At 38.7% G+C, this 57,671-nt stretch carries 57 protein-coding genes and 3 pseudogenes (1 of these 60 running past the window's edge); 23 read left to right on the forward strand and 37 right to left on the reverse strand.

Annotated features, from left to right (window positions below; all coding sequences use genetic code 11):
- Window positions 1–306 (forward strand): transposase (locus B5X76_RS12295; protein ID WP_139375292.1); only part of this gene is annotated, 306 nt, incomplete at its 5' end.
- 11 nt (window positions 307–317) lie between these two features.
- Here B5X76_RS12295 and B5X76_RS21695 read toward each other — a convergent pair.
- Together B5X76_RS21695 and B5X76_RS12300 are read right to left on the reverse strand one after the other, a co-directional pair.
- Window positions 318–521, reverse strand: coding sequence for a hypothetical protein (locus B5X76_RS21695; RefSeq protein WP_139375293.1), 204 nt, complete (start codon window positions 519–521; stop codon window positions 318–320).
- 163 nt (window positions 522–684) lie between these two features.
- Entirely contained in the window at window positions 685–1,029 is a 345-nt protein-coding gene (locus tag B5X76_RS12300; protein ID WP_079643415.1) for a winged helix-turn-helix transcriptional regulator, read from the reverse strand.
- Between the two features lie 92 nt (window positions 1,030–1,121).
- On the opposite strand from B5X76_RS12300, the gene B5X76_RS12305 reads away from it, so the two are divergent.
- The 7 genes from B5X76_RS12305 (at window position 1,122) to B5X76_RS12335 (ending at window position 6,020) form a co-directional block, all read left to right on the forward strand.
- Entirely contained in the window at window positions 1,122–1,556 is a 435-nt protein-coding gene (locus B5X76_RS12305) for a DUF6194 family protein (RefSeq protein ID WP_079643416.1), read from the forward strand.
- Window positions 1,557–1,896: 340 nt separating this feature from the next.
- A complete protein-coding gene (locus B5X76_RS12310) occupies window positions 1,897–2,286 on the forward strand; it encodes a VOC family protein (protein ID WP_079643417.1) in 390 nt (129 codons plus the stop codon).
- 41 nt (window positions 2,287–2,327) lie between these two features.
- Window positions 2,328–2,927: a hypothetical protein gene (locus B5X76_RS12315; RefSeq protein WP_079643418.1), complete on the forward strand. Its 600-nt coding sequence runs from the start codon at window positions 2,328–2,330 to the stop codon at window positions 2,925–2,927.
- Between the two features lie 426 nt (window positions 2,928–3,353).
- Complete coding sequence (locus tag B5X76_RS12320; RefSeq protein WP_079643419.1) at window positions 3,354–3,716, forward strand: DUF4180 domain-containing protein; 363 nt, start codon at window positions 3,354–3,356, stop codon at window positions 3,714–3,716.
- Window positions 3,713–4,405, forward strand: a complete 693-nt coding sequence (locus B5X76_RS12325; protein ID WP_079643420.1) for a formylglycine-generating enzyme family protein — start codon at window positions 3,713–3,715, stop codon at window positions 4,403–4,405. Before B5X76_RS12320 ends, B5X76_RS12325 begins: the two co-directional genes overlap by 4 nt.
- A 35-nt stretch (window positions 4,406–4,440) precedes the next feature.
- Entirely contained in the window at window positions 4,441–4,698 is a 258-nt protein-coding gene (locus tag B5X76_RS12330) for a hypothetical protein (protein ID WP_139375294.1), read from the forward strand.
- Between the two features lie 296 nt (window positions 4,699–4,994).
- Window positions 4,995–6,020, forward strand: coding sequence for an AAA family ATPase (locus B5X76_RS12335; protein WP_079643422.1), 1,026 nt, complete (start codon window positions 4,995–4,997; stop codon window positions 6,018–6,020).
- 26 nt (window positions 6,021–6,046) lie between these two features.
- Here B5X76_RS12335 and B5X76_RS22360 read toward each other — a convergent pair whose 3' ends face one another.
- The 6 genes from B5X76_RS22360 to B5X76_RS12360 form a co-directional block, all read right to left on the reverse strand.
- Window positions 6,047–6,181: a hypothetical protein gene (locus B5X76_RS22360; RefSeq protein WP_262507908.1), complete on the reverse strand. Its 135-nt coding sequence runs from the start codon at window positions 6,179–6,181 to the stop codon at window positions 6,047–6,049.
- Between the two features lie 323 nt (window positions 6,182–6,504).
- Entirely contained in the window at window positions 6,505–7,626 is a 1,122-nt protein-coding gene (locus B5X76_RS12340; RefSeq protein ID WP_079643423.1) for a TlpA disulfide reductase family protein, read from the reverse strand.
- Entirely contained in the window at window positions 7,616–8,980 is a 1,365-nt protein-coding gene (locus tag B5X76_RS12345; protein WP_079643424.1) for a RagB/SusD family nutrient uptake outer membrane protein, read from the reverse strand. The genes B5X76_RS12340 and B5X76_RS12345 overlap by 11 nt, the downstream gene beginning before the upstream one ends.
- A 21-nt stretch (window positions 8,981–9,001) precedes the next feature.
- Entirely contained in the window at window positions 9,002–12,397 is a 3,396-nt protein-coding gene (locus B5X76_RS12350) for a TonB-dependent receptor (RefSeq protein ID WP_176141052.1), read from the reverse strand.
- Between the two features lie 32 nt (window positions 12,398–12,429).
- Complete coding sequence (locus B5X76_RS12355) at window positions 12,430–13,572, reverse strand: FecR family protein (protein ID WP_079643426.1); 1,143 nt, start codon at window positions 13,570–13,572, stop codon at window positions 12,430–12,432.
- 50 nt (window positions 13,573–13,622) lie between these two features.
- On the reverse strand, window positions 13,623–14,207 hold the full coding sequence (locus B5X76_RS12360) for an RNA polymerase sigma factor (RefSeq protein ID WP_139375295.1): 585 nt from the start codon (window positions 14,205–14,207) through the stop codon (window positions 13,623–13,625).
- Window positions 14,208–14,581: 374 nt separating this feature from the next.
- Between B5X76_RS12360 and B5X76_RS21980 the strand changes: the two genes are divergently transcribed.
- From B5X76_RS21980 to B5X76_RS12385, 4 genes are all read left to right on the forward strand, one after another.
- Window positions 14,582–14,803, forward strand: a complete 222-nt coding sequence (locus tag B5X76_RS21980; RefSeq protein ID WP_176141053.1) for a hypothetical protein — start codon at window positions 14,582–14,584, stop codon at window positions 14,801–14,803.
- A gap of 54 nt (window positions 14,804–14,857) precedes the next feature.
- Window positions 14,858–15,178, forward strand: coding sequence for a hypothetical protein (locus B5X76_RS12370; RefSeq protein ID WP_079643429.1), 321 nt, complete (start codon window positions 14,858–14,860; stop codon window positions 15,176–15,178).
- Between the two features lie 702 nt (window positions 15,179–15,880).
- On the forward strand, window positions 15,881–16,588 hold the full coding sequence (locus B5X76_RS12380) for a hypothetical protein (RefSeq protein WP_079643430.1): 708 nt from the start codon (window positions 15,881–15,883) through the stop codon (window positions 16,586–16,588).
- On the forward strand, window positions 16,588–17,370 hold the full coding sequence (locus B5X76_RS12385; RefSeq protein ID WP_079643431.1) for an agmatine deiminase family protein: 783 nt from the start codon (window positions 16,588–16,590) through the stop codon (window positions 17,368–17,370). The genes B5X76_RS12380 and B5X76_RS12385 overlap by 1 nt, the downstream gene beginning before the upstream one ends.
- Window positions 17,371–17,467: 97 nt before the next feature.
- On the opposite strand, the pseudogene B5X76_RS22450 reads toward B5X76_RS12385, so the two are convergent.
- A pseudogene (locus B5X76_RS22450) lies at window positions 17,468–17,677 on the reverse strand (Fic family protein); the annotation flags it as partial.
- Window positions 17,678–18,082: 405 nt separating this feature from the next.
- Complete coding sequence (locus B5X76_RS21985; protein WP_176141054.1) at window positions 18,083–18,250, reverse strand: hypothetical protein; 168 nt, start codon at window positions 18,248–18,250, stop codon at window positions 18,083–18,085.
- Between the two features lie 221 nt (window positions 18,251–18,471).
- Between B5X76_RS21985 and B5X76_RS12400 the strand changes: the two genes are divergently transcribed.
- Both B5X76_RS12400 and B5X76_RS12405 read left to right on the forward strand, forming a co-directional pair.
- Window positions 18,472–18,756 (forward strand): DUF6922 domain-containing protein, encoded by a 285-nt coding sequence (locus B5X76_RS12400; RefSeq protein ID WP_079643433.1) that lies wholly within the window; start codon window positions 18,472–18,474, stop codon window positions 18,754–18,756.
- A complete protein-coding gene (locus B5X76_RS12405) occupies window positions 18,756–19,532 on the forward strand; it encodes a nucleotidyl transferase AbiEii/AbiGii toxin family protein (protein ID WP_079643434.1) in 777 nt (258 codons plus the stop codon). Before B5X76_RS12400 ends, B5X76_RS12405 begins: the two co-directional genes overlap by 1 nt.
- A gap of 52 nt (window positions 19,533–19,584) precedes the next feature.
- Here the strand turns inward: B5X76_RS12405 and B5X76_RS12410 are convergent, their stop codons facing one another.
- From B5X76_RS12410 to B5X76_RS22455, 9 genes and pseudogenes are all read right to left on the reverse strand, one after another.
- The gene (locus B5X76_RS12410; RefSeq protein ID WP_079643435.1) at window positions 19,585–19,905 is read right to left on the reverse strand and encodes a hypothetical protein; all 321 of its coding nucleotides are present in this window, start codon (window positions 19,903–19,905) and stop codon (window positions 19,585–19,587) included.
- A 62-nt stretch (window positions 19,906–19,967) separates the two neighbouring features.
- Window positions 19,968–20,531, reverse strand: coding sequence for a YdeI/OmpD-associated family protein (locus B5X76_RS12415; protein ID WP_079643436.1), 564 nt, complete (start codon window positions 20,529–20,531; stop codon window positions 19,968–19,970).
- 10 nt (window positions 20,532–20,541) lie between these two features.
- Window positions 20,542–21,003, reverse strand: a complete 462-nt coding sequence (locus B5X76_RS12420) for a phage tail protein (protein WP_079643437.1) — start codon at window positions 21,001–21,003, stop codon at window positions 20,542–20,544.
- Between the two features lie 36 nt (window positions 21,004–21,039).
- A complete protein-coding gene (locus B5X76_RS12425) occupies window positions 21,040–21,420 on the reverse strand; it encodes a hypothetical protein (protein ID WP_079643438.1) in 381 nt (126 codons plus the stop codon).
- A gap of 233 nt (window positions 21,421–21,653) precedes the next feature.
- Window positions 21,654–22,091, reverse strand: a complete 438-nt coding sequence (locus B5X76_RS12430) for a virulence RhuM family protein (RefSeq protein WP_079643439.1) — start codon at window positions 22,089–22,091, stop codon at window positions 21,654–21,656.
- A gap of 272 nt (window positions 22,092–22,363) precedes the next feature.
- Complete coding sequence (locus tag B5X76_RS12435; protein WP_079643440.1) at window positions 22,364–23,917, reverse strand: cold-shock protein; 1,554 nt, start codon at window positions 23,915–23,917, stop codon at window positions 22,364–22,366.
- A gap of 227 nt (window positions 23,918–24,144) precedes the next feature.
- The gene (locus B5X76_RS12440) at window positions 24,145–24,369 is read right to left on the reverse strand and encodes a zf-HC2 domain-containing protein (RefSeq protein ID WP_079643441.1); all 225 of its coding nucleotides are present in this window, start codon (window positions 24,367–24,369) and stop codon (window positions 24,145–24,147) included.
- 108 nt (window positions 24,370–24,477) lie between these two features.
- Window positions 24,478–25,059: an RNA polymerase sigma factor gene (locus B5X76_RS12445; protein ID WP_079643442.1), complete on the reverse strand. Its 582-nt coding sequence runs from the start codon at window positions 25,057–25,059 to the stop codon at window positions 24,478–24,480.
- Between the two features lie 69 nt (window positions 25,060–25,128).
- Window positions 25,129–25,287, reverse strand: a pseudogene (locus B5X76_RS22455) (hypothetical protein); the annotation flags it as partial.
- 27 nt (window positions 25,288–25,314) lie between these two features.
- On the opposite strand from B5X76_RS22455, the pseudogene B5X76_RS22460 reads away from it, so the two are divergent.
- From B5X76_RS22460 to B5X76_RS12455, 3 genes and pseudogenes are all read left to right on the forward strand, one after another.
- Window positions 25,315–25,506 (forward strand): annotated as a pseudogene (locus B5X76_RS22460) (DUF1016 N-terminal domain-containing protein); the annotation flags it as partial.
- A gap of 203 nt (window positions 25,507–25,709) precedes the next feature.
- Complete coding sequence (locus tag B5X76_RS21990; protein ID WP_176141056.1) at window positions 25,710–25,859, forward strand: hypothetical protein; 150 nt, start codon at window positions 25,710–25,712, stop codon at window positions 25,857–25,859.
- Complete coding sequence (locus tag B5X76_RS12455; protein WP_139375296.1) at window positions 25,843–26,343, forward strand: DUF6169 family protein; 501 nt, start codon at window positions 25,843–25,845, stop codon at window positions 26,341–26,343. The genes B5X76_RS21990 and B5X76_RS12455 overlap by 17 nt, the downstream gene beginning before the upstream one ends.
- Before the next feature lie 231 nt (window positions 26,344–26,574).
- Here B5X76_RS12455 and prfH read toward each other — a convergent pair whose 3' ends face one another.
- The 6 genes from prfH to B5X76_RS12485 form a co-directional block, all read right to left on the reverse strand.
- On the reverse strand, window positions 26,575–27,198 hold the full coding sequence (gene prfH / locus B5X76_RS12460; protein ID WP_245801033.1) for a peptide chain release factor H: 624 nt from the start codon (window positions 27,196–27,198) through the stop codon (window positions 26,575–26,577).
- Entirely contained in the window at window positions 27,195–28,595 is a 1,401-nt protein-coding gene (locus B5X76_RS12465; RefSeq protein ID WP_079643567.1) for an RtcB family protein, read from the reverse strand. The genes prfH and B5X76_RS12465 overlap by 4 nt, the downstream gene beginning before the upstream one ends.
- A 653-nt stretch (window positions 28,596–29,248) precedes the next feature.
- The gene (locus B5X76_RS12470) at window positions 29,249–30,700 is read right to left on the reverse strand and encodes a TlpA family protein disulfide reductase (protein WP_079643445.1); all 1,452 of its coding nucleotides are present in this window, start codon (window positions 30,698–30,700) and stop codon (window positions 29,249–29,251) included.
- 66 nt (window positions 30,701–30,766) lie between these two features.
- Window positions 30,767–32,188 carry a RagB/SusD family nutrient uptake outer membrane protein gene (locus B5X76_RS12475; protein WP_079643446.1) on the reverse strand — a complete coding sequence of 474 codons (1,422 nt, stop codon included), beginning with the start codon at window positions 32,186–32,188 and terminating at the stop codon, window positions 30,767–30,769.
- A gap of 11 nt (window positions 32,189–32,199) precedes the next feature.
- Window positions 32,200–35,454 carry a SusC/RagA family TonB-linked outer membrane protein gene (locus B5X76_RS12480; RefSeq protein ID WP_245801034.1) on the reverse strand — a complete coding sequence of 1,085 codons (3,255 nt, stop codon included), beginning with the start codon at window positions 35,452–35,454 and terminating at the stop codon, window positions 32,200–32,202.
- Window positions 35,455–35,622: 168 nt separating this feature from the next.
- Window positions 35,623–36,642 carry a FecR family protein gene (locus tag B5X76_RS12485; protein ID WP_079643448.1) on the reverse strand — a complete coding sequence of 340 codons (1,020 nt, stop codon included), beginning with the start codon at window positions 36,640–36,642 and terminating at the stop codon, window positions 35,623–35,625.
- Window positions 36,643–36,783: 141 nt separating this feature from the next.
- Here B5X76_RS12485 and B5X76_RS12490 point away from each other — a divergent pair, with 141 nt between their 5' ends.
- Complete coding sequence (locus B5X76_RS12490) at window positions 36,784–37,365, forward strand: RNA polymerase sigma factor (RefSeq protein WP_079643449.1); 582 nt, start codon at window positions 36,784–36,786, stop codon at window positions 37,363–37,365.
- 238 nt (window positions 37,366–37,603) lie between these two features.
- On the opposite strand, the gene B5X76_RS12495 is transcribed toward B5X76_RS12490, so the two are convergent.
- The gene (locus B5X76_RS12495) at window positions 37,604–38,197 is read right to left on the reverse strand and encodes a hypothetical protein (RefSeq protein WP_079643450.1); all 594 of its coding nucleotides are present in this window, start codon (window positions 38,195–38,197) and stop codon (window positions 37,604–37,606) included.
- Window positions 38,198–38,516: 319 nt separating this feature from the next.
- Between B5X76_RS12495 and B5X76_RS12500 the strand changes: the two genes are divergently transcribed.
- From B5X76_RS12500 to B5X76_RS12525, 5 genes are all read left to right on the forward strand, one after another.
- Window positions 38,517–38,903 carry a carboxylesterase family protein gene (locus tag B5X76_RS12500; RefSeq protein ID WP_079643451.1) on the forward strand — a complete coding sequence of 129 codons (387 nt, stop codon included), beginning with the start codon at window positions 38,517–38,519 and terminating at the stop codon, window positions 38,901–38,903.
- Window positions 38,904–39,303: 400 nt separating this feature from the next.
- Window positions 39,304–39,750 carry a VOC family protein gene (locus B5X76_RS12510; RefSeq protein WP_079643452.1) on the forward strand — a complete coding sequence of 149 codons (447 nt, stop codon included), beginning with the start codon at window positions 39,304–39,306 and terminating at the stop codon, window positions 39,748–39,750.
- Window positions 39,751–40,181: 431 nt separating this feature from the next.
- A complete protein-coding gene (locus tag B5X76_RS12515; protein ID WP_176141057.1) occupies window positions 40,182–40,754 on the forward strand; it encodes a toxin-antitoxin system YwqK family antitoxin in 573 nt (190 codons plus the stop codon).
- Between the two features lie 362 nt (window positions 40,755–41,116).
- Window positions 41,117–41,911: a helix-turn-helix transcriptional regulator gene (locus B5X76_RS12520; RefSeq protein WP_079643454.1), complete on the forward strand. Its 795-nt coding sequence runs from the start codon at window positions 41,117–41,119 to the stop codon at window positions 41,909–41,911.
- 96 nt (window positions 41,912–42,007) lie between these two features.
- Entirely contained in the window at window positions 42,008–42,406 is a 399-nt protein-coding gene (locus tag B5X76_RS12525; protein WP_217699655.1) for a RidA family protein, read from the forward strand.
- Window positions 42,407–42,479: 73 nt separating this feature from the next.
- On the opposite strand, the gene B5X76_RS12530 is transcribed toward B5X76_RS12525, so the two are convergent.
- The 11 genes from B5X76_RS12530 to B5X76_RS12580 form a co-directional block, all read right to left on the reverse strand.
- The gene (locus tag B5X76_RS12530; RefSeq protein ID WP_079643456.1) at window positions 42,480–42,869 is read right to left on the reverse strand and encodes an acyl-CoA thioesterase; all 390 of its coding nucleotides are present in this window, start codon (window positions 42,867–42,869) and stop codon (window positions 42,480–42,482) included.
- Window positions 42,870–42,873: 4 nt separating this feature from the next.
- The gene (locus tag B5X76_RS12535) at window positions 42,874–43,614 is read right to left on the reverse strand and encodes a dienelactone hydrolase family protein (RefSeq protein WP_079643568.1); all 741 of its coding nucleotides are present in this window, start codon (window positions 43,612–43,614) and stop codon (window positions 42,874–42,876) included.
- A gap of 219 nt (window positions 43,615–43,833) precedes the next feature.
- The gene (locus B5X76_RS12540) at window positions 43,834–45,015 is read right to left on the reverse strand and encodes an N-acetylmuramoyl-L-alanine amidase (RefSeq protein WP_176141058.1); all 1,182 of its coding nucleotides are present in this window, start codon (window positions 45,013–45,015) and stop codon (window positions 43,834–43,836) included.
- 82 nt (window positions 45,016–45,097) lie between these two features.
- A complete protein-coding gene (locus tag B5X76_RS12545; protein ID WP_079643458.1) occupies window positions 45,098–46,402 on the reverse strand; it encodes an eCIS core domain-containing protein in 1,305 nt (434 codons plus the stop codon).
- Between the two features lie 95 nt (window positions 46,403–46,497).
- Window positions 46,498–47,769 (reverse strand): hypothetical protein, encoded by a 1,272-nt coding sequence (locus tag B5X76_RS12550; RefSeq protein WP_079643459.1) that lies wholly within the window; start codon window positions 47,767–47,769, stop codon window positions 46,498–46,500.
- A gap of 2 nt (window positions 47,770–47,771) precedes the next feature.
- Window positions 47,772–49,073, reverse strand: coding sequence for an ATP-binding protein (locus B5X76_RS12555; protein WP_079643460.1), 1,302 nt, complete (start codon window positions 49,071–49,073; stop codon window positions 47,772–47,774).
- 174 nt (window positions 49,074–49,247) lie between these two features.
- On the reverse strand, window positions 49,248–49,676 hold the full coding sequence (locus B5X76_RS12560; RefSeq protein WP_079643461.1) for a hypothetical protein: 429 nt from the start codon (window positions 49,674–49,676) through the stop codon (window positions 49,248–49,250).
- A 12-nt stretch (window positions 49,677–49,688) separates the two neighbouring features.
- Window positions 49,689–52,439 (reverse strand): contractile injection system tape measure protein, encoded by a 2,751-nt coding sequence (locus B5X76_RS12565; protein ID WP_079643462.1) that lies wholly within the window; start codon window positions 52,437–52,439, stop codon window positions 49,689–49,691.
- A gap of 9 nt (window positions 52,440–52,448) precedes the next feature.
- The gene (locus B5X76_RS12570) at window positions 52,449–54,368 is read right to left on the reverse strand and encodes a hypothetical protein (RefSeq protein ID WP_079643463.1); all 1,920 of its coding nucleotides are present in this window, start codon (window positions 54,366–54,368) and stop codon (window positions 52,449–52,451) included.
- On the reverse strand, window positions 54,340–55,116 hold the full coding sequence (locus tag B5X76_RS12575) for a hypothetical protein (RefSeq protein WP_176141059.1): 777 nt from the start codon (window positions 55,114–55,116) through the stop codon (window positions 54,340–54,342). Before B5X76_RS12575 ends, B5X76_RS12570 begins: the two co-directional genes overlap by 29 nt.
- Window positions 55,097–57,671: the 3' portion of a hypothetical protein gene (locus tag B5X76_RS12580; RefSeq protein WP_079643465.1), read on the reverse strand. It continues 449 nt past the right edge of the window; 2,575 of the gene's 3,024 nt are visible here — the last part of the coding sequence; its start codon lies off the right edge, out of view — the gene reads right to left on this strand; its stop codon occupies window positions 55,097–55,099. Before B5X76_RS12580 ends, B5X76_RS12575 begins: the two co-directional genes overlap by 20 nt.

The following is a 57,671-nucleotide window of genomic DNA, read 5'->3' on the forward strand; positions in this document are numbered from 1 at the left end:
TATCCAATAGCTGCTAAATCCTGGCTGGATAATTGGACGAACTTATCTACTTTTTTCGAGTATGATGAGCAGGTCCGCAAGACTATTTACACCACTAATCCTATTGAAGGAATGCACCGTCAGGTCCGTAAAATTACGAAAACTAAAGGTGCATTCAGTTCTGAACAGGCTCTTATGAAGTTGATGTTCCTGATTATAAGGGACATCTCTAAAAAGTGGACAATGCCAATACACAACTGGGGCTTGACCATATCCCAACTTTACATTAAATTTGGGGATAGGCTCAAACTTGATAGAGGCTTTTAGATTTTGGTTAATTATCCAATGACACAGTTTGAGTTACACTCCCCATCAATGGATTCGATATAAGTCACGGAATATCCTTGGTCACCTTCCTTCTGGATAGATATCCATTTGAGGACGAGGTAATCTTCTTCTCGGCTAGCACCAAGCCACTGCTCTACTGTACTCCCTAATCTTAGATTTGTTTTGAGCTGATCCTCGGTCAAATATCGTGTCATAAATTGATTGTTCTATTGGTGGAGCCCTATTCCCTTACAATCAACATATACAAATAGGCTCTTTATCACCTTGGTTTTATTATGGTCTTTTATTAATTTAATATAGCTCCTTGGAATAAATGGATCTTTCATTACTATTCGAACCTACACTTAAATCTTTGTTTTAGTCGGGGTTTTTCATAGCCCATGCCTGTATTTCAATGATTACTGGTTTTAGATTTTTTCCTTTCTTTGTTAACGAGTATTCTACCGTGGGTGGTATTGTTGCAAACGCTTTTCTTTTTATTATTTTTTTTGTTTCAAGTTGCTTAAGCTCTTTAACCAACATCCGTGTATTAATACCTGTTACATTTCTTTCGAGTTCTTTAAACCGCATTTTTCCATTCATTAAAGTGTTAATAATGGACATCGTCCATTTTCCCGAGATTAAGTCCATTGCTTCCTGAAATGGGCAAAGTTGGCTTTTATTTTCTTCTTTTGTAGTGTTTGAAATTGCTATTTTACCCATTACTTTACTTTATGTTCCTATATATCAAAATGGTAACTACTTGCAAATTTAAAGTAATTGACTGAACTTTGCAATTAAGAAAATTATAAATTATGTCATTACTAAAAATTGAAAGTCACATTACGAAAAGTCTGGAAAACGTTCAAGGATTGGAAAGTTTTGGTTACAGTCTTTTTTTTTACGGAAACGACCATGTACTTCCATTCGTAAGCATTGCTAAATCAGACAACGAATACGATAGTGTTTCTAATTTAAATCGTGACGGTGTATTCAGAGTGAATATAGGTGTTTCAAAAGAGACATTTAACAGACTATTCAATGATCCTAAAATGGAATGGGATTACACGAAATTAAATTCCTTTATTCCTCACCCTCACTATTCCGCACAACACTTTATTTGTATCCTCAATCCTGTAGAAGAAAAGCTCGAAGAAACTATCAATTTTATATCCGAAGCACACCTAATAGCAAAGGCCCGCTATGATAAAAAATATTCTAACAAGTTGAAAAGGGGAAACCGCATATAAGGGAAGATTACATAAATAAATTACCCGCTTTCTAATAAATTTCGATATAGAAGATTGTGATAATATATTACACGTCTATGGTAAAAGTGATAAAACCAACTTTGTTCTGCATTTTATGAGTAAAATGGGGTTTCAATGTATTCCTATACTCTAACCTACGGAAGCTGAAAAGTTATTACAAAATTGCTATCGGCCGATTTCAATCAAGGTTTGTTCGAAACTAGTTTTTAGGATGATACTTTTCAGGAATCGTTGATTTATTATATTTGAAAAATTATGCCTGCTGTTAAAGCTTAACAAAACAATGAGCATACGCCATAAACAATAAATAGAAAACAAAATGACAAAACTTGATCCAATGATTGCCGTAAAAGATGTTGAAGTGAGTGCTGAATGGTATAGAAACATATTTGGATTCAACATTGTACACGATGGAGACCATTTTTCCGTTCTGACGAATAAGGACAATGAAATTGTGCTTTGCCTGCACGCTTGGGAAAGGGACGGTCACCCAACGATGAAAGACCAAAGTTTAACAGCAGGAAATGGCTTGTTACTTTATTTTAGAACTTCTGATTGGAAGAAAGTGAAGCGTAACCTTGAAGAAATCGAATGGACTGTTGAAGAAGAAATTCACCTAAATAAAAATTCACGCAGACAGGAATTCTCGTTCAGGGACCCCGATGGCTATTTCATAACGGTAACAGAATTTCACATATACGAAGGATAAAAAAACATCATACATCATCAATCTAAATACATTTTTAAACCATGCAAACAACATCAAGAACTTTTAAAATTCCGTTTTATACACTTGTCGTATTCAATATCGCACTCTTAACCGCTTTAAGTTTTATACTACTAAACGGCTCAAATGGATTTATGGACGCTGAAAGGATTAACATTAAAGACAAAACCGGAAAAAACAGAATCGTAATTTCCAATATGGATAATATTCCGCCTCCCATCATCAATGGTAAAACATTTCAAAGGGCAGTTAATCCGGCAGGGATTATTTTTTATGATAAAAACGGTGATGAACGAGGGGGGATTGCCATAACCGATAATGAAACCACAAATTTAAATGCTATAGCTTTAGACTATCAAAATGCCGATGCTATTGGTGTTCTCGCTCAGGATAATAAAGAAGATAGTTATTTTAAAGCCGGTTTGATTATTAATGACAAAGACTTGTCTGGCAAACCAGGTCACAATATTAATAGAATTAACCTGATAACAGAAAACGGAAATGCCGCTCTGATTATGAAAGATGCCAACGAGGTACCAAGAATTATCTTAAAGGTTGACAGTTTAGGGAATCCATCTATCGAAATGTTTGACAAAAATGGAAATCTTAATTGGAAACAATAAAATCATTGTAGTATCAACAAAATAAAAATAAACAAAGAGGGAATCATGGAAGCTGAAAAACAATTTTTTTCAGCTCGGCTTGTGCGTAATATACAACATACGAAGAACTATAAAAAATGAATCATAAGTTGCAATTATGTCACTTCTAAGCAAATGTAAAAAAGCACTACCTAATTTAAAGGAAAATTATTCTCAACAAACTTTACTTGAACTTAGAATTAAAGCGTTACAGATTGCCTTAAATTTGATTGAAAAAGCACAGTTAGAATCAGCAAATAATTGATAAAACAATGCTTCCACCATAATCAAACCGAAAGTATTGACGGAATGTAAAAAAATATGGACGGAAAATTGCACGCAAATCCACCACTACTCATACAGTTTACCGTTAGCGAGCATTAAAAAAAACATACGCCAGAGATTGAAATGGAAATAAACACACACGAGATAAATAATATAAAGATTGCTGAACTTTCATCAGAACAAATCCTTATAAACAACATAGATGATGGACTGAATTTATTAGGAAACGTTTACTATCAAGGATTCGATAAAGTTGTCATTCATCAAAAAAATATTACTCCAGACTTTTTTAAACTCAAAAATCGAATGGCGGGAGAAATCCTTCAAAAATTTTCAACTTATCGTGTTCAATTGGCTATTGTGGGGGATTTTTCGACATTCAACAGCAAGAGCCTAAAAGATTTCATATATGAAAGCAATAAGGGAAACCAAATTAGCTTTGTTTCATCAACGAATGAAGCATTTACAAAATTATCAGGGAAATGAATGTTACAAAGATAGACATAGAAGCAATTATTGCTGAGCAAATGATTCAAATTCCAAAAGGAACAATAGAATTACGTGATGACAGAATAAAAGAAAAATGGACAACAGAGATTAAATCGTTTTTCATTTTAAAATATCCGGTAACACAAGATTTGTATTTAACAGTAACCAATCAAAACCCGAGTACATTTCAAGGCGGCAAGCTCCCGGTTGAAACAGTTTCTTGGATTGATGCAGTAAGTTTTTGTAACGCTCTTTCTGAATCTTTAGGAAAAGATAAATGTTATGAAATTGATTTGGTCACTGAAATTGTAACGCTAAATTCAGAAGCAAATGGATTTCGATTGCCAACAGAAGCAGAGTGGCAATTTGCTTGCCAAGCAGGAACCAAAGACATTAGATATGGAGTATTGAGTGAAATCGCTTGGTTTAAAGAAAACTCCAGTAATCGTACACAAGAAGTCGGACAAAAAATAGCAAACGATTGGGGACTGTACGATATGTTGGGAAATGTTTGGGAATGGTGTACGGATATTTATGATGAAACTGTTTACGGTTCTTATCGTGTATTCCGTGGTGGTGGATGGAGCGACCAAGAAAGAAGTGTTATGGCGACAACTCGAAGAAGAAGCCATCCTTTTTCATTCAAAATTGACGATTTGGGATTTAGAATTGTGAAAAACAAATAAAAAAAGACCGTACCAGACAATATCGAACAGTCAAAATGAACTATCAACAAATATATCCTACAGACCCATTACGAAAACATGTTTGCTACTTTTGGATGTTGGAAGACGATAGTTTAGAATTTTCCGATAAGACTGCACCATATACGAAAAATGGCAGTGCCAATCTTGAAAAATGCTTAGGTATCTTAAGCGAATGGGGCGTCGCCAATAATCATCATAAAATTTTTGATCAATTTCAAGAAGCTGTACGTCGAGGAAGAGTTGGAGATGTTATACCAAGTCGATTTTCATAGAAGTCGTTCTACAATATTTTAAAGGCCACGGGTGTTCTATTCGATTTTAGAACACCTGTTGTTTGTTTAAGACACTAATACCTTCATCTAAATATTCAAAATGTTTCCTCATTATAATAAGATTCCTAAAGCCTGAGAAGAATTCAGCAAATCGAAATTAGTATTCTGAATAATTGTATATTGATTTGAATTTACCTAAATTTATTAAGTAAACTTAAATGAGTTCAGTACAACTGAACTATTTCGTACCTTTGCACTTATATAGCTGTATAAGTTGATATAAGCTATTCGATAAAATGGGACAACAGGATTATATAAAAGATATTGCTCGCTTTGGGTTGGAAAACGACCAGGACAAGCTATTGTCTACGTTGAACGAATTTATCGAGCACAACAAGAACAGTAAAAAGGTAAACTTTGCCCTACAGCTGCAGTCGCTATTGAAAGATAGCATCCGCAAGCAGCAGCATAGCTCGCTGCAAAAGGTGGGATCGCCATCACGCTATCAGCAGACACAGGATAGGGAGACAGACGAGCTTATCCTAGAAAAGCTGACATCAGACTATAATCTAGATAATCTGGTGTGCACGCCATCTGCTAAGGATAAACTGGTCAACTTTCTAGAAGAGCACCGCAACAGCGAACTGCTATCTAAGTATCAACTGCCGATATCGAATAAACTACTGCTCTATGGCCCATCGGGCTGTGGTAAGACGCTGGCCTCGTATGTAATCGCTGGCGAACTGCAAAAGATGATGATCGTAGTCAATCTAGGTGCTATTGTATCGTCCAAACTGGGTGAGACGAGCAAGAACCTAGCGAAGATATTCCGTAAGGCAGCGCAGGAGGATTGTATCATCTTTATCGATGAGTTTGACTCGCTGGGTAAGGTACGCGACTATAGCCAGGATCACGGTGAGATGAAGCGTGTGGTGAATACGATACTGCAGCTCTTCGACTATCTGCCTCAAAGCAGTATGGTGATATGTGCGACGAACCAAAAGGATATGCTGGATGAGGCGCTACTACGTCGATTTGACTTGGCGATATCGCTGGAACTGCCGGATCAGCAACAGATACAGGAGCTGATCAAACTGGTACTGAAAGAGGGGCTGTTTGGATTTGACCGCAAAGTGTCGATGAAAAAGCTTATCGAAGAGGCTCAGGGTCTCTCCTACTATAGTATACAGAAGACGCTGATCAATGCTATAAAGCGGAGCCTCTTTGCAATGAAGGATAAAAAGACTATAAAGCCTACGATCGATACGCAGATATGGTATGATCTGCTGATACAGGAAAAAGAAGCCTTGGCCGTTGAATAAGCCAAGGCTTTTCTTTTTGAACTGTTTTATGCTTCGGCCTCAAGGTCTTGGTGGAGATCAACAATATTATTATTGACCACTTCCAAATTATTTACAACCTTCAATTCATCGTATAGGCTTTGGCCTTGATTCTTTGACGTGTCGGCTATTCGTATAGCCATTGAGAACGCGTGCGTCGGTGTACGCCGTATCCATTCTGTTAGCTCATAATCTAAATTCTCTTTGACGGCAACAGCGGATAACTATAGCTAGCTTATTCCCTATTCTCTCAATATCATTCTTAGCTAAATTGATCCGTAGTTGTGCTTGTCTAGATAGTATACGCTATGGATAGTAGCTCATCTTTAGTCTAGTTAGTCAACCGTATCGCCAAGAGCATAAAAATGCTGCGGATCTGTTGTCCGGATAGGGGTCCGACAATAGACCTGCAGCTTATGAAATAAGGTAAATTGATAATACTACAAAAGGTAATTAATGGGATCAGCTACAGCAAGCTGGACAGGTATTTAATTAAATCATCTCCTTTAAGATTCTTTGCGATAATTTTTCCTGCCGGATCTATCAAGATGTTTTGAGGTATACTGTTAATTTGATAATGAATAGCGACTTCATTTTTCCAACCTTTTAAATCACTTACTTGTGGCCATATTAATCCATCTATCTTAATGGCTTCTATCCAGTCTTTTTCTTTGCCTGGATAATCCAGCGAAATCCCTAATATAGTAAATCCATATTTGTTAAAAGATTGATAGGCAGATAGGAGATTCGGATTTTCGGCTCTGCATGGGCCACACCAGGAAGCCCAAAAATCTACTAACACATATTGTCCTCTAAAATCTGAAAGACTGATCAATCTCCCTGCTGTATCCGGAAGGCTAAAATCAGTTGCTGTAGCTCCGATACAGATTGCTTTATGGTTTTCAATCCTTTTCTTTAGTGTTATGGAAGAAGGGAGTCGCTTTATATCATCCGATATTTTAGCATAGTATTCGTCGAAAACCTGAATGTTAGGCGGGTTTCCTAAGGTTTCTTTTAAAGCTATTAGGCTAAAGTAAGAATATGGGTTATTAGCAATGTAATCGAGTTGGAGTTTATTTTTTAATGCTAGCGCAGGTTTTCGAATCGTTTGTAATTCATAGAAAAACGCTTCTTCTTTCCGCTTAGTTGGACCGGCATCGGTCCATCTTCTATCCACAATGCGCAATAATGAATCTGCTTCGCGTAAGTGTTTTAAGTAGTTGGTATGAAGGCGGTTGATGGTTGATTTTTCTACTAATTGATGAAGTTTCTGTCCTTTCGATACTTTATACGTCTCGTTATCAAGGTAGAATGAGAATCGTGTCGGTTTGGTATGAGCACCAGCATGTAGCTTTAATGTAGCTAATGTAGGTTCCGATACACTGCCAGAGAATTTAAATTTTCCATTTTTAATCTTTACAGAATCAACAATCTCTTTGTCCGTGCTTTTGTAGGACAAATAGGCCATTTTATAACTGCTAGGATCGATACGCACGTCAATGGTATAGTTATGCTGTGCTTGTATAGTGTTATCCTTACAGCAAAATGCTGTAAGGATAATTACGGATGTGATTATTTTAATAACCATTATTTTGTTTCATTAACGAGTTAAAATCCATTTCTTTTAAAGGAATAGGCATGATATATTTGTTTTTATCTTTTAAGTTCTGCAACTTTTCGATCTGCTTAAATCGAATCGAAGCGAACCATTCATGCCCATTTTCCAAAAATAATTCGGCAGTCCAGTGATGAAACAATTCATCAGCAAATTGCTCCATAGTTGTAGCATTAGACTGTTGTTTTAATCGGGTCAAGATCGAATTTAAGGTGGTCTTACATTCTGATAAATCTTTTTTTAACCTCCACTGTGCCTCCGCTTTTATAAGAAATATTTCGGGTAATCTGATCAAATATAGCGTTTCATCAATTTCTTGATTGTTTACGTAATACTTTATTATCGCTTTCGTACGTAGTATAGGATTAGTGCCCATAATGAAAGCTTTTCTTGGATCGCCAGTGAGGAGGCTATCTAGCTTGGGGCCGTACATGACAAAGGGACTAGGTGATACCAAGTAGTTGTTGTACTTCATTTTCATGGTTTTATCGGGAAATCTACCCCAGATAACTTCACTAGAATTCAACCCTTTCTTAAAAGCCTGCTCAAAGCCCGCTTCCAATTTATAGATTGGATTATTGATTACTAGATCCGCATATTCTATGGCTTTATTCAAATCTGAAGCATTATCGTTATCGGCATAAGCCCTAAACAAATAAAACCTACTCATTAATGCTTGCACGGCAGATTTGTTAACATAATGACTTTTTGAAGTGACAGGTATCTCATCCAAAGCTTGATTAAGATCGTTAAGTATGGACGCATACGACTCACTTACTGTACTCCGGGCTTTCTCGTAGCCTGACAATTGTACAAGGGAGTTTCTTAGTATGATGCCATCAGAATGACTTAAACTATCAAATCGACCAAAGTATTTCAAAAGTTCAAAATTTGCATATGCTCTTAAAAACCTTGCAGAGCCAATAATTTCTTTTTTTCTGTCCTCATTTTCAATGGTCAATTCGGGTAATTGCTCTATTATTCCATTAGAGGCACTCACCACACGATATAACCTAGACCAATAGTTACTTACAGTGGCATGATTTGTCGCAATTTCGTTGGTGACAAAACCAGCACCGGTAGATGAGGCCCGTAATAAGCCGGTCATATAGGCACCCATAAACTCAATATGAGCTTCTGGCAATTGCGCATACGTTCCTACCAATGCATTTTCAGCCGTTTGTAAATCGATGATGGCATGATCGCTAGGTAAAGCATGTGGTGGTTCTTGGTCCAGTACATCTGTTAGTGAGCAACTGCTTATAACGAGTAGCGTAAAGAGAAAAGGAATAATCCTTGTAACGTGTAAATATGTAGATTTAAACATGATTTTCAGTTTTTCGAATGATTAAAAATTAAACTTGAGCCCCAAAGTAAAGGATCTTGATGGCGGATATGTACTGCGATCTTCTCCCATGAATATGGATCCCGGATTGCTATTAGCCTCTGGATCTACACCTGGATACTTGGTTAAGGTAAAAAGGTTATTGCCTGATGCATATAATTGGACAGCGTTGAGCCCCCATTTTTCATAGACAGGCTGAGGTATGTTGTAGCTCAACATCAATGTGCTTAATTTCACATAAGAGGCATCATGTACGTAATAGTCAGAAAAACGCTTATTATTATTAGGGTCGCCAATAACCGCACGTGGTCTATCGCTGTTTGTATTACTTGATGACCAATGGTTAAGTACAATTTCTGAATAATTTCTATCGGCAAAAATAGACATCTGGTTTTGGTCTAATCGCCATATTAATTGGTTACCCAAAGAGTAGTTAATCTGCGCAGATAGCTGCCAGTTTTTAATACGGAAACTATTATTTATTCCTCCGAAAAAGTCAGCATTTGCATCACCAATCGGCGCACGGTCCTTATCGTTAATGACTCCATCATTATTTAAATCGATATACTTGAAGTCACCAGGAGCAGTGCCTTTAAGCTGATATAGACCATTAGGTGCTAGTTTGTTAAGGGCATCGATTTCTTCTTGATTTTGGAATATTCCAGCTACTTTGTAGCCATAAAAAGTGCCCAGAGGCTGTCCTTCCATCACTACTGCATCATTTAATGCGCCACGTTGAGCAGGGTTGCTAAACGAATTTCCACCGATTTCCAAGACAATATTTCGGTTTTTAGTCATCACCAGTCCCAGTGTCCACTTAAAATCTTTTTTATCAATTAATAGTCCATTGATTTCTGCCTCCCATCCTTTATTGCTGGTTTTTCCAACATTGGCGACTACTCGATCATAGCCAGAGCTTCCGGGCATATCCACCGTTATTAACAGGCCTGTAGTTACTTTCTTATATAGACCAAATGATCCATAAACCTTATTTTTAAAAAGAGAAAAGTCTAGACCAAGATCCTGTTGCAGTGATTCCTCCCATTTAACTTTATCATTTTTTAACGAAGATGGATAGCTTCCTCCTTGGTTAGCATATTTGGTAGACTCATACAATCCTCTCCATAAATAGTCTCCTATATTTTGTTTACCGGTTTTACCTAGGCTATATCTGGCTTTTAAATCATTAACAAAAGGTAGGTTCTCCATAAATTTTTCTGAAGAAACCCGCCATGCTATAGCACCCGAAGGGAAAAAGCCATATTGATGATCATCGGAAAATTTAGATGAGCCATCTAATCTGGAAGTTAATGTTAAAAGGTATTTTTTTTGATAATCGTAGTTCCCACGGGCAAAATACGATACCAATCCATTCCCGGTAGTATACCCTTGCACATCATAAGGTAATGCTGCACTACTCAAATTATTTAATATAAGATCATCTGGATATCCAGAACCTACAGCAAGATCATAGTCCATTCTATTTTCTTGGAATGAATTTCCTACGATCATATTAACAAAGTGGTCATTCCATTTTTTATGGTACGTTAATGTGTTTTCCCAAATATTATAAGTAGAAGTACGATATCCTCTTGCTCCTGTACCGCTTTCATTTGGATTTTCGTTTGATATACGTATATATCTTGGTGTAAATTGTTTCTGTTGGTAATTGGTAAGACCATAGGTGAGTGACGACTTGAATACTAGATCCTTAGTAACCATAGCTTCAAGATACCCTGTTCCAATAAACCCATAGCTTTTTCCTACATTCGTAGAGGTAGACAGGGCTACCGGATTGACAGTTACCCGGTCCGGCGAGGTGAAGAATGAACCGTCATCATTAAAAATAGGGAAGTCCGGTCTAAACTGATAGGCTATCCTACTAAGCCCCATGGACACATTTGAGTTGCTGTAATTATAATTTAAATTGGTCCCAAATTTCAATTTCGAACTTAGCGAATACTCAATATTAGTTTTGCCAGCAAACCTCTTGAATCCTGAGTTTAGTTCTGTCCCTTTTTGATCCATTACAGACATGGACGTATAATATAAGGTGGATTCGTTACCCCCGCGTACACTCAGGTGTATATTGTTGTTTTTAGCATTTCTGGATATTTCATCTATCCAATCGGTATCAAAATTTCTAAAATACGGTGTTTCTTTGTCAAGGATTTGTTTTGACACCGAATGCGTAGGGTTGTTATTTGCAGCTTCTGTTACGTAAGTGATAAACTGCTCTTTATTTAAAACAATCGGTTGTCGAGCTACACTAAATCCTGTATACGTATCAAATGTAAATTGGGGCTTTTTGCTTTTTATTCCATTTTTAGTTGTTATTATCACTACACCGTTGGCAGCACGTGAACCATATATGGCCGATGCCGATGCATCCTTTAATACATCTATGGATAGCACATCGTCCAAGTTTAGATTACTTATCGGGCTAATACCGCGTTCGAATCCTCCTGCTACTTCACCACCGGATATACTGTTTTTTACATTTGATATGTAAGGTGCATCCGCGGTCATGGGTACTCCATCGATAACGTACAGCGGCTCGTTATCGCCAGTGATGGAAGCCGTACCTCTTATTTGTACTCGGAGTGCACCGCCCGGTTGCCCGTCGGCTTTGGTTACATGCACACCTGATACCCTGCCCATCAGTACATTGTCAACAGTCGCAGCCGGTATATGTTCAATGTCTTTACCACTAATGCTGGATACTGCTCCGGTTAGGTCTTTTTTAGCAACTCTACCGTAACCAACACTTACAGCTACTTCATCCAGAAGTTGTTGGCTTTGCTGCAACTGCACTTTGAGATTGTCCCTTGCTGAGATTTCATTAGTATCGTAGCCTAAATAGCTGATTTGTAAGATCACACCAGCTGACACATTTTTTAAGGTAAAATATCCAGCTTCATCCGTCTTTACAGCCTGGCTTTGCCCTTTTATTGTGATTGTCGCCCCAACTAGCGGTTCCCCATTTTTGCCCAACACCTGTCCTCGGATTGACTGTTGATCCGTAGATTTAGATGGAGAATCGCCCTTCAGTTTGTATACAACAATTTTATCCTTTATGGTATAGGTCAGGTTCGTGTTCTTAAATGCAGCTTCCAAAGCATCGGTAAGACTGGCGTTTTGTAAATTAATATTTTGGATGATTAGATCTTTATTTATGAGATTGCTATCACCAACAAATCCTACGCCGGCCTGTTTACTAATTTTGTTAAGCACAGTTTCGAGACTCGTCTTTTGTTCCCTTAAACTGATTTTTTGCGCCAAGGCGTTTGTGTTTGACTGCAAGATCAATGCTGTCAATAGTAATGAGCTACTTTTTGCGATCAGATTGGCACATTTCTGACGTCCCAAAAAGATACTTCTTCTTGATAAGTGTTTCAAAATTTTAAAAGTTAAATTATAAATTGGATGTTTTATTTAGTAATGCTTAAGATCTTATCTTCCAACTTGTAGTTAAATGTTTGGCTTTCCTGTAAAGCCTTTAAAAATGTGATTAGATCTGCTGTTTTAGGTACAGCTCCAGTAAATTTTAAATCTTTAAGAGAAGGGTCTACAAAAACTTTTACATCGTACTGACGTTGGATCTGTTCGAATATCTGCCTAAGTGATTCCTTTTCAAATAATATGAATCCCGCGTCTAGCAGCGCGAGTTTATCCATATCCACTGTTTCTTTTTTATACGATTCCGTATTATTATTTAATAAACACGATTCACCGGGATTTAGGTATTCCGTTTGCCCAGAATTTCGAAAAGATAGCTGGACCTTTCCATTAAATAAAACAGTTTTTGTGAAACGGTCATCAGCATACGCTGAAACATTAAATTTTGTACCCAACACTTTGATGGTTTGATGTTTTGTATTCACAATAAAAGGAATATTGGATAGATGCTTCACATCAAAACGAGCATCACCCTGAAGTTGTACAACACGATTATTAATGAAATCAGAGGCAAGTACGATACTACTTTCTGCATTAAGATTTATTTCAGATCCGTCTACTAACACGATAGATTGTGATGCACCTCTAGGTATATGGATGCTAATGGGTTTATTTCCCTGTCCAGTTTTCGTATTCAACTCATATTTCCACTTATTATTTTTTAATCTAGAAACACGAATACCGTCATTAATAAATTCCTGTTGACTGGTATCAATACGTATAATTTTCCCATCAGGCATGGTAATAACGGCGATATCTTGATGGCCATTGATATGTATTACCTTAACGTTATCATGCTTTACGTTGGTTTTATAAAGGTATGTTAGTAAGGTAAATGTACAAGCTAACAGCACCATAGCTGCTGACAGAAATTTAAATAAGCGGATGGATTTCTTTTTTTCGGGAATTAGTTTCGTTGGAGCATGAACTTTCTCTTCTATTTTATCGAATAGCGTATCGCTGTAAACCGTTTTTTCCCCTTCTGTAAATCGGTTAGTGTATGCAGGCAGTCGATCTAATAAATCGTAAAAATCGAATAACTCATCGCACTCTTCAGTAGATAATGTATTCTTTCTAAAATTCTCTGTCAAATATTTCAGTCTCTCTTCAGTCATAATTTATGTAATACATAAATAGGACGCACAAATTCATGAAAACCGCTATTCTATTTTAGAAAAAATATTAGAAGAGGTCCAATTATCTCAAAACTATGGTTTCCTAAGTGTTCTTTTAAAATAGCTTTTGCTTTTGCAATATGTTTTTCAACAGTACTTATCGATATCCCTAACTGATCTGCTACTTGTTGATTTGATAAATTATCAAAGCGACTTAAGGTATAGGCAATTCTTGCTTTCGCAGGGATTAAATCTATAGACTTTTTAATTTTATCACTCAATTCTTTAACCTTTAGTTCAGCTTCTGGTGTACTATGATTTATTGTATTCTCAATTTTTAAACTCTCTAAGTAACGTTTATGCATAATATCACTTCTTACAGAAGATAATATTCTGTTGCGTAAAGATGTTTTTAGGTAATTTTCAAATGATGTATGTATAACCAGTTCGTTACGTTTGATAAATATATTTACAAACAGATCTTGAAGTATTTCTTCTGAAGTCGAAATGGACCCGGTTCTTTTATAAGCTATATCAAGGAGAGTTGACCAATATTTATCATATAGTTCACGGAAAATGAGCGGATCATCTGATTTTAGACGTAATATAGTTAGTTCATCATCTTTACTCAACATAAATTTGATAATATAGGAGTTACTTATGCGTTGATCTGCAAATGTGGGCAAAATTTTTGAAAGAGATTCAATTACATGCTAAAAATGACTTTTATACTCTAAAAATACATAAGCGTTTTCGTTTCTACATAAAGTCTCAATAAAATTCAATCTCAAAACATCAGATAATGTTTTTCGTTCATATATAACAATGTTTTCTTTAAGCGTTATATATCAGAATGATATATAGGTATGGATGCAGGAGAAATCGGGTTTGTAGATCTTTTTATTATGAAAATAGTTATTCACAATATGGTCAGCAGTCGTTGTAAGATGCTTGTGAAATCAGAGTTGGACAAATTGGGTATTTCCTACAAGTCCATAGAGCTGGGGAAGTGAAAATAGTAAAACCCATTAGCAAAGTACAGCGGAGCATGCTTAATGAAGCCTTAGTATCCTCAGGTCTCGAATTATTAGAAGACACGACTAAACAACTAATCTCTTTAAAAGAATCAGCTGATACAAATGCAATAATAGAACTTGCACTTTGGCAATCAATTTTAATTACCTACGGAAAGTGTTTCACAGAAAATAAGGCAGGATTTTCAAAACTTTAGAAATCCCAATTTGAACAACATGATAAGAAGTATCAATTGTTACATGAACATTTAATGGAATTAAGACATTCGTATATTGCACATCGTGATGATACCGTACATGAGCAAGCTGAGGTTTTCATCAAGGTATCCAAAACTGGCTATATGTTAGATAGAGACACGGAAGATGTAATTATATCAAGGAAATTAGCAAGCCCAAGAGTAACTGATCTTAAGCTACTGATAGAATTATTAGACTTGCTGATAACAGAAGTGACAATAAAAATTCAGAAAAATGGAGATAAGGCTCATAATGCTTTCTTAAAAAACTACCTGCCCGATCAAGCAATGAGCTTTTTGGTAAATAATATGAAGTTTGAGCAGTCCTTATATTAACTTGTGATCCATCAGGGTGAGTTTTGGGTTGGCTTTCATTTGCTTTTTCCAACTGAGAACCGGTATACATCGATACTACTATAAAGAATGTATAAGTTGCTTTGCTTTGTCTGCTAATAATACTCCTGTTTGCTACTGGTAGGTTTGTCGGGGTTGTATACTATTTTGCTTTCCTATTCTTAAAGCTAACAGTGGTTTTGGACTTGTTCGGTGACTTGCTCGCTTGATGGCTCTTGACACGGTAACCTACGCAAATAATGACGTCGAGATTGTAGTATTTCACCTCGCGTTCTTAAGTTTTATCTTCGATTGCACCATTTTGAGTGGTATGTCGGAAATTCCGACATACCACTGCTTCCTCAAGTTCGCCCTCCTCAAAAGATATGTTTGATATGCTCTGTAAACGTGGTTCTTCCACCTTTGAAAGAGGTATACAAAATATCTAACGTAATTGTCGCCATGGTGTGGCGACAATCTATCTGCCGTAGTTTTGTTATTTGCAGTGCCATTCGGGGGGCTCTTTACCATGAGCAAAACCAATATAACAGTATAGTATACTCATTGTGTCTTGTAGGGATAATAATGGTCAGACTCTACTATTTTAATCTCTTCTTTGCTATTTAAACTCAAAAAACTACCTTTACAAAAAAAACACAACAACCTGATTATTAATATATTATTAAATTTATTATAAATAATAAAATGAAATTAGAAACCATAAAATCTACGACTAAAGAGGAGATAATTCAGGAAATTGATGACATAGCAACGCAGCTGCTGAACCATGTATTTCACATCGGTAAATCTACTTACCGGTTAACGGAAATTGAGTTTTATATTAAAACTATAAACAATGGTGAGTTTGATGATCCATATATCTACGGCCATCCCCTACAGCTTCAGACAGGAAAACTGTACACGCATGCGTCAGGTATTGATATCACGCTAGGAAATGAAGAGCTATATGTAGGTGTACTATTACGTGGTATAGCCAAGCTTAGGGACAATAAATCGTCAGGAAATGATTTAGGTATCGATGAGCGGTATAACCTAGAAAAGATTATCTCCGGCCCACACAAGGTAGCTACGGAATTGATTTCCAACCTATCCTTTGACTCAGTCAATACGCTCTCCTGGTCTGAGTTAAATAATGGAATATTGGAACCATTTGCCCTCACAACCAAAACTATTCGCCATGGATTAAGTAAAAAAGAAGAGTACTATTACAATCTTCCCCTACGGTATATCGGTTTTTATCCTATTGAAGTCGTGAGAGCTATCGATAAGGATAAGAACTTTACATTGGCGAATAGGGAGAAAATAGTAATCGATGAAATGAACAAAAGGGAGAAGGTAGATACGGACTTGGTGAAATCTATACTTGGCTATATTCCTTCGGCACTGAAATAATGCTATATGTTTCTGATTTACTGAAAAGTAGATATCCCTCGGTTGCTGCCTGTTTAAAGCAAGTAACGGAAATCGGAACGATTCCGGGGACAAAGGATATCTGGGCGCGGGATTTTATGCCAATAAGAAATACTGGGGATGAATGGGTACTATTTCAATATTTCCCAAAATACTTACAAAATCCGAAATATCGATCGTTGATTACGGACAATAAAGCAGTATGTAAGGAAATGGAGCTTGACTTTACGTATTCGTCCATTATCCTCGATGGCGGATCGGTTGTGTATGGGGATATGCTGTACTTTGTGTCTGAAAGGGTGCTCAGGGACAATGCACAGTTTTCACGAATCCAGATCAGAGATATCCTGATGTCATTGTTAAAGACGGATCAAGTCATCTTACTGCCTGAAGCACCACACGACTTTACAGGGCACTTGGATGGTGTATTAGCTATTTTGGATGAGAAGACGATATTGATCGATGATAGCCAAGATGAATATGGTCAGTGGCTGAGGAATACGCTTACGGGGTATGGTTTTGAGATAGAAGTCCTCCCCTGTAGTGCGCATAAGAATAGAACTTACCAATCGGCCCGGGGAATCTACATGAATTATGTAGTGCATGAGTCGAACCTTTTGGTACCGGTGTTCGGCCAGAAGTCGGACGAAATAGCTGTAGAGAGACTGTCTTCTTTATACCCTACTCATTCTATCACCCCTGTCGAATGCAATGAATTGGCTAAGGAAGGTGGTTTGTTGCATTGCATAAGTTGGGAAAGGTAGCGTTGTTTGAATTACTATCGCCTTATTGTAACTCCATCAACATAGGGTTGGCTTTCATTCGCTTCTTCCAAATGAGAACTGGTATACATCGATGCTACTATAAGGAGTGTATAAGCTGTTTTCCTTTCGCTGTTAAATAATACTGCTGTTTGCTACTGGTAGGTTTGTCGGGGATAGTTAATGCTATATACCCAGCATTTATCGACGGCTGAAGATACTGTACTCTGAAATTTTTACGATCTCCAAGGTTTAATAACTCCTGAAGTTCATGCCTTGTATGCTTGTCCGTCATCACTGATAATAGTGATTCAACTTGGGGGGGACTTGAGGGGTGACTTGGGGGGGCACTTGCTCACTTGATGGCAAGGTTACTCCTATTTCCTTCCCTAATCCTTTCCCTATTTCTTCTCTTAGTTCTTCTCTTAACTCCTCTACTAATCTTATTACTAAATCTTCTACTAATGCTACTCTTATTTCTTTCCCTATTTCTTTCCTTAATTCTTCTCTTAATCCGTCTACAAATCTTACTACTAACTCTTGTACTAATGCTACTCTGATTTCTTTTCCTTATCCTTTCCCTAATCCTTCTCTTAATTCTTCTACTAATCTTATTACCAACGCGACTCTGATTTCTTCCACTAATCCTTTCCCTATTTCTTTCCCTAATTCTCCCCTTAACTCTTCTTCAATTTTTCTAATATCTTTTCTAGAGTCAACTTAATAATTCCCAAGAAGAGCTTTTGCGAGTTCCTTTGTTGATAATTTTATTCTGCCTTCTAAGCTCCATTATTAAGTTTTCTATTTTCTTTTTCCGTTGTACATCTGTCATCCGATCTGGTAGCTTATTCCACAACAACTCATCGATATCTGCACGCGACATAGTACTATGCTGGGAGATGGCTTTTAACACGAGATCGAGATAGTACTGATTGTCAAAAGCTTTATTTTTTGTATACCCTGCCTTGTCTCCAGATTTTTGAGCTATATGAAGTATCCTTCTAGCGAGTAGTGCGGGCTTGATAGCTTGCGGTATTGGTAAGTTTGAAACGAGGTTGCAAATAAATTTTCATTTTGCTTTAATTATTCTGTAAATTTGTATAAATGAGCGCAGTAAAGGATATATCGAAAATCTTTCCCAAATATTTATTCTGGGATGTCGATCCAAAGAATTTAGATATTCAGGATGACAAAGATTTTATTATCCCTAGAGCACTAATGGCTTCAACTGCTGAAACATTTGCTAAAGATATCCAGCCCCTAGAAGAGCTCTACAGTAGAAGCCAAATTGTTAGAGAATTGCAAAGAACCAAAGAGCGTATTAGTAATGAGGTATGTAGACTTGTAGCTCATCGTTATCATGTTAAGGAGTTTTTACGTTATCAGTAATGTCTGCTATTTCTCCAGCTCTATTACATACTATTCGTGAGTTACAATCTTTTGAAAGTTTTGATGGTTCTGCGTTAGGTGGTGGCACTAACTTAGCTATTCGACATCAACATCGGATATCCACTGATATAGACATCTTTTTCCCGCATATAATCGGAAAAACAGGTTATGAAAGAATCAAAGAGGAAATTCAGAAGTTCTATGGTGGACGTGTATTTGGTCTTCAATTTCCATGTGCTATAGATGACCAGTATATTTTTCTTCGATTTTTTGTGATATGTGATGGAGAAACGATTAAAGTTGAGGTGCTTCAAAATATGAGAATGCTTGATGACATAGAAGATATAGATGGCATCAGATTCGTATCGGAGCTAGATATTGCATTGTTTAAAATGCTGTCAGCAACAAACCGAGCTACACAGAAAGACATATATGATCTAGACCTCCTCTCGGAAAGAATTCCATTGATACAGCTTTTTGAACAACTTGAAAGAAAACGTTCTTTATTTTCGGGAGAGGAATGTCGCACTATTTTTGATCTCGACGAAGAAACAAATCCATTAGACGCCCCCTTGACTTTGCTGAAGTTTGACAATGGAGACATTCAAGCCCATAAATCTAGGCCTCACCATTCACAAAATAGAGTCGACATAGCGGAAAATCAGAAAAGTTGGCCAGTGGCTCGATCGAGTTGGCGAAAAAAGGTTCGCGTTCTGTTCGACCAATTAAATATAACATTTCCAAGCCCCTCCTCTTCGGATGTGGAATATGAATAAATACTAGGGGGCAGTTCTGCATCACCGCTTGCTGGATTACCTAAACGATTTCTCATATGACAAAAATTCTATTGTCAAATAGTTTAACAAAAATTTTATTGTCAAGACACAGGCTATAACACCATCTTGAACACGCCGATGACCTGAAGGTCTGTAGTTTCCTCGCCCCTAGTACAATAGGATCATAAGTTGTATCCCTAGACTTGGGCAAGGGGATAATCTCTTGAGATTGCCAATCTTCGTCGGTTATGGTCTTTTTATTCGCATATTCTTTGATGATATAATTGGCCTCGAAATCGCGGTCTGCTGAGCTGCTGGACTGAACCAGGCAGATAAGCCCATTGTGGGAGCAGCCCTGATAGTATTCGAACATTTACGATAATGTCCAAAATTGTGAGAAATGCTTTTTTAAAAGGCTTCTGGCTTAGCATTCTGTCACATTTTTTTCAATTGAAGGTTTATCAAAATTTCCCTCAGTCTTTTGGCTCTTGTTTCAGGCTTCTTAGCGGTTTGTAATCTAAAATTGATGGTAAATTTATTGGTCTTGCTAAGGGATTGATAAAATGCTTCTGCTTCTTTATCCTTTGCTAATTCTTGCAACAAGTCTTCGGCATCCTGCATCGTAGTATGTGAGTCGTAAGCTCTTGCCCATCGACCATCAGTTTTAGCCTTTTCAATTTCTACATACCCTCTGGGCATCATCTTTCCATCTGCAATGAGTTTTTCCACTATACCAATATTGCGTTTTGACCAAATGCTCTGCGCTCGTCTTGGTGTGTATTTCTGCAAATACGATTGATCATCATAGCTTTTGCGCTGTCCGTCAATCCAACCAAAGCAAAGCGCTTCGTCCAAAGCTTCTGTAATTTTTATGGATTCTATCCCGGAGTTAACTTTGAATACTTGTAGCCAGATGCCTTCCTGCATATCTTGATTTTTATCTAACCAATTTCGCCAGGATTCTTGGGATTTAAAAGATTTGATTATCGCTTCTGCCATCGAAATGCCTTTAATATTCTTTTTTAATCACAAAAAATGAACCTCTTATTGTTCCTGCCAGTTTTGATTTCTGCCGGGCAAATTTAAATTTGTTCAGTTCTTCTGGCACTTCCATACCTTCGGAAAGTTTGAAACCTACGGCTCTTTTCTTTGGGTTGTCCAAGGTATATAGTACATTTATGGAAAGACCGCTTTCATAAAAAACAAACACCCATTTAATTCCTTCTACAAGTAGTGACGCGGTTTCTAATGGTTTTGATGCAATGACAATGTTGCGTTCTTCCTTCAGAATCTTTGTGACCCAATCCAAAGTTTCTTTGCTATCTGAAACTGGAGTTGTTACAAATTCTGCTTTGTATTTGTTTTGAAAATATCGAGCTTCATTGGCCCGCAAAACAGCAAGGGCAGATGCAAATGGCGATGTTTCTAATCCTTTCTCGTTAACATTTTTAAAATCTACTAAATAGCTCATAGTTATATTTTATACATTGGTATTGAATAGTTCCATTCAATATTCATCAGTTAGTTGAATAATTTTGTCGCCAAGGAACACAAAAACAGATTTTCCTTTTAGCTCTAATTTATCGCCTTTTTTCAATCCATTTGGAAAGTCCATTGCTAAAGTCGCAGAATAATCTACTTCTATTTCCGTGGTGCCATTATTGTGTTTTAAGAAAGTGATTTGTTGTCGCCTATTATCGAAAAATGATTTCGCTTGTTCGGCTTGTTGCTTAAACTCATTTATTCCATTCAATATCATATTCACTTTGCCATTCTGAACATTTTTAAAAATGATATTGTCGTCAAAATCACAAATCATTTTTTCTATATCGAATTCATTGTAACCCTCAATATAGTTCTGAATTATTCTTTGTCTTCCTTCGTTCATGTTGTCATAAGTTTAGTTTTTGACAGTTATTTCGTCACAATGACCGCTAACAGTTTGAATATTGCTGAGGGCGGGAACTTTAGGGCTGAAAGCTTAAATTCAGCTCTGAGGTGAACCAAAACAAATCCCTATGAGTTAAATTTAAGAAAAAAGTCAATATAACCACGAAGTGCTCAGGAATTCCTCCGAAAACAAACAAGACATGAGTAATTGGTTTTTCGCGAAATAGAAAACTATGCAGGAGTTACCTCTGTTATAGACTCATAATCTTGTTTCTCTACCCCGGCTTGCTTGAGCAGTTCATCATTCATGGTAAAGCCCTTGACAATGTACTCGCGCAAACGTGCCGTAGCCCATTGACGGAACTTGGTGCCTTGATGGCTCTTGACACGGTAACCTACGGAGATTATGACGTCGAGGTTGTAGTAAGTCATTTCATAGTTTTTGCCGTCAGCCGCAGTTGTTCGGAATTTCCGAACAACTGAAATCTCGTCCAATTCGCGCTCTTCAAAAATATGTTTAATATGTTCGCTAACAGTAGATTTTGACTTTTGAAAAAGTTCACATAACTGTGCCTGTGTCAACCATACTGTCTCATTCTCCAAACGGGTTTCGATACGGGTACTGCCGTCATCATTCTGATAGATGATTATATCACTCTGCTGTTCCATAGTCTAAAAGTTTAAAATACCACGCAATAATTTGCCTCGAATAATGTATTATGTTAATACGGCTTAAACCATGCAAAATAACCTTTTTTATAGGTATAAACAAGGTGGAATGTACGAAATATCCAACTCAATAGTCGCCACATGAGTATTATTCTGTTCAATAACACCTCCCACCTATACCCTATAGCTAATGCACAAAATACAATGCATAAACCAAGTAAAATGTAGTTTATGCATTATATACTATTCATTAAATGAACATAAAACAATATTTATAGGCTGTCTTGTGCTTTAAGCTTTGGGAAAAAGGAATTGGCATAACTATAGTTTCGTATCCTGTCCAGTTCAAGTTCATCCAAGTCATCCGCATGCTGGAGCAGTATCTCCATCGGTATCTCGTAATCCATGCCGTCCGAATACGCAATAAACCGAAACAGGCCATGTTGCCACACATAGAATAGAATTCCTGGACGAAGATTTGCATAAAAGTAGCAGTATATCATCTGCTCCATCATTTCCCTGTTTTTCGATTCGACGAGTTTCATCGCGATACGCTCCAAGTACCAACATAACCGATGAAACCACCGATCCCTCAACCCCTTGTCGTAATAGTTTTGCACTGTCTCGATAAACGAATCCTCTGATCTGTTCATAAAGATCTGACGGGTACCATGTTCCAACAGACGGAATATATATTTGCTCTCGATCGGCATCTTCGAAGGTTTTCTAATAGCTATGCATCCCTCGATCGCGTCATGCTCCAAGAGATGCATCAAGGTGCCGAAGTCTGGGGTGTACTCCAAAAGTGTACAACCTGACAACCGGATCTTTCCGGTATCTGATCTTACTACTCGTCTATAATAGATTACCTGATTCTTATCCAATGGCGCACTTGGCTTGCGTTTAAAATTATTGATATGCACGAATGCGACTTCCTCTCCGTGGATCCGTACATTACCAAAGAATTTTGTGTTGTCAAACCATTTGACCCGTCCAAAATTAAAGCGCTGTTCGTGCCGTTCGCTAAATGCCTCCTTCAAGCGTGTAGCGAGATCATTTTTATCGGGTCGATTGTCTGTCGAGCAAAATTGTACAATCATCGGCGCACGTTGCATATCGATGACTTTTAGCTCAGTGGGCCATTCATCCTCCGGCACTTCCATCTGGCGGAGTTTGGACCGCTCTGTCCGCAAAAAGTGATTTTGGCGTGCTTCTTCAAGTGCTTTTTCGATCAGTTTCGGATCTCGGATGATCCCCTGTTCGACCGCCCAGTCAAAGATCTCTACCGGACTCAGTTGCAGAAGTTGGTATGCTCGTCCGTTGACATTACGATGTTGGAATACCATTGACCCAAAATCGGGGTCGAAAATATCAATAGCGGCCTGCGAATTTTCGTAGTTAAGATTGATGTAGATCAGCATGGGCTCTACCGATCTCCCTGTCCGTTGCAGGACATCGAAGCTTTCAGATAATTGTGCATAGGCCTTTGTCAGGACCTTAAGCGACGAGGATACTTTCAGCTCACCGATGGTGAGTGTATCTTCTCTGTCAAGCACAAAGTCTATTTCCCTAAACCGCTTGCTGTATTTGTGATCACGTCCCAGCTGTTCGAAGGTTAGTATCCTATTTTCCTGTCCTCCATAGGGTGCTACCCATTTTCGGACAGCGCTTTCGAGCAGGACAGAAATCTTGTCGGCATATAAACGCTGGCCGTAGCCCTCTCCAATCCGTGATGTTGCGAGGCGCTGTCTCTCTACATACCTACGGTATTCAGGGTCACTGGCCGTGACCAAGGAAATATTCCGTGTGCGTGTGCGAGGATCCATGACCTTTTACATTTTGGTGCGGTTTACCGTTAACTAATTGCGGTGAAAGTTTATTGATGTCCTTTCAAGCTTAGCCCAATAAGATACAAGATACATATTTTTTTGTATAAAAAAAACAACAAACTGGTATTAAGCGATTTATAAATTTAAATATAGAACTATAAGCAGTATCGCTAGGCTTGGGCAAGGGGATAATAAAGAAGATAGCCCTCACAAAAACGCAAGGGCTACCTTTTTTTTACCAAACCATAACCTGGGGAATCCGATTGCTGTATTTCTTCCCATATCTGCCGATGTGTCTGCACAAAAGAATCATTAACCTGCTGCTCGGAGGGAACGGGCGTATGCGCATCCAGATGCCGGAGATAATGCGATTCCAACATTTGTCTTTCCGCTTCGGTACAGCTCCCCGATAGGTAATCATCTAATAAATCGTCTATTCTTTTATCCATTTTATCTTCATCATCGAAGTACGTCTAACAATAAGAACCCTATTAGACCTTTAATTCCCGACTTATTTTAATAAAAAATGTAATCTACTGAATGGCAGTGTTATAAAATCAACTATTAGCGCCTATCAAAAGAAAGATGGCGATAGCGAGTCCAAGTTTCAGCCGAACATCTTTTACAGCCTTCGACTGAAGATTTCGTACTGTTTTTTCTGAAATATCAAGTAGCTCTGCTATCTGGGAGATAGAGAGGTTATCAAAATGCGCCATTAAAAATACCTGACCGGATTTGCCGGGCATCTCTTCTGCTAAACCACGGAGCCTCTTGATCAGCTCCTTTTCAAATACCGCTTCTTCGGTATGTGTGTACCCCTCCTGCAAATATTTATGAAGACTCTCTTTATATTTACTGACTACCGTTTTGCGCCGTTCTTCGTTCAAGAACCCATACTTTATCCCTTGATGAAGATAAGACAATATAGTTCCTTTGATTTCAAGTTCATTACGTTTGGTCCACAAGTTTACAAAAAGAGCCTGAAGTATATCCCTGGATTCAGATTCATCCTGGGTAAGTTTATAGGCATAGAAAAACAGAAAATCATGAAAGCGCGCATAAATTTCATCAAAAGCCCGTTGATCATCACTCCTAAGAAGAGCTAATAACTCGTGTTCATCTAATGTCTGATAATCCATGCAATATAATCAAATCGTTAAAATTGGTGTTCCCTTTTCTGACCGTGCTGGTAAATATAAATGTTTTCATTAATTGGCAGAAATGGAATGGATCAAATTGACTAGCTCCAAAATAAGGTTGCGCAATGCTGTCGCATCGTCAAATACCCGGAAATTGTAATCGATGCCTTGGAGATCCTCGTTGCCGGTTTCTTCAATCTGCAGGGTATTGTCTACCCAGGCAAGGTAGCCATCTCTTAATTCTACGGCAAGTCTGTTCTAAGGAATCTCTCCATAGCATTGACCGAAAGGTTTGGAAAAGGATATTCACCTGCTACTTTATATAATTACAAGCAGTTCTACACGACTTTTCCTGAGGAAAACATTTTCTACACACTGTGTAGAAAATTGACATGGGGCCATAACAGGTCTATTATGAGGGTATTGGATGAAAAAGCTAGACGCTAACGCTACACTTATTTCTTTCCCTAATCCTTTACCCTCATCAAATGGCTTTGTTGTTTGACAAGGAGAATTGGAAGAAAATTCAACTGTCGCAAATTTTGCGACAGTTCAAAAAGAGTTAAAGTCTACCACTTTGACATTAAACTTATTCATTAATAAGCTGTCACATAGAAAAATAAATATTATTCCGTATCTTTGTATAGTATATGAAAGATTTAAATATTAAAAAAGCACAAGTTCTGAAATCAGCATCTCAAATGATTGCTGACAAAGAAGCTGTACGTTCATATATCAAAGGAAAAACATCTCTTAAGGAACTTGATAAAAAAGGGATAAAGTTTGCAAAGCCATTATAACTACGTCTTCGACGGCATAACCAGTACTTATAATTTCGTAACAAAGAACTCTATTTTATATAGGGTGGCATTTATAGTGGATGAAACTTTCTCTACTCTTTCTGGAGAAGAGATCCCAAATGTATATCAACTCATAGTTGAAAAAGCAAATGATGAACTAGAGTCTTATGATGCAAAAGTCTCTAAAACTATTGAAGACATTATTGAAAAGTTCTTTGCCCATATAGAAAATTCGTTAATTTATATCTGCTCGGATGATAATCAAAAGTCGAAGCAACGACACGATGTTTTTGATCGATGGTATAGTAAATCCGTTTATAAAGAAAACATTCTAAAATTTGATAACATTATTCGCTTTGATATTGGCATGCCCCATCCGCAAATTCTATATACATCAATGATGTTTCATAGAGACAATATCAATAGCAAAAAACTTATTGCCATCTATCAACAGATTGAAAAAGCACTGACCGAAGATAAATAGAGTTAATATGAGGTATCCTACTCTTTTCTTATCAAATCGTATAGTTTATCAAAACTACCTGTACCAACTTTCCGATACACCATATTGCCTTCGGGATCTAGAAGTACCATCGTGGGCAACGCTTCGATATTGAACAAATCCGAATATCCCCGTCTGTAAACGGGGATATTCGGATACTTTTTTTGATGTCAATTGACATAAGTGCTTCATAAGCGGATGGCTCAACGCTAATCAAAATAAATCTTGCTTAATTATTTTAGTCGCATTGCCACGTTCCAGTTCATGGTGATTCTGCCATTGGCCATAACGTTGTTCCATCAATTGCTCTGTTTGCCAGACGACTATTTTTTCCTGTAACCGTATGAGACAACGTTTTTTGTTTTCAAGCTGTGAGCGTGTATCCGTAACGAATACCTGAACCCCCGAGGGTAGATGCGTACCGCGCACCGCTGTTTCGACTTTATTCACGTTCTGTCCGCCTGGCCCTGAGGAGCGACAAGTTTCTAACTTGACATCCTTGGGATCCCATTTCATCAATTGCTGCACATCGAAAGCGGCAACGCCCACGAACCAATTTTTACGTTTGTGATATCTGCGATAGGGACTCTGTGCTATCCATTGTACTGTACCCACCCATTCTTTCAAAAAGGGGCCTAAATTATATCCCGTGAGCATCATTGTGGAGGATAGCAGTGTCCCCTTAAGTTCGGCAGCTTTGTTGTCGAGCACCTCAATGTGAAATCTCTGATTGCGCGCTTGCTTTAGTATTAAACTTTGTACGCAGGCCACGACCCGACAGCATTCTGCCGGGCCCTGTCCTGAGGTAATCTGAATTATCATCTTCTCCATCATCATTCTTTATTCATTCTTACAATACGTGGATAAAATTTGCCTTGGATATCAACTAGGTCGCGCTGTGCGACCATAACTGCTTCTATATCCTTATAGGCTAATGGGCTCTCCTCTACGTTACCTCCTATTAAGGTAACGCCAGCACTACTAAGCAGTTTTTTCATAGCGGAAGAAGTTATACTATCCTTCGCCTTTTGTCTGCTCATGGCACGACCTGCGCCGTGCGATGCGGAATTTAGTGCATCAAGGCTGCCTCTACCGGATACGAGATAGGCTGCTGTCGTCATACTACCGGGGATTATCCCCAACTCACCGGCATGGGCCGGTGTTGCTCCTTTGCGGTGCACAATTGCCTCTTTACCATCGGCCATCACTTCTTTCCAAGCAAAGTTATGGTGGTTTTCGACGACTTGGAGCGCTCTCAGTCCTAACGCCTTGAGTAGGTTTGCATGGATGCGTTCATGGCAAGCTTTGGCATAATCGCCAGCTAGCGTCATGGCAATCCAATATTCCTGTCCGGCCTCGCTACCCATATCTAACCAGGCCAACTGCTGGGCATGTCGAGGTAATTTGCAGCTATCCATAGCTCGTTTAGTGTAATGTTGAGCTATGGCTGCGCCTAAACCACGGCTACCGGAATGTGTTAATAGTGCCAAGTATTTTTTGGCAGGTAGCCCCAAAGTATTGCCTGCATACAGTTCCAATTCGCCAAACTCAACGAAGTGATTGCCTTTACCTGACGTACCTAGCTGACGTACTGCTTTACCTCTTAAGGGTTTCAGAAAGGGTATTTCTTCGAATACCCGGCTATCCAGAATCTGATGTTCCTGACGGATATCCAAGCTACCTTCCATCCCGAAGTGCGTATAGTTCTTCAACGCCTGCTTAATTTGATACGCGTATCGCTTTATGAAACTATCGCTTTCATCGATAATGGAGAGCGCCATTCGACAACCGATGTCCATACCGACGGCATATGGAATGACTGCATTGTCGGTAGCCAATACCCCGCCGATAGGTAGGCCAAAGCCCCTATGTGCATCTGGCATGAGTACACCTTGTATACTCACGGGTAGCTGGCTGGCAATTTCCATTTGCTTTTTGGCTGATTGTTCGATTCCCTTACCGCCGTAGGCTTTAAAAAAAATGGCTTCGTCTCGTAGCTCATAACTCTTAAAGGACACGTGCTTTTCTCTACCAATTATCTTCTCGGCTATCTTTGATGTGCTTTCATCAGCCAAAAATGCCTCTGGGTTGTTCTGGATGTCTTGCAGCAAATCCAGTAGCTGTTGTTTACTATGATGTTTAAAATTCTTTGAGGCTATATTGATAACTAAACTACGTAGCTGGTCGTTGTGATAGCCTATCTTGCTTAAATCTTTACTTCTTAAATTGCCCATTTGGGTTTTTGTATTTAATCCCAGCCTCGCCGCAATAATGCTTTGGGGTAGGAACCGTGACACCTCCATATTGCGGGGGTCACAGTGTTTTTTTTAAAAAATTTGTTGGATGATTGTTAGTCTCTGTTCGTCCTATTGCAAGGATATACCCTTTCTAAAGGTGCTCAGAGAAAATCTAAAAGATATTGGGACAGGCAAATACGCTATAAGTATTACTTATAAATATACTGAATTATAAAAAACAGGGAATTTGACTGCCCAATTAGGCAATGAGCGAAAGGGACGATATGTAGATCTGCTCTGTCATGATTTCTTGATATTTAAAGATGAATAACTCAAGAATATGTGCAAATATATAAAAATCGTTTAACTTTTCATTTTTTCACACGATCTCGTTAAAAAGGGTCTCGATATTCATTCTAACATTTGTAGATAATACAATCTCGAATATACTGAAGCTACAGTGTTAATCCGGTTTAAATCATGTAAATCAGCTAATCTTAAAGGTATAAGCAAGGCGGTATTATAATCTATTCAGGGAGTAAACACTATCAATAATTAAAAAATAAGATGACAAGATTTCTATTGCCAACTATGTTGGCAATAGAAACCTTGTCATCAACGACTAACTCTCAAAGGATAATAAAATGGTATTAAAGCAACAAGTCCAGTTGGGTTCTAATACGGCTATCTGAAGGCCGAGCGGCATTGGGATCGACTATCCGTCCTTGATCATCTAGCAATACAAAACGAGGTATCTGTAAGATATTAAATGCTTTTGATATCTGCTTGTTATTGGCTGCATCTAGCCATACCTGTATGCCGCCTAGTTTTTCCTTTTCTATAAACTCCACCCATTTCTGTCTATCATTTTCCCTATCCATAGAAATGCTTACAAATACTATATTTTTGTCTGCATAATCATGCTCCAGCTTCTTAAGATGGGGAATCTCTTGTATACATGGCCCGCACCAAGTGGCCCAAAAATCAATATAGATGTATTTGCCCTTCCAGTTTTCAAATGTGAAGTTCTTACCTGTCGTATCTTGCAATACTACTAGAGGCGCTTTATTGCCTTCGAGCATCCCCTCCATGGCATGGTATTTTTCTTTTACTTTTTTTGCGATATCTGGATAAGGTGAAGAGCTGCCAAATTTGTCATACAGTTTTCGTTTGAAATTTGTCCGTAAAGCAAAGGCATAGTATTCGTACAGGGGTCGATCGCTAATCTGTGCTGCTACAAAATCGAAGTAGTCTGCCTGGGAACCGGATATTCGGTAGGACTCTTTAAGATAGAAATCCAAAAAGTAGAAATAGGCTATTCCTTTCTCTGTTTTACTATTATCGGTCTTCACATCCGCCAGAAAATCATAATACCCTTGTTCTGCTGTGTAATTATCCGATCTATATGTAGCGCGCATAGTGGGGTATTGTAGTCTAGCCATAATAGCATCGGTATATATAGTCCATTCGCTGATATGTATCAGGTGCTTAGACAATTTATGCTTTTTTCTAAATTGAGATAGAAACTCCGCACGTTCCACCCGCCGTTTTTCCACATAGGCTTGGTATTGTTCCGGGCTGTAGTGTACATAACCAAAATAATTCTTCAGGTGCTTGTCTCGGTATTGGTTAAACAACCAATCTTCTTCATTCAGGTAGCGGCTGTCTGCATTGTGCTGGCCTGTAATCTGTAAAGTGGTGGGGATATCTCCTATAGTAACTTCGATATGCTGCTTATCTTTGGGGTTAAGATAGAGGTAGATGAGCTCCGGCCGATTGGTGCTGCTGCTGATGGTGGTGTCTATGCTGTCCCCTTTAGGTAGTGTAAACTTTTCCTCGGTACGGGTTGAACCCAGAATAAGGAATACCCGGGCAGGTCCTGATAGCGCTACTTCGAAACGAAATACACCATCTGCGCCTACTTCAATCTCTTGTTTTTCCTGGTTACTCAATAGTCCGTATTCTTGATAACTAAAGGACACGACGCCTCCTTTAAAGCCTTTAATCTTGCCGGTAACCAGGGCTTTGCCTGTAACTGCATGAACTGCACAAACAAGAATAAAGAAACAGCTAAAAAGTAGTGTGATTTTCTTATTTAACATGGTCTTGAATCAAATGAATAAAAAACCTTCTGTATCCGCTTTTTTAACAGATACAGAAGATAAATTCTATAGATTGGGGTTGAATGCTGCTGCATCTGATGGTATCGGTAAATAGATGGCGCTGGATCTCCAGGTTGGTTTGAGTGCAGGAAGGATATCGTCTGCCCTAGTCTTGTCTGCCCCTCCGCTTACGCTTGGCCAGCGGCGCAAATCGTACCAGCGGTGGCCCCATTCGGCAAATAGCTCTACACGCCGCTCTTGCTCTATAGCTTCGCGAACGGCAGCATCGGCATTGCCAAGGGAAAGTGCTGTCAGTCCTGAACGCTCGCGTATATCATTGATATCATCCTGGGCTAGATTGTATTTCTTTTGGTTGTAACGTGCCTCGGCACGTATCAAATACTGCTCGCCTAGACGTAATACCATCGTATACTCGGCGGTAGGTGTGATGCCGAAACGTGCCTTGTATTTGTAAGGATACTTGTGTGTCACACCTGCTGTAGTGGTAATCTTGCCTACCCATTTTTCGTGGCGCTGATCGCCTACCTCAAATGCATTGTATAGGTGATTGGGAATAAGGCGAAACAATGGTGTACCCGTAACTATATTTGCTGGAATGATCAAAAATCCTTCCCAGGTATTGCGCCCGCCGGAAACATTGACGGCTTGTATCTGCCAGATGGCTTCATCACTGTTTTTCAAAAATACTTTGTTCATATCGGCAGTTGGCATGAGCTTGTACAATGGATTGTTGATGACTTCGCTAGCTTCCATCTCGGCCAAATCCCATTTTTTGGTATACAGGTAAGCACGAGCCAGAAGCGCCGTTGCCGCACCTTTATTGGGACGGACGCGCTGCCCGTTTGCATTTACCGCAACACCATTTGGATAACCATCCAGAAGCTTGCTCTTTGCATCTTTTAGGTCTTCAATAATCGAGGTGTACACCTCTGCCTCGGGTGAACGGTTTTTGAAATTGTTTTCATCTACATTAGAATTCAAGACTAATGGTACTCCGCCAAAATTATTGACCAGGTAGAAATAACAGAATGCGCGTAAAAACTTGGCTTCGCCAATCAACTGGCTTTTTACCTCGGGAGATAATGATGTTGCCTTTTCCAACCCTTCGATACACATATTGGCTTGTGCGATGTATTTATAGGGCTGTGTCCATAGTGTAGCCAAAAACTGGTTGGAAGGAAGTACCGCATTGGTTTTAAACTCGTCGTAGGCTGCAGATTGAGCGGCATAAGCAAACTCATCGGCCTCCATGGCTGGAAGTACCATGGATAGGACATTGGCAAACTGGTAGTTCAGTTGATTCATTCGGGAATATACGCCAGTGACAGATGCTGTCGCTGCTTTGTCGTCTGAAAACGCTAAACCTGCTGCTACCTCGTCTTTGGGCACCCCTACGTCTAGGTAACTTTCGCATGAATGGAGCCCTAAACTTAATCCTACTATCGCTATATATTTTAAAAATCTCATAACTATTCTCTTTAATATGTAAATCGGATACCTATTGTGTACTGTTTCATCGGTGGCATTAATCGACCTTGTGTCTCGGGATCAAATCCATCGTATTTGGTAAATGTTAATAGATTTTGCCCCTGCCCATAAAGCATAATGCGTTGTGACTTAATAGCTGGTAGTAGCGAGGTAAAATCATAACTTACCATAAGGTTTTTCAAACGAATGTAGGACGCATCTCCCCATTGTGCGTCTGAATGACGGTAATAGGTATTGTAAGTGCTGTAGGCCTCGTCTGCAGATGTGGATGCTGATCTCGGGATATTTGTCACCTGCCCTGCTTGTGTCCAACGGTCAAGTACGGAGGTATCAAAATTGGTCATGATACCTAGTGCTCCGGGTGCCATGTATCCAAAGTTCAAGAGCTCTCCTTCCTGTTTTACAAATTGCAATAAGAAACTCAGGTTGAAATTTTTATAGGTAAAGCTATTATTAAGACCTCCGAAAAACTTAGGTAACCGTGTACCCATTACGTATTTATCATCTAGGCCATCGGATAGTTCGCCGTCTCCGCTAAGGTCTTCAAATTGGGCAATACCAGTCTGTGGGTCTACTCCAGTAAATTTGTAGCCATATACGCTCCCCATGGAGTATCCCACCGCATATAACTCTCGTTCGTACTCAGGGAACGATTCTAAGCCTGGGTAATCAATCAACTTGCTAGTTGAAATTGTTAAGTTGGCAGATGTATTCCATTCGAAATTGCTGTTCTTAAAATTGGTGGAACTGACTTCAAACTCCCACCCTCTATTCTGTACAATGCCTGGAAGATTGGCTGTAAATCCTTCAAAACCTGTCTGTGGTGACAATTTTTTAGTGATGAGCTGATTGTCTGTTTTATTGTAATAGCGGTTTACATTTAACGTTAATCTATTGTCCCAAAAGCCTGTCTCTAAGCCGAACTCCAGTTTGCGAGTCGTCTCCCAACTGTAAAGAGGATTGGCTACTCGGGTAGGGTATAATCCTGCCACGCCATCGTAGGGGTAACTATTGAAGCTCCAGGTATCCATGTAGCCGTAATCACCAATCTGGTCATTACCTGTAACCCCATAACTACCACGCAACTTACCAAAGCTTAAGAATGAAGTATTGTCGCTTACGAAGCCTTCTTCGGAAAAGACCCATGCTGCACCTACTGAACCGAAGTTGCCTACGCGACGATCAGGACCAAAGCGCGAGGAACCGTCCCGTCTAAAGGTACCGTTGACAATATATTTATTCTCGATGTTATAGGTAGCTCGTGCAAATCCTGCCTGATAACGGTATTTGCTGTAGCGCATACCATTGGATCGTACGGAGACAGCGGCATCAATATTGTTAAGTTGGCTCTCCAAAGTAAAGTCTTCGCCAACAAAATAGTTTCCATCGTTGATCCCTTCTTGATAGGTCAACCCTGCTAATAGATCCAACCTGCCTGTCCCTAGCTCTAATGCATAGTTGACCTGCGGCTCTATACTGTAGGAGGAATACGATCCATTGCCTAAGTGACTGGTGCTAACAGCACCAGCAGTAGGATTGAAGGATGATAATGGAAGCATTCGTAACTGGTTTAATGTAGTATTGTTATACCCGATAGTAGCTGATAAATTCAGGTTTTGAATAGGACTATAACGCAAGGTACCGCTTGTCAAAAGGGTCTTATTACGTGTTTCTTGTTTACGTCTTAAAAGTGCATAGGGATTTTGCAGATTTCCATACCAATATAACGTTCCATCTTCATTATAAATCGGCATATTGGGTGGCAAATCGTAAAACTGACTGATGTCTGTTGCCATTGCATTGTTAAAGTCTCCGGCATAGTTGGCAGTAGCGGCGATAGAGAACTTACCATTGGGAGAGGTATGGTTAATGCTCAACATACCGGCGCCTTTTTTATAACCGTTGTCACCTGGCTGAACGGTGCTCTCATTGCGTAAGGTACCTGTAAGCAAGAAATTGGTGGTTTCTGAACCGCCACCTATGGACATGTTGGCTTCTGTAACCTTGCCTGTACCACCCATCATTTTCTTCTGCCAGCTCTGATCTAAGTTTTGGTCCCATTCGAAGAGATCGGGCACGTCAGGATCTGGAGTGACGCCTGAGTTTTGATATGCTTCTCTACGAAGTTTTAGGTACTCGCTTGTATTCAACATATCGACCATATTAGTGACTTTTCCTCCTCCGGTGTAGGCATTGAAATTGACACGGGTACTGCCGGATTTCCCTTTCTTCGTAGTAATTAAGATGACACCATTGGCTCCACGTGAACCGTAAATTGCAGTTGCATCGGCATCCTTTAGCACATCAATCCGATCGATATCGCTCGGATTGATACCCGCAATAGGACTTTGTGTACCATTGTCTCCTGTAAACATGTTGAGAGATTCGGAAAAGAAAGGCACTCCATCGACGATGTACAGTGGTGAACTATTGGCAGCAATGGAGTTGATACCACGCAGACGTACATTTATTGCTGCTCCTGGCAGCCCATTGCTGCTGCTGATATCGAGTCCTGCTACGCGCCCTTGTAAAGCTTCCATAACATTGTTGACCGGAGCACGGGACAGTTCTTCGCTCGTAATGCTGGCCGTAGACCCGGTACTAACCCTCTTGCTGGTAGTACCATAGGCTATGACGGTCACGGCATCTAAACTTCCAAAATCGGAGGCAAGCACAATGTCCTGCATGCCCGTGGCATACGACAACTCTTGAGTTTTGTAACCTACGGATGAAATGATTAACGTGACATTTCCCTCTTCTTTGATTTTAAAATTGCCATTCTGATCTGTCGATGTAACTCTATTAGTGCCTTTGATTCGAACGGTGACACCTGGCAATGGTATACCAGATTCATTGAGAATACGGCCTTGTCGTTGTTGCTTTGCTGCCAACGAATTGCGATCGGTATCTATGTCGTTGCCTACGCTGATACTCTGCCGCTTGATTACGACTGTTTTGCCAACTTGCTGATAAATTAGATCGGTATTTTTTAACAGATCGTCTAGTAGCATGGCTACATTATCACTAATGGAAGCTACATGGCTCTGTTTATACTTATCGACATCGCTGCTTACATAGGTGAAGCGGATATTTGTCTGTTTTTCCAATTGCTTCAAGGCGTCCTTCAGGACGACTGTACCTGTTGGTAACGATGCTTTTATTCGGGCCAGATTTTGGGCCGTTGAACTGGCTGCTACAACTGTCGCAAACCATGTCAATAATATTGCTAACGAGGATATTTTCATAAATAAGCTCTTAGTGCACTTGTTTCGGATTAAATGCATAATTTTGATATTGATTTAGTATAATGTAATCAGTTTATTGAATCCTTAAGTCATCTCGGGGACCAGCCGAGATGGCTTTATTCTTTTTTCGTATCTTTCTATATCATAAGCTATTTCTCTTTATTTAGGTTAAAAAATCAAGTAGTTATTTCCTTCTTTTTTGAATTTGCTATCTGTTAATGTTGTCAAGATTTCTAGTACATAATGGGGATCACTGTCCTTGGCTACGGATAGGGTAATAACCTTATCTCCTAGCGATGGATGGAGCAGATCAATAGAGATCTTATAATAACGCTCCAAATCGGCAATGATCGAAGAAATGGATTCGTCTTCGTATTCGAGGTAACCTGCTGTCCAGCTACCGGCAACTTTGCTTTTAAGTTCTTTCTCTATGGCGGCCGCCGAGACCGATACTGGCATCAACGGTACCCTTAATTCCTGATTTTTGACGAGGGTCGCCAAGATCGTATTTTCTTTGCTTACCATAACTTTGCCACTCTTAACGGTGACCAATACGTCTTTCATGTCTGAATATGCCTTAACATTAAACTTGGTTCCCAACACTTTGGTACTTACATCGCCTGTATGGACAATAAAAGGCCAATCTTCGGCATGCTCGACTTCAAAATAAGCTTCTCCAATCAAGGTAACTTCTCGGGGCTCTCCTTTTTTGAACGCTTTTGGATACTCCAGTGTTGAAGAGGAATTTAACCATACCTTGGTGCCATCATCCAGTACGACTATTTTATCATCGTCCTGTACTATACTATTGATAACTTGGACTTGCTGATCCGCCTTATTCGTCTGCCACTGCTGTCCGTAGAAAAAACCTACGATCAACATCGCCGCAGAGATCGCTACACCTATATATATTTTGTAATTGTTCTTGTCTTTTCTTTCCTTCTCTCCTATCGAGGAGTGACTTTGGTTGTCTTGATTGTCTTTAAAATCCAACAGCCTGCCATCGTCATCGACGTAGGTCAAGGATGGGTCTTGCCGCTTAAGTTCTTCGTACAGCTCTTTTATTAAAAGAGCCAGCTCTTCATCGTACTTTGCAGACCGAATCATTGCAAACAATTCATCCAACTCCAAACGGTTCGATCTATTGTAAAAATATTGTCTTAGTAAATAGGTTATACGTTCTTTCATTATGCTATCTATACTAAAGACGTAACAGCAGGCTCTATGTCCTATTGGTTGCAAAGATTTTTTTAATATTTCGTAGGGTGCTTGATTAAAACGTGATAGTAAGGGATTATTCGTATATTTATATTGTACTTTCCGATAAACATGAAGAATGACAATATCCCTTTAAGGAAAATAACCTATTCTGATGAAGATGAGCGGTTCTCGAAATCTGAGGAGGAAGCCTTACGTCTTTTGTTCAACGATATTTTTATTAGTTATGAGAAGCCTCTCTTTAAACTCGCCCACAACTTAACTAAAGACAAGGATATCGCTCGTGATATTGTTCATGATGTGTTCATGAAATTATGGGAAATACGCGCTAAACTTCATGAATTAAAGTCTCTTGAGTCTTTTTTATTTATCCTCACACGTAACAAGGTGATGGACCACCTTCGAAAAATCTCATCTGATAATAGGTTAAAAGAGGCTATTTGGAAATCAATGCAGCATATAGTGGTCGAACAGGAATCGACTATGGAACAAAAGGAATTTCAAGAGCAACTCCAGAAGGCTATTAATGATCTTCCGCCACAACGCAAAGTAATCTATATGATGCGCGATGAAGGCTATAACTATAACGAGATAGCTGACGAATTGCATATCTCACGCCATACGGTAAAAAATCAGATCAGTGCTGCGATAAAATCTATCCGAAAGCTAATTAGTAATTTTCATAGTTTCTGAATTGATTCTTCGAACTGTGGATCCAAAGAATCTAAATGGATGTCTATAGTAGCTTTGTATCAGGCATCTACTGAAGATAGGGAAGCATTGGAAATATTCGCTAACAGCCTTCAGCTAACACTTCCCTCGCGGACTCTCTGTTTTAAGGAAAGATTACAGTGTTGCCATCTAAATCCATATTGTCGGTAAAACCGATTTATGGATAATAGACAACAGCACAAAATCGAGATCTCAGCGTTTATAAGTTTAATTTATCCAAAAAGCTTTTCATTTCAGCCAATGTAACACCGGTTCCCTGAGCTACAACATTATACCTATTGCCTTCCAAATAATGAATAGCAGTCATCTTATCACTTTCAAACATACTCTCATCAAAAAATGACTGCCAGCCTTTGTATTCTACAATGGTAGTTTTATCGCCTGGCTGTACATCTTTCTTTATTTCCAGATAGCTTATCATATTTTCTCTCACTTTTTCTGCGCCTGCGCCTGCTCCATCAGCTATCGAAAGATAAATGTGGTTTTCACCGTTTTCATACATTGCATAAGCCGATGAACCTTTTTCGTTATCCTCGTAAGCCTGTATATCGGTAAGTTGAAAACCATGGAACGTTTTACTGAACTTGGCTTTAAATTCAGTTGCGTCTAAAGGTTTTAATTTCTTGAGGTCTATTGCCAGATTTTCGACTTTCAACGAATCGGCAACTGGGCTTTCTGTATTTGATGTATTGGTATTTGTTTTTTCATCGCTGGCTGATGCCTTGGGTTGATTGCAGGAAACAAAAGTTGTCATGCCTACCGAAAAGCTTAACGTGGCACATATGGTTGCCATTTTTAAATGAGATAAATTCATTTGCTTATAAATTGTATTTGTTTATAGTTTTATTCGTTTTTAATCTTGAATCAAACGATCTTAAATACAAAATTCGCAACTTATATCCGTCTCTTAAATCCCTGTTTTTGGCTATTTTTGCACCCTCATTTTTAAACTCTCCCTTCTATTTTTTCATTTTCTGAAGATAGCGTAGGTACAATTCCGTCTCACCTTTTAAAACCTCCCTCAAATTCCCCGAGCTTTAAATTAAATAAGCTAGGTCGCTCCTCAATGCCCAGATGGCAAATACTGGTCTACAGAAAATTGGTTTGATCCGATCTACAATGAAGCAGTCTCAAACTACCGTGTGGATAAAAACCGTGTATATGTGACAGGGATAAGTATGGGGGGCTACGGAACGTATATTGCCGCATTGGATCATCCTGAAAAGATTGCTGCTATCGTACCATTATGTGGTGGGGTAAATGACAGTGATACTTCTCGAATCTGCGTACTCAAAGATATTCCGATCCTGACATATCATGGAACTGCTGATAAAGATATATCCATACAGGAAACGGAAAGAATAGCTAAGGCACTAAAGAGATGCAGGGGAAATATTATATTTAATCGACTCAAAGATGAAGGTCATGGAATACAATACCTCTATGAAACTAATCCTGAGATCTATCAGTGGCTGCTGAAACAACAGAAGTCCCGATAGGTGGTTCAACTGTCGCAAAATTTGCGACAGTTGGTAACCTACGGAGATTATGACATCGAGGTTGTAGTAATTTGTAGGTTTGGTAGAAAAATCGGGAATTCCGATTTTTCTACCAAACCTCATCCTCAACCAGTTCCCTCTCTTTGAAAATATTGAGTACATGTTCATTGATTGTGGACTTAGATTTTTGGAACAGCTCACTCATTTGTTCCAACGTCAACCAGACGATCTCATTCTCCAAACGGGTTTCGATACGGGTACTGCCGTCATCATTCTGATAGATAACTAACAGAGATCAATTTGTTAGTTTAGAAGGACTGATGATGAATAAGAAATAAATTTAGAATCGAAAAGCCGATAATTGCGCTTAAATTTGCTTTGAATTTAAAAAGAAAAAGCGATGATAACGGGAATTTACGAAACACATATACAAGTACGAGATTTAGAAAAATCATTAAAATTCTACACTGAAATTTTAGGTTTAAAATTTGCACATCGTGACGAAACCCGTCCTATTATCTTTCTTTGGATTGGTGAAAACAAAAACTATATGTTGGGCCTTTGGCAGACAGATGAAGAAATTGATCCGCGCCATTTTGCATTTAGCAGTACAAAGGAATTTATCCTAAACGATGCTGTCAACTTTCTGAATCAAAACCAACTGGAACCTTACAATTTCTTGAAAAATGGCACGAGTGATCCAATGGTTTTTGCATGGATGCCCGCTTTAGCAATTTATTTCAAAGATCCGGACGGAAACAATCTTGAATTCATTTCCCTGCTTGAGGGTGACGCAAAACCAGAATTGGGTGTTGTGTCTTATCAGGATTGGATGAATGCGAAGTAATTGAGAGTGATTCCTTTTTTTCGCACAATGCGCTCGATGGTAGCTAATGGGCAAGTTACAAACCGCTGGACACACATACGCGATTGTTTTGATATCGGGGCTTCTTCGGAAAGATTAAAAGACAAGTACGACCTAAATTATCCCGATTGTGATATCTTCCATACAGGGTGTGGAAAATGACACTAATCGATTGGAATTATAGAGCACGGTACAAACAAGGGTCGACCTTCGGTGAGAGTTTGGCTGATAGCAATAGCGGGCGAAAAGTCTTCAATTTACGTTTTGCGCTTCAGTTTAAATTTGTACTTTAGTTGAAAGGTTGGGTTCCGTTTTGCCCGCCATCGCAAAGCCGCAAAACGTTGTGCTATATGCTAATCCAACATCGTGCACAAATTGAAACGAAAGAAAATCAAATGAAAAAACTGTTATTAATGCTAACAATTTTATCTTTTTTAACTCCTAGTAATGGGCAGGATAAAAAAGATAAAAGTAACTCACCAAATATTTCAAATACAAAAGAACATAAAGTTTTTTATGATAATGGGAAAATACAACAAGTCGGACAATTCGATGAAAACGGAGAACCTGTAGGAAAATGGGAAAAGTTTTATGAAAATGGCAATCTTGGGAAAAGACATTATTTTAAAAATGGAAAATTTGAAGGTGTGGATGAAGAATATTATGAGAACGGAAAATTAAAGAGAATTGGGACAAATAAAGACGACTTTGAAGAAGGGGAATGGAAAACATACTACGAGGATGGACAATTGAAAGAGATTCTAATTTACAAAGAAGGCCTAATAAATGGCGAATACAAAGAGTACAGAAATGGACAAATAGTATCAATAGGAAACTATGAAAACGGAGAGCTCAGTGGTCCGGCCAAATACTATTACGAAAATGGAAAATTACGGGAGGAAGGAAACTTCGAAGATTACAATAGAATTGGTGAATGGAAAAGATACGATGAACAAGGCAACCTAACAAAAATTGAAAAATATTGACGAAGAACGGAAGTGATACTCCTAAGATTCATACATCAGGGAAGGATTCACATAAAGTTGTATCCACAAATAATAATTAATTTTATTGCATAAAGCTTTGCATTTGTAGCTCGCCCCTCAGAGGAAGAACTCGAAGCAGAAATCTAACGGGAGAAAAATATATTGCACAAATGAGGCTTAGTCTATAGAGGCGAAGATTAACGCTTTGAATCTTGATACCGATAGTCTACCTCTATATACTGTACGGATCAAGGTGAACATTTATTGACAGCTACATTCTCATTGGTTTGGATAGCTATAAAAGCTAGTAGTATCCCTATTTTGAGAAAAAAACTTAATTTTGATATAATAAGCATCCAAATATGTATTATCAAGAATTTGCTCCAGATCCTGCCCTTGCTACTTATGTGAAGTATTTTTGGGTGTTGGAGGATTTATCTGGAGGTAATCTGACTAAGAATTTCAAAATTATCCCGGATGGAATTCCCGCATTGATATTTCAAGATAATGGGAATCGTTTTTTTGAAAAAAATGGTCGAGTTATGCCAGATTTATATATCTACGGACAATTCAAAAAACATACAGAAATTAAAGTACAAGGCAATTTCAGAACAATTGGGGTATATCTAGAACCTTATGCACTGAAATCTTTGTTTCATATTGATGCTCATGAAATAAGTGATCAAAATATTCCTCTCGAGGATATTTTCCCTGAATCGATACTTGATCAATTACTTAAGGCTGATACCCTGGGGGAGAAAATAGGCATTATTTCAAATTTTATTCGCTATAGAATAGTTAACATAAAGTATCAAAACGATAAGGCAGGTTATGCTGCTTCTTTATTGCGGGAAGGAAAGTCGCTTGTTGAAGTACAAGATAGCACAAACCTTACAGAACGATCGCTGGAACGCCTAATGAATCACTACATAGGTTTAACTCCTAAAGTGTATGCTAGAATAGCTCGTTTTCAATCCGCTTTGGCAGCCATGCGCAATGGAAACTATAATAAAATCAGTACCATCATCCACAAATGTGGTTACTTTGATCAATCACATTTTATAAGAGAATTTAATTCCTTTACTGGTGTTACCCCTAAATCATATAGTCGATGTACCAAGGAAATATTAACTAATTTCCCGGAATGGAATAAATAATCATCTGTGATAATTTAATTTACATTTGTCGGCTTTATCCTATTTTGATAAATACTATATATTCATTTTTGGTGAATATATTTTATAAAGATTAATATGATGAACTTAAAAGCCGTAAACAGATTAAATCCGAGCACCGTATCTGCTCCTGTAGGAAATTATTCGCATGTAACTTTTATCCCAAAAGATGCAAACCTTTATGCATTTTCGGGGCAGATTGGTACAGATAGTAATGGTCAAATACCCGATAACTTTAACAAACAGGTGTTTAACACTTTGGAGAATATCAAACTTCTTCTGGCTAGTCAGAATTTAAATAGTAAGGACGTTATTAAAGTTAATATATGGGCCACCAAGGAAATAGATTGGGATTATTTTGATCGTTTATGGAATTTGCTCTTTTTTGATGGTAATCCGTCTATGACAATAGCTTATGTATACGCACTGGGCTTACCAGAAATACATGTAGAAATTGAAATCTGGGCAGCTAAATGATAGATTGAATTCTAAATAGGCTGCAACGAGGGTTGATTTCCCCTATTATGAAGACCTTTCTATGATTAAGCTCTTAAAACCCATAACGCGCTAACCAATCTGCGCCTAGCCTGCGTACCTTGTTGGTCTCGCTATCGCAAAGCACCCATAGTGTACGGGAGTCTACCATAAGCTGATCATTGACATAAAACTCTACCTTTCGCGGCTGTTTGACGCCTTCGGGCGCCTCAGGATAGGTCTTAACGATAATTGTATCGCCCAAGAATACCTGTTTCTTATACTGGATATGATGGTCGTACAAGACCCAATAATCGTTTTCGTAAGGCGTTTTAACTTTTAGGATGTCCCAATGTTCGGCTGCAGCCTGCTCTACCCAATTGACAAACTGTACATTATTAACATGATTGTTGTGATCTAGATGTTCGGCACTTACTTTAATTTCTATCGTATGTATATATTGCATTTCGCTACTTTAATAATTCGTCTAAAAACAGAAGTGTGTGTTTCCAAGCTCTTTGGGCCATCAGGGGATTATAATCGGCCGACTCGGGGTTGGTAAAGGTATGGCCGCAATTGGCATAGGTGATTATCTGCCAATCTGCTTTTGCGGTATTCATCTCGACAATAAAATTATCGTAGTCGGCTTTGCTGACTGACTTGTCTTCTGCGGGATGCTCGACCAGGACTTTAACTTTAATCGGCGAAACTGGTCGATCTGCTGCACGGGCTAACCCGCCATGGATACTAATTACACCTTGTACTGAAAGTCCTCCTCTAGCCGCTTCAAGTGCGCCAGTACCTCCAAAACAATAACCGATTACTGCAATCTTTAGTGGGTCTGCTCCTTGTTTTATCAATGCATCCAAGGCTAGTTGAATACGGTGCTGATAGGCTTTATAATCATTCTTATACTGCCCGGCTAATTTGCCTGCTGCAGCATTGTCCGCAGGATTATTACCCTCTCCGTAGATATCGGCAATAAAAGCGATGTATCCTTCTTTTGAAAGATCTTGGGCAGCCTGTTTGGCTTCATTATCTATGCCTTTCCACGCGGGTAGAATTAGCACTCCTGGAAGATTCTTACCTTCATGAGCACTGACCATGCCATGGAGCTGTTGCGTACCGTCGCTATAGGTAACGGACTTAAGGATCTGTGCCTGCACAGTGATACCGGCCACTAACAGAGGTAATAATACTAGATATTTCATATTTATTTTTTTCTCTTTGCTAACATAACAACTTGATAATATAATTGTTTGAATCATCGGCAGCAGTTTGGCTTTGTTGTTTGATCGTGATGTCAGGACAATGGCAAAATATTCAATTGTCTCCACAGTGTAGAGAGAAAGTGGTTGTCGCAAATTTTGCGACAACCACCAAAGATGGAAAGGTGTATCGAGTCGAGTTAAAAAGAAAGTCAAATGAAATTATTGCACTTCTTTTAACCACCTTACTATTCCTTTGTAAATCTTGTCTGCCGTTTGTTTATGAAACTTTTCATCTAGTATCCTCTGCTCATCCTCGGGATTACTTAGAAAAGCGATTTCTACCAAACTGTTGGGGTATTCCGTAGGCGAGTTTAATAAGAAATTGAAATTGCCGATCAAACCAAACTCATTCAATCCCAGATCAAGCATTTCATCCAATATATATTTTGAAACCTCCCTACTGCCGTTGTGATGGTAGTAGGTGCTTACTCCCTTTACGTCTGTTTTGGATGAGGCATTCAAATGCAGGCTGATTAACAAATCGGGCTTTACCGCTTTAAGCTTCAGTACGCGATCTGTAGTGGCCATGTCAATATCTTCGGTACGCGTCAAATAGACATTTTTCACTCCCTTTTTGTGTAATCGTGTTTGTAACTCTTTAGCAAATTTCAGGGTATATGTCTTCTCTTCTGTACCGTTGGGGCTGACCGCCCCCTTTGAATTGCCACCATGACCTGCATCAATGGCTATAAAGAGATTTTTGATCCCTTTTTTCGCTGGAGCATGCTTGACCGATATGCGTAAAGACTTGTTGTGGTAATCTATGAAATAGCCCCAGTTTTGCTTTCCTTCGAGCTCGATATGTATACGGTAAACATCGTTCTCCAGTTGCTCACGGTACACATTTTTTACGATACGAGCTTTTCCCAACTGGGTGATCCATGTGGTATTTGAAGTCGCTCCAAATACATCAACGATAATCTTATTGGGTTCCGCAAGCTGAAAACTCCGGTACGGTAGTCGATCTGGTAAACTTACGGTCAATATATCGTAGTTATCTTTTGCTGACAAATGCCAAGAGCCACTCAAGACATCAGTGGAACTGATGCTGTCTGACAGTTGATGACCAGAGGTCACAAAACGTTTAGGAATATAGGCCATCCAATTTTTTGACAACTTGATCTTATATCTATTCTCTATAGAATCGAGTACCACTACACGCACGCCCGTATCTATAAAAGTCATTTTATCGGCTCCCAACCTTACCATACCATCGCTATACTCGATATAGGGCAGATCGCCAGTTGTTCTTCCGACCCAAGCTTTTTGAGCATACACTTGTGTACTACAACTAATAGCAATTAACACGGCATAAAAAATAGGCAAAAGATAGGTCTTCATAGGTTTCATATTCAATTGATTCGTCTCCTTGTCGTTGGTCTATAAACCAAAGAAACAACATAAGTATTTATTATTTAATAATTTACACAGAAACATAAATACTCCCAACGTTAGGATTCACGCTTTCGACGCAATACTGATACGGTATACTAGTCGATCCCTTTTCGTACTTAGCAATGCGATCTATAGCGGTCTGTTCTGTTAATGCAGATGTCACTTTACCACCTTTTACTAGCTTATCCAATTTAACGGGAGTATAGGGCCAGGGGTTTTCAGGATTATTAATTTTCACATGCAAAACCCATTTGTTTATTATTGTATTTTCAACCGTGTTGTTAGTCCTTTTTTTCAACTGACTGCTTCCTTTTCTAATATGCTCATCCACAGCCCCTACACTAGCGGAATCAACGTGTTTTACTTCCAGTGCAGTATGTTTGTCCAAGTAAACATCGGGTTCGATGTCCGTGTCCATACCCATAGTAATTGATTCATAGCCCAATCCATCTTCCTCAGCCTGATTCATGGCCGCCTCCAATTCCAAATAGATGCGTTCGGCCGAAACGATAGCTGTGTCTGTCCAATGGTTGAGTCGCAGCGCTTTCTTCCTCGCCAGACTTTCCTTAACATATCCATTCGCTTTATTCCGATTGGCCTTATCTAAGTAATGTTGTTGGTCATCCTGTGAAGGTTTATAAGCATTGTACAAACCCACCGAATAGTCTTCCCTCAATTCGCTAATGACTTCGGTATTCTCTTTGAAGTCTTCAAATTTGGAATTCGCTTCATCTAGTTCAGATTTTACTCCAGCCCGTTGAACAGGCTTTTCTTGCCCTGTCACCGATTGGGCGATCAAGTTATGTCCCTCAACCGGAACTCGTCCCCAACCTAATGCCTTCATGCCCATAATATCCGCCTCACTTTCCAAACCGGCATCGTCATTGATCTGGACATTACCCTTCAGCTGCATGGTCGCCCTCACTCTCCCCTGCTTCTGCTGTACCACGTGCCAAGCTTCATGCGGCAGGTATTGCTCCTGTCCGGGCGCGATATGGATATCCGTTCCTTGGGCGTAGGCATGTGCCTGCAACTGCGCGGGCTTTGCTGAGTTATAATGCACCTTTATGTCATCCATGGCATAGCCCGATAGGCTTTCAATACCACTTTTAAGCTTGTCTGGCAACCCTGTATTATTCGATTGCTGAACCATCTGCTTTTGTCCTGCAAACTCTTCTGTACGTGGACTTTCGTCTGCGATCCGCTGTATGGCGCCGATGGCCCGAGCTTCGTCCCGTTGGTCTACAAAATCGTGACGGGCATTTTTGTTTCGTTCTACGACATGACCTGTTTCTGAAATTGTGTTTTTAGGCTTTTCAACAAATGTTTTCATGAGATAGTGTTAAACAATGGGATAAGTATCACTCCTATTTCTATATACTAATATATGAAATTGCAACTTAAAATCAGAGATACCCAATAATATCTCTACGGAATATCTTTTCTTTTAAAAACGCGGATGACAAGTGGTAGGGCAAAAACTAAAAGTAATTGAAACAATATAATGTCCTTCAATGTAATTATCTTGGTCTTAGATCCCATCTCCTCCACCATATAAATAAACATAATAATAAGCTCTGCGCCCATAATGATACTCACTGCTAACGCATACAGGTAGTTTTGATTGATGTAATCGGAAAACCGGGGTACAAGTATATAACATAATGCAAAAACAAGCAATAGAAAAATTATTCCCAGTATTGCAAAAAAATACTCTTCCCAAAGTTCGGGATAATCGGTACTGACCAATTTGTATATCGTTGAATAGCTGATATCATTTTCTTTTATTTCCGGAAAATCGGCGATTTCAAATCGAGCAAATAAAAACTGATTGCGAATCTTATAAAAAGAAGATAGATCCACAGGCTTTACGTATTCGCGGACGCCGGTACCTAATTGAACAGAATACACGCCATCGATCATTTCATATAGACCGACAATGTAAGTGGTATAATCTTCGACTTTATGCGTATTGAAGGAGAAATACAGCTTTATGTCTCTGATCTCTTGTACTTTTATACTATCTATAGCGAGAGAGACTGATTTGACAAATTGAAATAATGATCTTTTGTTCTCGAAATCAAAGTCTGGAAGATAAAAATTGATAGCGATCTCTTTGTTCTCTTTGTTTGGAAGGGCTCTTATATCTTTAAAAATAGCTTCTATCAATCTAATCTGTTCATTTTTCGTGTTAAGGAAGTTTTGTGTATGGTCAGCACCATGCTGCACAAAAACAAACTCTAAAATAGCAGCATCGGGCAATAGCGCTAATTGAGGATGTTTTTCTCTTTTTTTCAAGATATTATCACTGTTTTTATCGATCCAATACGTCTGATAGATATACTGTCCACGATATATTTCATTGTAGATCTTGGCAACATAATCTTTCATAAACTCGTCATACTTCTTATCTCGGCCATCGATGGCTTTTTGTGCCCTGACGTAGTCAAGAAAATTTTCGACAAAATCGGTATAAGATAGATTCAGATTCTTGCTCAGCTCTTGGATGGAAGAAGAACCTACAAATACGGTGTCCCGGATGGTATCCCGTACGACAATACTATCATGAAATACTATAAATTTTAATCTATCAAAATCGCTTTCGGTTATACAATTTGGACATTCATAGTCCTGAGCTGATACAGGTGCTGTATTGCTAAAGAATACCAGTAGGCTAATAAGTAGTATTTGGAATCGCATATTTATCTAATTGTACCTTCTTTTTCGAGTTCTTTATCCATTGCTATCTGAAATAGGTCTTTGGTAAGTAGTGGTGTTTCTAATGTGTAGAGCATCAAAGCGCAACGTTGCACTACATTTATCATGCTACCGCCTGATAATTCTGCTTCGGCGGCGAAAGCGAGTATTTCTTGTTCATCAGATCTTAACCACTCACTAGGCAGCATTTGCTTCCACAACTGTTTTCGAGCTTGCTTTTCGGGCATTGGAAAATATAGGACTGACTGGAATCTTCGAAAAAAAGCTTCATCCATATTGTCTTTGAGGTTGGTCGCTAAGACCACCATACCTGGAAAGTCTTCAATACGCTGTAATAGATAGGCTACCTCTTGGTTGGCATGTCTATCGTTGGATGAATTGCCTTCACTTCGTTGCCCAAACAAGGCATCGGCTTCGTCAAAAAAAAGAATCCAATTCTGATGCTCGGCCCGATCGAAGATCTTGGCTAGGTTCTTCTCGGTCTCTCCGATATACTTGGAAACAATCATAGACAAGTCTACCCGATATACATCCATACCATGCTTCTTGCCGAGCAAGGATGCCGCCAGGGTTTTACCTGTACCCGGTGGGCCGTAAAACAAGCAACGGTAGCCAGGTTTGATGTATTTATTTAATCCCCACCGGGATCGGATATCTTTTTCATTTTGTAGCCACAGGGAAATGCTCTCTAGATCTTCGCGTAGGTGATGCGCCACCACTAAGTCTTCCCATTCTAGTTCTGTCTGCATTCGTTTGGCCGGAAAATCGTCGCTGTAATCTGGTCGATAGCTTTCATTGCCGAGCACTTTTGCTAAAAATTCTTCTGAAATGGTTAGCCTTCCGCTCAAAAATGGTTCGCCTGCTCCTTGCCCTTCTAGACGCAATATATTTTCTGTATAAAACCAATGCGATCTACTGAAGAGCCTTATCGCTAAGGCGCGACTTTCTGAATGGTCTATAGACAATAAAAAGGCTGCAGATTCTCCTGTAGGCAAAAAACCACCGTGTGATATTCCTTTCCATCCTCCAAACTCGGTATATGGCCGATCTAGCTCTTTGTTTTGGATAAAGAACAAATCTAATGCCTGAGGGTGGATATGCGGTGTAGTCGCCAATAGCAAAATGATGGTTTCTTCCCAGGTAAGCTCTCTTCCAGTCAGTCTAGACAGTTCATCGCTATCTAACGGAATATCCCGGAGGGAACTGTATTCGCTTTCGTGCTGAAAGTACAGCGAGAATGCGGTGTGGAGCAGCTGGGAAATATAAGATAGTATTAATTTTGTCATTCTCTATTTTGTTTCGTCGAATCGTAATAACTACTCGAAAGTGGCTAATCGAGAAGAAGAATTGCTTTGTCTTTATATTTTTATAAAATACGAGATGAAGGTGCTTGATTACTGGTACGTTGGCGCACAGAATTCTCTAATGGTTCTTTTTGAATAATCGATTTCATAGGCCTATTATTGCTTGGTGAAAGGATGTACAACATGTGTGTGAAATTGTTTTCCCATATTATACAATAAACCATGTCCCTGACTGGCTAGCACATGAGGATTTTCAGCCTTTAACGTATCCCATAGTCCTGCATTCTCCGTTATTAATTTTTGTCGCAATACTAGCTCATGTTCGGGCGACATGGGGATATTATTTCTATACATCATATGGTTCATACCTTTAAAAATACCCTTGGCTAAAAAATTGCTAGAACCTAGGTTCTGAAATAAGTCTTGACCTAATTGCTCTCTGGGATTTCGCTGTACAACTGGAGTATTCGTATTGTTAGCATTAGTCTTTCTATAAGCTTGTAATATTTGACCTATAGAACCTTGGTTCTTTGACTTTCTTTGAGCTGTTTCTTGCTCTTGTCTGGTTTGAGTTTCTGTTTTCATAAGTTTAATTTATTACCTCCAATTGGTTAAAATTGTTTTTTCCATCCATTGAAACTTGATGGTTTTATAATTCCAAGATACATAATCTAATAGCATATCGAAAGCCTTTTGATCAACGATCAGCTCTAAGACTTGGTCTTTTGTGTAAAGTAGACCTCTTCGCTGTAAAAAACCTTCTCGTAGTGCTCCTATCGTCTTTACTTTTTGCCAATGCATTAGAATAGAGGCTAACATTTGATTAGACACTTCCATCTCTTCTGTGGTCAGATCCAAAGAATTGGGAAGCGCTTTATCTATTCTTACCCCGGTTAAAATCTTATTGAAATATAATTCATGTTCCGGGTATTCGGTATTTCCGAAAATGAGATATTGAATCAAAAAAATAGCTCTTATTTGCTTTTCCTCATTGCAAAACTGTCCGTTTTCGGTGTACTTTAAAATGGAAAATAACCGTGGCAAATATGCCGCTATTAATATGATCCCGGCATTATGAACCTCTCGAAATATACCAGCATCGGCTACTTCATTATTATCTTTGTCTTGCTCCGTAATACGCTGTAGCTTTTCTTGTTGAATGGCCGCTTGTAGTAAAGGGCTACGCTCTGATAGAACCGATAAACGGTGTAGACATTCGCTCTTTTGATTTTGTAATGGAACTTGACTGAGTAGCCAGGAAAGGATAAAGCGTAGAAGGTCTAACTGAGAATGGCCTGGATGGGAACTTCTATAGCGTGCTATGACGAGCAACGTTTGTTTCTTATCAATTATTAAAGTCGGCTGCTTATTGAAGACTTCTAAAATACCGACCAAAAGGTCTAAGATGGGTTTTAAGAATAGAATTTCAGCGGACTCATCAACTGATTTTAATTTCGGATCACTGCTCGTCCCCCTTTCGTTAATAATTGCGGCGTTTTTTCGAAGGTCATTCAAAATCTTAAAGAAATCATAAGGTACTTGGGATCCTAAAACGTCGATATTATCTGTTAAGATCTTAATTATTACTTCTTTCTTAATGTTATAATGGATGGAAAGCTTTGCTAGTATCCGCTCTACAAAATACTTCTTGTTAAATGATTGTTGATGGGTAGATAGCAATGTTTGTACAATGAAAAACCACTTGAGTGCTGCAAATTTGCCACCTGATTTAAAGGCTGTTGATTTGTTATTTTCAAGTAGATCTAGATAGGAGGCGCAGTAGATAATCCATTCTGCGTCTTTTTTAAAGTTTACTTTAATAAAATGCTGAAGCGCTGTACTATCCAGTCTTTCGATTAGCTTTAAACCTGCTGTTGAAGATTCTACCCATTCGTTTAGTCGGTTAATCTGATCTACAGTCAATACAACCTGACGCCGAATGGCTAAAATAATATGATCTTTATGAAGTGAAATCAACTCCTTTGATTTTGGAGGAGATAGGTCATATTTGTTTAACAGCTCTTTCCATATACTCAAAAGCACTTTGTCCTTTTGAAATATCTTATCACCTATGCTCCAATAATTCAACAACTGAATAGCTTGTAAATTATAGTGGGCAGCAATTTTTAAAATAACCTTTTCGACAAAATACTTTCTATTGAAATTAGCTCCGTTATTCTGAAGGAGGATGGGAAATATAATTTGCCACTTCAATAAACGGAATTCACCTCCGGCTTTACCTTGTAATAAGCCCTTTTGTTGATTTTGGTCTAAGGTAGATGTATAACTGCGAATAAAAGGGGCTTCATTAGGTATTACAAAGTCTACTAGGGTTAGTATCTCCTGCTCATTCAACAATTGTAGTAAATAAACGGAGTTGTCACTTTTCAGCAATTGGATCAATGTGCTCCTTTCTCTTTTTAATCCGTCTAAAAGTGTGCCTTCGATCTGGGCTATCAATTGAATCCAATGGCGCCAATTTTTGCTTTTAATGATACCTCGCTTCTCTTCTTGATAGAGATTTTGCAAGATCAGATATAGCTCGCCTGAAATATAATCTTCCTTTTGGTCTGTCCATAGCAACCGCAAGAGGTGGTTATAATTGATATTATAATGATTCCCTATTTGTCCGATCGTCTGTTTGACAAACATCTTTTTATTAAAATAAGTGGTCTGCATGGTCAAAACATAAGCATAAATAACCTTCCATACGGCGTGCTGATAGTTGGTTTCAGTGATTTGTGGTTGGTTCAAATGCTTATACTTTTGCTTTAAAGTCTTTACATAGCTAACAATAAATTGGCTATCATTTGGAGCCATTAACTTGATTCCTGCATAGAGCGATTTTTCTTCTAATTGATAGATAATCCGTTCCTGCAAACTGGTATAATGGCCGTGAGTACGTAGAAATTTATATAATGCAGCGCTATTATTTTTTAGGATTTCTAAAAACAAATCCTGTAAATTGAACGAACTATCGCCCGGTCTCCAAAGTAGATGCCCGTGTAATAAATAATGGAATAACAACTCGGTTCGATCGCGTCTTGATTTTGTAGGGGCTTCCTCTCCTTGGTATTTTTTAATAACCTTTATCAGTTCTCGTTCAAGTATGGTCTCGTATTGCACAAGGAATTCTTTTTTGAAGTTATTAGCTGCAATTGGCGGTAAATCTAATGTCAGCTTATCAATTTCTAAATGCAAATTTGGATTGCTCCACTCTAATAATACGCGATCGGTCACGCGTTCTAATAGGTCTGACCAAGCTGTATTAAAATCAGCATGCAAATCCAGGAAAAACGACTCGTCTTTTCCAGTGAAATTTAATGTTATTTTATCAACCTGGTTCACCTTCTACAATTAAGACGCTTTGTGAATATTTAGAAAAGAAGTAAGAACCTCTGCATGGACAGCTGCTGATTGACCATCGCTAATTGCCATGGCCCGTCGCCATGTAGCATAGGTAATGTGGAAGTTTTCCAAATCGTCTTGTGCTAAACCGTGCAACCTATAGCGTAAATGAACAGGAAATCTATCGTATAAAAATTCCTCTAAAAATCGGTCTATATGAAAGCTGGTATTATGGGGATCGATCAGATCCTGGGGATAAACTATCGAAATCAACTCTTTATCATTGTCTTGTTCTAATAAAATATGTTCAATGAAATAGAATCGCTGTTGATGCTCCATTCCATTCATTTGACGGAGGAAATGAATAAAGAAATAGGCCTGTTCAATGATTATATCTCTATCAGAACATAGTAAGCTCATCTCGATTTCCAATCTTCCGGTGGGGCTTCTAAATAGTAAAGAATAATCCTCTCCTTCGACCTTCAGTTTATAATTTTCTACCTCTGTGCCGTATACTAAAATATCTTCAGGCAAAATAGCATGCCATATCAGAGATAACATATTCTTCATTTTGCTCAATACTTCTTCGTCACTCTCGGCAATATGGTACGCTATAACCGGAATACTTTGATAATAATATTGTTCGTCGACCAGAAGGAGACTTTTGTACCTTTCTTTGAATAGTTCGTTGCTGATAACGCGCATTCCTCTAAAATGAAAAGGTCTACGATTGGTAAATCGCAGGGAGATTATTTGCTCGAGTAGTTCCTGAAGACTGCAAATGCTATTGGGATCATCGATGTTGCATGCACGATAGCGCTGCTCATTAAGTTGGGGTAATCTTTTGATCAACCTAGCTCTTTTGGAATTCAGGCTGTCTGTTTCCAAACTTCCGAAGAGATGCTGTGTATTTTCATCGTAAATAGCATCTAACATATTTAGATATGCAAATTTCTGAACGCTGTAAAATCGTTCTTTTTGAAAAGCGATAGCCGCTGCTTCTTGTTTCTTTTTATCAATGATTTCTTCGCCGTTTACGATTTGAACTTCTGCTATTCGTGATGTCGGAACAGCTTCGCGAATGTCAAATAATTGATGGACGTTATCCATCTTTTGCAAATGATTGGCCATCAAATAGTCAAAATGTAAGAGATACCCCTTTAGCTGTAATACCCTGGCCTTGTAGTCTGGATCTTCGTGTGAGGGTATGCCTCTTTTACTAATACCGTATAGCTCTGGAAAGTCATATTGAATGGTCTGGTAGTCTGGCGTAAATACTTTGTTCTCGTCCATGTCTTCTGGCGTTGAAAACGTTGGAAAATCATAGCTATTGTGATGCCTATACTTGCGCGATTGATATAAGGTTTTGTTAGGTGCTTGACTAAATGCAAAATGAAATACATTACCCAAGTTTTCTCCTAAATTTCGATTCTTATAGTACAGCGCTTTAATCTCTTTTTCTAAACTATAAATATCTGATCTGTCATACCCGCTATTGCGCTGTAGAAATATATCATAATTTCGATCTATCTTATTATAATACACCTCGATACCGGAGACCCTCGCTCCAAAAAAACTCTTGAAGAGTTCTTCATAATCTTGTTCTGTTACCACCACTTTGGAATCGACTCGTATGCCCAAGTCATTTTCGACTGTATACAGCTGCTCTTTGGACTGTAATCCCTTTTGGCCATAATCCTTGTCTTCCAAATTCTTGAACAGGTAATTTTCAAGAGAAAAAAGCTGCCGGAAATATATGTCATACAACCCATAGTTTAGGTAATCTGCGATCGTTATACCTGGATCGTGGACATTGTGATCTGTCCACAGATTTCCGCTTAACTCGATAATCCGATCTATAGTGCTTGACTGAAGATGGTTATAGTAATTATCCTGAATATTACGTTTTTTGATTATCGGCTTTCTCATAGCTATGAAGAAGTGTTATATTACAATTGATTAATGCTGAAGAATCATTATAATTGGTTTTGGTGCGTACCTGTAGCTGGTAATTGACGGCCCCGTTTTTATCTTTTATTTTCTTCCAACGTAGTTTCAGGCGATTGCCCCAAAAACCATAATGAGAACTAATGGTTCTTATTTTCCGACCACTACCAAAAGCTTGTGTAGCCCAACCTACTAAAACGGCATACTTTCCGTTCCCGCTACGGCCGTGAACAGATGCCGAAACTTCCATAGCGTATACCCCATAGTTCAACTTTGTAATCGTATGCCACTTGCCATCGGCGGCCATGCTACCAACACTAGATCCTTTCCTAATCCCGCTAATGCTAAGATCACCGTTGATATTTAGATCGCCTTCAATGATGGTTGTTGGAGATCTAACTTCTAATATTTCTTTGCTTTGATTGTCGCGTGAGAAGCCTTTTAAATAGTTCTGTAAAACAAGCTTACTGTTTTGAAAGAAAAACTTCCATGAGACTTTCTCTTCTTCGCATAGCGTAATTATTGTTTTATTAGATCCCTTTGCTGTCAACTTTAAGCCATCATTATCACTTTTTGTATAACCATCATCTAGCTTATTGACAGTTGAATCGATTAAATCACTAAAATCGGATTCTGTTGGTCTTTTCCCGTTTTTAAAAAAGTTTTTCAGCAAATCTCTACCACGTTCAGCCATTGTAATGTTCTTTAGATTAAATAATAAAATTGCCACCGATACTCATCTCTTTGACACCAAAGGTCGACAAGTGATCTTCTCCCCAATTAATGAGATGATTGTTCGAAGGGACTAATACGGCATTGGGCTTGGATACAGTGATACTCCCGTCGCTGATCAACTGGTTATCGCTTAAAAAGGTTGTTTCTTTGATAGACACATCGTTGTAGCTTTTACATAGCTGTATACCTATCAGGTCGTGAATTGCTATCAATTGCCCAAATTCATTAACTAAATCATCATGTAGTCTTTTAAAGCTAAACCGATGGTCAAAATCTGGACTGGTATTGGCAGCAAGCCAAGGAGCAATACTGTCATTAATCATTTGTATTAGTTTCTTCATATTTCTCGCCGAGAAGTAGCCTCTTAATGTAAACCGACACTTGATAATCAACTCTTCATACAAGGGATTGATAACCCTCAAATTGTTTACATAAGGCGAAATAAGTTGACGCATGTAATTTTCAACTTCAAAGATCAGATAAGGTGAAGCTAATGGATACTTGGTTTTACTTGTATCATTTGTAGGTACGATAACTAGATAAAGGGTAAACTGATCGGAAGTAGCATGGGGTAAAGTAATGCACTTTACGCTATCGATTTCAACGAATCGTTGAAGTATTAATTCTTCATAGTCTCGTCGTGTAACGGCTCTACCTCTATGTTTGTTATACGCTGATATTCTCAAGAACACTTCTTCCGTTGTTTCTTTGTTTCTGCCACCATAAAAAGGTGTTATACGGTTTACTTTTGCGACTCCTGGAATGATCGCATCCTCCTCTATTTCACCATCATTCGCATTAAGAATTATTTCATCTTGGCTATCAACTGGTATCACCAATTCTAATTTGATAACATTCGCATAAACGGCCTGTATTTCGGGAAAATGGATTTGATCGCAAGAATCGTAGTTTATTCTAACCCAAAGTAATCCATCATGATCGTACAATTCAGGTTCTAGGTACTCTGGAAAATGTAAAATCAATGCTCCATTTATAAGTAATCCCATGGTCTCATCCCGACTGATCAAACCTGGTGCTGCCCTTCGCCAATACAGGGGATTGCCTAAATACAAACTGATCTTACCCAAAAAATCTCGCTGCTCGTAGATTGATTTACTCTCTAAATTTTCTGTCTCGAAAGGGGCTAGATCAAAAAAAAGGCTGACATATTCTCCGGCGTTAATATTTTTCAGGGCGAATAAGATATTTCTCCCTTTCAAATTAGGAATAAGTACTAGATCACTATTATCTATCTTATTTTGATTCGCAAAATTATCTAAGGGTACTATAGGTGCAAAAAAAGAATGTTTATCATTATTCGAAACCCCATACGCTATACTATCTCTCGATTTATAATCTACAGTGATGCGATTGAGAATGGGTTGGACTGGAGGTGGAATTGTTGGGCTTCTTTTCTTTCCTGAACTTTTTAGCAGTTGTTCTGTAAATAGATTACGATACGTTTCGTCCCCAAATCCAATATTAGGCTGGTCCAGTGTTATCTGAATAAAGCCTTCTCTAGATTGCATAGAATAAACATACTCTTCTTCGTCTACATTTGTCGCAATCATCTTATCGATATTCACGTTGGCTATTCTTGATACCTCGGACAACTGCTTTGTCGCTGCATTATTTTCAAAAAGATTAAATGTTCTTTTTCCTTCTGGCGATTTCCATTCGAAGTCCAAAAGGTACTTAACATCCACTTTAAAACTGGTGTCGTCTATACCCTTATGATAGTCTTTGTAATGTTGCTGCAGGTTCTCCGAATCCGACAATAATTTATCCCACTTTAGATTAATGGTTATTTCTGTGGTGTTTTTTATGCTTGATTCGTAGTTCCCGATTATAAACCAAGATCCTTTATTGGCTGCTGTGCCAAATGGGAGAAATGGTGTTGAATTGTCTATCTTTCCTAATTCATTATATACCTGTACATCGCCCACATTCTCGACAATAGCATTTAGTTCGACCTTTCTTACGAGCATATTTGCCAATAAATCGATATCATACTTGGAAGAATCTAGATTAACAATAATATTTAGTACGGGACATTCGCTCTCGAAACCATGAGTATCTTTTGAACATGCTATAACAGGACTAAACGATTCTGAAAGACTAAAATTAAAGCAGATCTCTCCTGAGATCAGATCCATATCAATCGTCTTATATTCAATCGTCTCCCAGCCTGAATCCGTACTAATACTCAATTTAAACAATTCGCTGACTTCGACTTTTGATTTTTCACTTGTTAAATCTGGAGCCTTGTTATCATTTTTTTTAAAATATAAAGTGGCTTTTACTGTGCGGCGTCCCTCTTTCAGAAAGAGTATTGGACTTGACACACGAACACCAACTTGGATCTCGATCCCCTTGACCTCAACGACATTATCATCAAGAAGTAAATATTCCTGTACGTTATAACGGCTTATGGACGGAGTCGCCCTAGCGCTGTTGTCATTTAATAAATATAGTTTTTCAATCGCGCCATTGCCAATCTCGACATCTTTAAGAGATTGATATAAAGAAAGATGATCTCCGCGTCTTACT

The sequence above is a fragment of the Sphingobacterium nematocida genome, assembly GCF_900168125.1.
Taxonomy (GTDB): domain Bacteria; phylum Bacteroidota; class Bacteroidia; order Sphingobacteriales; family Sphingobacteriaceae; genus Sphingobacterium; species Sphingobacterium nematocida.

What these genes read in the sequence shown, in the direction of transcription:
- B5X76_RS21695 (WP_139375293.1), bottom strand. Translation starts at nt 521, where the DNA reads ATGACACGATATTTGACCGAGGATCAGCTCAAAACAAATCTAAGATTA.
- B5X76_RS12300 (WP_079643415.1), bottom strand. Translation starts at nt 1,029, where the DNA reads ATGGGTAAAATAGCAATTTCAAACACTACAAAAGAAGAAAATAAAAGC.
- B5X76_RS12305 (WP_079643416.1), top strand. Translation starts at nt 1,122, where the DNA reads ATGTCATTACTAAAAATTGAAAGTCACATTACGAAAAGTCTGGAAAAC.
- B5X76_RS12310 (WP_079643417.1), top strand. Translation starts at nt 1,897, where the DNA reads ATGACAAAACTTGATCCAATGATTGCCGTAAAAGATGTTGAAGTGAGT.
- B5X76_RS12315 (WP_079643418.1), top strand. Translation starts at nt 2,328, where the DNA reads ATGCAAACAACATCAAGAACTTTTAAAATTCCGTTTTATACACTTGTC.
- B5X76_RS12320 (WP_079643419.1), top strand. Translation starts at nt 3,354, where the DNA reads ATGGAAATAAACACACACGAGATAAATAATATAAAGATTGCTGAACTT.
- B5X76_RS12325 (WP_079643420.1), top strand. Translation starts at nt 3,713, where the DNA reads ATGAATGTTACAAAGATAGACATAGAAGCAATTATTGCTGAGCAAATG.
- B5X76_RS12330 (WP_139375294.1), top strand. Translation starts at nt 4,441, where the DNA reads ATGAACTATCAACAAATATATCCTACAGACCCATTACGAAAACATGTT.
- B5X76_RS12335 (WP_079643422.1), top strand. Translation starts at nt 4,995, where the DNA reads ATGGGACAACAGGATTATATAAAAGATATTGCTCGCTTTGGGTTGGAA.
- B5X76_RS22360 (WP_262507908.1), bottom strand. Translation starts at nt 6,181, where the DNA reads ATGGCTATACGAATAGCCGACACGTCAAAGAATCAAGGCCAAAGCCTA.
- B5X76_RS12340 (WP_079643423.1), bottom strand. Translation starts at nt 7,626, where the DNA reads ATGGTTATTAAAATAATCACATCCGTAATTATCCTTACAGCATTTTGC.
- B5X76_RS12345 (WP_079643424.1), bottom strand. Translation starts at nt 8,980, where the DNA reads ATGTTTAAATCTACATATTTACACGTTACAAGGATTATTCCTTTTCTC.
- B5X76_RS12355 (WP_079643426.1), bottom strand. Translation starts at nt 13,572, where the DNA reads ATGACTGAAGAGAGACTGAAATATTTGACAGAGAATTTTAGAAAGAAT.
- B5X76_RS12360 (WP_139375295.1), bottom strand. Translation starts at nt 14,207, where the DNA reads ATGTTGAGTAAAGATGATGAACTAACTATATTACGTCTAAAATCAGAT.
- B5X76_RS12370 (WP_079643429.1), top strand. Translation starts at nt 14,858, where the DNA reads ATGGAATTAAGACATTCGTATATTGCACATCGTGATGATACCGTACAT.
- B5X76_RS12380 (WP_079643430.1), top strand. Translation starts at nt 15,881, where the DNA reads ATGAAATTAGAAACCATAAAATCTACGACTAAAGAGGAGATAATTCAG.
- B5X76_RS12385 (WP_079643431.1), top strand. Translation starts at nt 16,588, where the DNA reads ATGCTATATGTTTCTGATTTACTGAAAAGTAGATATCCCTCGGTTGCT.
- B5X76_RS21985 (WP_176141054.1), bottom strand. Translation starts at nt 18,250, where the DNA reads ATGTCGCGTGCAGATATCGATGAGTTGTTGTGGAATAAGCTACCAGAT.
- B5X76_RS12400 (WP_079643433.1), top strand. Translation starts at nt 18,472, where the DNA reads ATGAGCGCAGTAAAGGATATATCGAAAATCTTTCCCAAATATTTATTC.
- B5X76_RS12405 (WP_079643434.1), top strand. Translation starts at nt 18,756, where the DNA reads ATGTCTGCTATTTCTCCAGCTCTATTACATACTATTCGTGAGTTACAA.
- B5X76_RS12410 (WP_079643435.1), bottom strand. Translation starts at nt 19,905, where the DNA reads ATGTTCGAATACTATCAGGGCTGCTCCCACAATGGGCTTATCTGCCTG.
- B5X76_RS12415 (WP_079643436.1), bottom strand. Translation starts at nt 20,531, where the DNA reads ATGGCAGAAGCGATAATCAAATCTTTTAAATCCCAAGAATCCTGGCGA.
- B5X76_RS12420 (WP_079643437.1), bottom strand. Translation starts at nt 21,003, where the DNA reads ATGAGCTATTTAGTAGATTTTAAAAATGTTAACGAGAAAGGATTAGAA.
- B5X76_RS12425 (WP_079643438.1), bottom strand. Translation starts at nt 21,420, where the DNA reads ATGAACGAAGGAAGACAAAGAATAATTCAGAACTATATTGAGGGTTAC.
- B5X76_RS12430 (WP_079643439.1), bottom strand. Translation starts at nt 22,091, where the DNA reads ATGGAACAGCAGAGTGATATAATCATCTATCAGAATGATGACGGCAGT.
- B5X76_RS12435 (WP_079643440.1), bottom strand. Translation starts at nt 23,917, where the DNA reads ATGGATCCTCGCACACGCACACGGAATATTTCCTTGGTCACGGCCAGT.
- B5X76_RS12440 (WP_079643441.1), bottom strand. Translation starts at nt 24,369, where the DNA reads ATGGATAAAAGAATAGACGATTTATTAGATGATTACCTATCGGGGAGC.
- B5X76_RS12445 (WP_079643442.1), bottom strand. Translation starts at nt 25,059, where the DNA reads ATGGATTATCAGACATTAGATGAACACGAGTTATTAGCTCTTCTTAGG.
- B5X76_RS21990 (WP_176141056.1), top strand. Translation starts at nt 25,710, where the DNA reads ATGAAAGATTTAAATATTAAAAAAGCACAAGTTCTGAAATCAGCATCT.
- prfH (WP_245801033.1), bottom strand. Translation starts at nt 27,198, where the DNA reads ATGATGATGGAGAAGATGATAATTCAGATTACCTCAGGACAGGGCCCG.
- B5X76_RS12465 (WP_079643567.1), bottom strand. Translation starts at nt 28,595, where the DNA reads ATGGGCAATTTAAGAAGTAAAGATTTAAGCAAGATAGGCTATCACAAC.
- B5X76_RS12470 (WP_079643445.1), bottom strand. Translation starts at nt 30,700, where the DNA reads ATGTTAAATAAGAAAATCACACTACTTTTTAGCTGTTTCTTTATTCTT.
- B5X76_RS12475 (WP_079643446.1), bottom strand. Translation starts at nt 32,188, where the DNA reads ATGAGATTTTTAAAATATATAGCGATAGTAGGATTAAGTTTAGGGCTC.
- B5X76_RS12480 (WP_245801034.1), bottom strand. Translation starts at nt 35,454, where the DNA reads ATGAAAATATCCTCGTTAGCAATATTATTGACATGGTTTGCGACAGTT.
- B5X76_RS12485 (WP_079643448.1), bottom strand. Translation starts at nt 36,642, where the DNA reads ATGAAAGAACGTATAACCTATTTACTAAGACAATATTTTTACAATAGA.
- B5X76_RS12490 (WP_079643449.1), top strand. Translation starts at nt 36,784, where the DNA reads ATGAAGAATGACAATATCCCTTTAAGGAAAATAACCTATTCTGATGAA.
- B5X76_RS12495 (WP_079643450.1), bottom strand. Translation starts at nt 38,197, where the DNA reads ATGGCAACCATATGTGCCACGTTAAGCTTTTCGGTAGGCATGACAACT.
- B5X76_RS12510 (WP_079643452.1), top strand. Translation starts at nt 39,304, where the DNA reads ATGATAACGGGAATTTACGAAACACATATACAAGTACGAGATTTAGAA.
- B5X76_RS12515 (WP_176141057.1), top strand. Translation starts at nt 40,182, where the DNA reads ATGCTAACAATTTTATCTTTTTTAACTCCTAGTAATGGGCAGGATAAA.
- B5X76_RS12520 (WP_079643454.1), top strand. Translation starts at nt 41,117, where the DNA reads ATGTATTATCAAGAATTTGCTCCAGATCCTGCCCTTGCTACTTATGTG.
- B5X76_RS12525 (WP_217699655.1), top strand. Translation starts at nt 42,008, where the DNA reads ATGATGAACTTAAAAGCCGTAAACAGATTAAATCCGAGCACCGTATCT.
- B5X76_RS12530 (WP_079643456.1), bottom strand. Translation starts at nt 42,869, where the DNA reads ATGCAATATATACATACGATAGAAATTAAAGTAAGTGCCGAACATCTA.
- B5X76_RS12535 (WP_079643568.1), bottom strand. Translation starts at nt 43,614, where the DNA reads ATGAAATATCTAGTATTATTACCTCTGTTAGTGGCCGGTATCACTGTG.
- B5X76_RS12540 (WP_176141058.1), bottom strand. Translation starts at nt 45,015, where the DNA reads ATGAAGACCTATCTTTTGCCTATTTTTTATGCCGTGTTAATTGCTATT.
- B5X76_RS12545 (WP_079643458.1), bottom strand. Translation starts at nt 46,402, where the DNA reads ATGAAAACATTTGTTGAAAAGCCTAAAAACACAATTTCAGAAACAGGT.
- B5X76_RS12550 (WP_079643459.1), bottom strand. Translation starts at nt 47,769, where the DNA reads ATGCGATTCCAAATACTACTTATTAGCCTACTGGTATTCTTTAGCAAT.
- B5X76_RS12555 (WP_079643460.1), bottom strand. Translation starts at nt 49,073, where the DNA reads ATGACAAAATTAATACTATCTTATATTTCCCAGCTGCTCCACACCGCA.
- B5X76_RS12560 (WP_079643461.1), bottom strand. Translation starts at nt 49,676, where the DNA reads ATGAAAACAGAAACTCAAACCAGACAAGAGCAAGAAACAGCTCAAAGA.
- B5X76_RS12570 (WP_079643463.1), bottom strand. Translation starts at nt 54,368, where the DNA reads ATGAGAAAGCCGATAATCAAAAAACGTAATATTCAGGATAATTACTAT.